Origin of the sequence: Cryobacterium lactosi (genome assembly GCF_004403945.1) — a bacterium.
Taxonomy (GTDB): domain Bacteria; phylum Actinomycetota; class Actinomycetes; order Actinomycetales; family Microbacteriaceae; genus Cryobacterium; species Cryobacterium lactosi.
Map to the genome: position 1 here is coordinate 115,344 of NZ_SOHM01000029.1, position 55,012 is coordinate 170,355.

Consider the following 55,012-nt stretch of genomic DNA (forward strand, 5'->3'; position numbering starts at 1 on the left):
GGTGGGTGACACAAAGGGGACGAAGGGTGGCTGTGGGGTTACGCGGCGGCCGGGCGCGCGGTGCGGCGCGGCCCGTCGAGGCGCGGTACCGCGGCGAGCAGTTGGCGGGTGAACGGATGCTGCGGGTCGCTGAAGATCTGCGCCGTCGGCGCCTCCTCCACGACCCGGCCGTGCTGCATGACGATCACCCGGTCGGCGATGCTGCGCACCACGCCGAGGTCGTGCGAGATGAAGAGGTAGCCGAGGCCGTGCTCGCGTTGCAGGGTGTCGAGGAGGGTGAGCACCTGGGCCTGGATGGAGACGTCGAGCGCGGAGACGGGTTCGTCGAGCACCAGCAGGCGGGGCCGCAGGGCGAGAGCGCGGGCGATGCCCACCCGCTGCCGTTGGCCGCCGGAGAGCTGGCCGGGCAGTCGCTTGGCGTAGGACTCGTCGAGGCCGACGTCGGCGAGCAGCGTCCCGACCGTCGCACGGTTGTAGGCGCGGCGGATGCGCAACGGTTCTGCCACGAGCTCGTGCACGGTCAGGCGCGGGTCGAGGGCCGAGTACGGGTCTTGGAAGACGATCTGGGCGAGCTCGCGCTCCGCGGCGGTGCGGGCCGCGAGTTCGGAGCGTACCGGCACTCCCCCGACCACGACTGTGCCGGCTGCGGCAGGCTGGATGCCGAGCACGGCTTTGGCGAGCGAGGACTTGCCGCAACCGGATTCCCCGACCACCGCCACGGTCTCACCTGCGGCGATGCGCACGGAGACCCCGTCGACGGCTCGTACCGGGGTCTTGCGGCCGGACACGCGGTAGTCGACGACGATGTTCTCGGCGACCAGCGCATCCGCTTCGCCGGTGCGCACCGCGGGGGTCGCTCGTTCCTGCTCGGCGGGCATCGCTGCCATGAGTCGTCTGGTGTAGTCCTCGGCCGGGGCCGCGAGGACCGCGCGGGTGGCGCCGGTCTCGACGACCCGGCCGTGGTGCATGACGGTGAGTCGGTCGCTGTTCTCGGCGACGAGGCCGAGATCGTGGGTGATCAGCACGAGAGCCGAGCCGGTGCGGTCGCGCACCTCGGCGAGGAGGTCCATGACCTGCGCCTGCACGGTCACGTCGAGCGCGGTCGTGGGCTCGTCGGCGATCAGGAGCAGCGGGTCGTGCGCGATGGCCATGGCGATCATGGCGCGTTGACGCATGCCGCCCGACCACTGGTGGGGGCGGGTGGCGGCGCGTTCGGCGGCGTCGCGCACACCGACCGAGGTGAGCAGGTCGATGGCGCGCTCGCGGGCGGCCCGCCGGCTGAGGCGGGGGGCGTGCACCCGCACGGCCGAGGCCACCTGGGCGCCGACGGCGCGTAGCGGGTCGAGGGAGGACATCGGGTCCTGGAAGACCATGGCGGCGGTGCGTCCGCGGAGGGCGCGGAGCTCGCGCTCGCCGGCCCAGACATCCGCTTCGACGTCGACGAGCACGCGGTCGTCGATAACGATGCGGCCGCCGGTGACGCGAGTGCCGACGGGCAGCAGGCCGAGGGCGGCGAGCACGGTGAGGCTCTTACCCGACCCGGACTCCCCCACCACGCCGAGGGACTCCCCACGGTCGACTTGCAGCGAGACGCCGTCGACGAGGGTGCGGGGCGTGTCACCGTCGGTCTCGATGCGTAAGTTCTCGATACGTAGAACGGTGCTCATCGCATTCCTCCCTTTCGCAGCAGGCCGCCGCGGGTCTCGGCCGTGAACTGCTGGCTCAGAAACTGCACGCCGCCCACGGCGAGCAGCATCACCAGGCCGGGCAGCAGCGCCAGCCACGGGTCACCGGCGAGATGACGCTGGCCGTCGAAGATCATCGAACCCCAGCTGGGCACGGGCGGTTGCACGCCGAGACCGAGGTACTCGAGTGACGAGGTGATGAGCACGATCGTGGCCACGTCGGTCGCCGCGATGATGAGGGTGTGCGGCCACACATTGGGCACGATGTGCCGGGTGAGCACCCACACCGAGTCGCCGCCCTGGGTGAGCGGGGAGACCACGAAGTCCTGTCGGCGCAGCGCCGCGGCGATGTTGCGGGTGACCCGGGCGTAGCCGACCCACCAGGTGCAGCCGAGCACCAGGATCGTCAGGCCGGCGCTGGGTCGCAGCACCGCGCAGATAGCGATGAGCAGCAGCACGACCGGCATGGCCAGGGTCACGTTGCTCACCAGGGTGATGAGCGCCTCGAGGCGGCCGCCGTAGTACCCGGCGAGGATGCCGATCAGGCTGCCCAGCACGGCATTCATGATCACGATCACCACGGTCATGCCCAGGGTCACGGCCGAGGCGAGCGCGAGGCGGCTGAGCAGGTCGCGGCCGAGCGCATCGGTGCCGAGCGGATGCGCCGGGTCGGCGAAGGGCGGCCGCAGGGCCGCCCGCAGGTCTTGGCCCATCGGGTCGAAGCCGGGCAGCAGCGGCACGATGGCGGTGAGCAACAGCACCGTGCCGAGCATCAGCGCGCCCACGGCGGCGCCGGGGCGGGGCCGCCACCGTCGCACGACGGGGGCGGTGGCCAGGGTGAGTGAGGTGGTCATGCGGCCGCCGTCCTGGTGTCGATGCGGCGCACGAGCACGTCCACCGCGGTGTTGACGATCACGAAGGCGAGGGCCACGAAGACCAGGCCCGCCTGCACGATCGGGAAGTCACGCTGGCTGACCGCGTCCGTGAGGAGCTTGCCGAGGCCGGGCCACGCGAAGACGACCTCGACGACCACGGTGCCGCCGAGCAGACCGCCGAGGTTGAGGCCGGCCATGCCGAGCACCGGCACGATCGCGTTGGGCAGCATCCGGGTGAACAACACGGTGGAGCGGCGTTGGCCCTGGGCGATAGCGGTGCGCACGTAGTCTTGCCCGGCTTGCTCGCTCAGCGCGGCATCCAGCAGCCGAAGGTACATGACGAACTGACCGGTGGCCAGGGTGGCGACTGGCAGCACCAGGCTGGCGTAGCTCGTGCGGCCCAGCGACGGGAGGGCGCCGAGCAGAACGGAGAACACCAGCACCAGGAGAAGGGCGAAGAAGAAGTCGGGCACCGATTGGCGGATGGCGCCGGCCCAGCCGACGATCGCCCGCAGGACCCGACTGCCGGTGAGCTGGATGGTCAGGGCCGCGACGACCGCGAGGGCGAGGCCGATCAGGAAGGCCCAGAACGCGAGTTCGATCGTGGCGGGCACGCGCTGGAGAACGAGACCGAGTGCGGATTCGCGCAGCCGGTAGGAATCACCGAAGTCGCCGGTGACGAGGCCGACGAGGGTGTCGAGGTACTGCACGAGGAGGGGGCGGTCGAAGCCGAGCGAGGAATTGAGCGCTTGGACGTCGGCCTGGGTCGCGTTGTCGGGCAGGAGCAGCGCACCGGGTTCGCCGGTGGCACGGCCGAGCACGAAGGCGATGGTCACCACGGCGAGCACTGTGGCGACGGCGAGGGCCAATCGGCGGGCGATGAATAGGAGCACGTCAATGACGCTAGGTGACGGTCTGCCCGGCATGGGCTGGTGTAACACGCTCGTCACATACTTCTTACGTCAGCGTCACTTTCGCATACCAAATGGCATTTTTTGCGTTTTGTTTCGCCCTAAACACCCTGTTTGGTATTCCAAATGCGCGGTAGCGGACGTGCCAGAATGGTGACCATGAGCCTCGAACAGACCCCAGCACGTATCGCGAATGTGCTGCGTGAGCAGATCATCACGGGCGAGCTGACGATGGGGTCGAAGCTCAATGAGCGCGAGATCGCCGAGCGCCTCCAGGTGTCGCGCATTCCTGTCCGCGAAGCGCTGCCGATCCTCGAGTCCGAGGGGTTCATCAGCACCCAACCGCGGCGTGGAGCGGTCGTGCACGCGCTCACACTCACTGACGCCGTCGAACTCTTCGATCTGCGCCGTCAACTCGAACCGATGGCGTCGGCATTCGCCGCACGACGGGCCGCTGCGGGCGCCGACGTCGGGCCGATGCTCGCCGCGCTCCGCACCGCCCGTGGCGCCATCGCTCCGCTCACGGCGCTGGATGCTCTCGACGACGGCGCCCCACCGTCAACAGTCAACTCCGACCTGCACGAGGAGATCATCACCCTCGCCGATCACGCCCTGTTGCAGCGCGTGACGAAACTCATGAGCGGGCGCGTTCGGTGGCTCTTCCGTCTCACTCCCCAGCGTGACACCACGGCGATGTGGGTCGAACACCGCGAAATCGTCGACGCCATCGTCGCCGGGCAGGCCGACGTCGCCGAGCTCCTCACTGCGGCCCACGTGGAGCGGGGACGCTTCGAGTCGATGCCGCTGTTGGCCGAACTGCTGCCCGCCGCGGCGCCCGCGGCGCTCCGGAGACGACGCAAGGCGAGCTGACACGGCCGGACACCGGGCGTGGGAGATCCTAGGCTCGGACGCATGGCACTCGAGATCACGACCGCGTATGCCCGCCGTGCGGTGGAGTACGCAGAGCACCTGGGCTCGATGACGGCGGTGCATCCAGCGGATCTGCAGCTGGTCACCGGGTGGGCCGACCGGCTCGAGGGCCCGGTGATCGATGCCGGCTGCGGCCCCGGGCACTGGACGGGGTATCTCGCCGAGCGTGGAGTGGACATTCGGGGCGTCGACCTGGTGCCGGGCTTCATTGATCACGCCCGGCAGGCCCATCCCCACGTGTCTTTCACGGTCGGCGACATCGCCGCGTTTCCGGAACCAGCTGGCACGGTTGCGGGCGTTCTGGCCTGGTACTCGCTTATTCACCATGAGCCGGGCTCCCTCCGGCACGCTCTTGCCGAGTTCGCCCGGGTGCTGCGCCCGAACGGGGAGCTCCTGCTCGGCTTCTTCGAAGGACCGGTTCTCGAAGAGTTCGAGCACGCCATCACGACCGCGTATCGCTGGCCCGTCGACGCGCTGAGCGACGAGCTGCGTTCCGCTCGCTTCGACATCGTTGAGGCCCATACGCGCACGGGGCCGGGGCACCGGCCTCATGGGGCGATCCTCGCTCGCGTTCCCGCCTAGACGGATGCCGCCCGTCGCGGACTGAGTCGACGACGAAGAGCGCTTCCGGGAACAACGTCGTTCGTTGCGGAGTGGTACGGTATCCGAGGCCCAGGCAGGGCCACGACAATCTTCGATCGAAGGCGGGTGAGTAGCCATGGCTGGTGATAGTCCGCGCTCCACTCCCTCCGCGGTTGTCGTTTTCGCCCTCACCTTCTAGGTCGGGCGTCGCGCCGGGGGTGGCGCGCTACTGAACCTCCTTTACGAGGTGGCCTTTGGTGTGCCGTCGATTCCTGACGCCCCCGTGGCCGCCTCGGGCTTGCTCACACGCTCTCGTCGACCGAACGACGGAGTACGACCATGGCACTCATCGACAACGGCATCTACGTGACCGGGCAGCGCACCTCCAGCCCGCAGAGCCTCGACGAGACCTACCAGCAGTTACGCGAATGCGCCGGGATGGCCTGGATTGGGCTGTACCGGCCCGACGCGGACGAGATCCGCAGCGTCGCCGACGAGTTTTCGCTGCATCCGCTGGCCGTGGAAGACGCACTCAAGGGTCACCAGCGGGCCAAGCTGGAGCGGTTCGGCGACACCCTCTTCGTGGTGCTGCGGCCGGCCTGGTACCTCGACGCCGAGGAGCGGGTGGAGTTCGGTGAGGTGAACGTCTTCATCGGGCCTGGCTTCGTCGTGACCGTGCGGCACGCCGAGAACCCCGACCTGGCCAACGTGCGCCGGCGGATGGAGTCGAACCCGGCCCTGCTCGCGCTCGGGCCCGAAGCCGTGCTGCACGCCGTGCTCGACGAGGTGGTGGATGCGTACTCCCCCGTCGTCGCCGGGCTGGAGAACGACATCGACGAGATCGAGAACCAGCTCTTCGGCGGCGACCCGTCGGTGTCCCGGCGCATCTACGAACTGCTCAGCGAGGTGATCGACTTCCAGCGCGCCACCCGGCCGCTGCGCGGGATGCTCGAGGCGCTGCTGCGCGGCTCGGAGAAGTACCAGGTGGACGTGGAGCTACAGCGCTCGTTCCGGGACGTGCTCGACCACGTGCTGCGGGTCACCGAGCAGGCCGACTCGTTCCGGGCGCTGCTGGAGAACGCGCTCACCGTGCACGCCACCCTGGTGACCCAGCAACAGAACGACGAGATGCGCCGCATCTCGGAGGCCGGCCTGGCACAGAACGAGGAAACCCGCCGGTTGTCGGAGGTGAGCCTGGCACAGAACGAGGAGGTGAAGAAGATCTCCTCCTGGGCGGCGATCCTGTTCGCACCGACGCTGGTGGGCACCATCTATGGGATGAACTTCGACACCATGCCGGAGCTGCACTGGGAGTTCGGCTACCCGGTGGCGGTCGCGGCGATGGGAGTGATGGGGTTGGGGCTGTGGGGGATCTTCAAGCGGCGGAAGTGGTTGTAGCGGGCGCGCACCGGGTAACGATTGCAGTCACGGACGGCACCGCCGCCGAAGCCCCTCTTGGGGGTTGGTGCTGTTCGGCGCGTTCCTGAAGGATCAAGAGTGGCGTGATCGCGCCGGCGATGGGGGAACATCCATGACTGATCTGCGCAGCCGCGTGCCCGGGCAAGGACTGATGGCTATGGTGCTCGGCTCGCAGGAAAGCAGCGCCCAGCTTCCGCCACCGCGACCGGGAATGATTCGACTCTGCGAAGAAGCCCGGCCCTGGTACACCGGAGCGATCGGCGAGCGCCAAGTGGGGAGGGTGCTCGCTGAACTCGGCCCGGAATGGACTGTGCTGCATTCGGTGCCAGTCGGGGCTGGAACGAGCGACATCGATCACATCGTCATTGGTCAAGCCGGCGTCTTCACCATCAACACGAAGCACCACCCGGGCAAGTCGGTATGGATCGGCGGCAGGGGCATGCGGGTGGATGGTCATAAGGTGCCCTATATTCGCAATGCTTCCCATGAAGCAGAACGAGCCGCGGCCCTGCTCTCGGCTGCCAGCGGGATGACCGTGCCCGTCACCTCTGTCATCGCGCTCGTCGGTGTGCGAGGCATCGTGACAAAGCGACCGCCCGATGGAGGGAGCGTTGTGTTGCACATCATCAGCGAGCGGCTGCTACTGAGGACTCTGTCAACAAGACCGGTCTTCAGCGTCGAGCAGGTTGAGAGCATCGTGGCCGCAGCGGTCTTACCCGGAACCTGGCACAAGAAACCGCTACCGGCAGAGGACGGCGTCGCCATCAACTTGGCCTTCGAGGCTCTGCACGACGGCGTGTCAGTGATGGATGCACTCCTTCGCCGTCGTTTGTATTGGGCGGACTTGGGCAGGCGGATGATTCCGGTCCTGGTGCCGTTTGGTGCGGCTGCGATTGTGCTCTGGTGGCTGGCAGCGCACTGATCGGGGTTGTCTAGCTCAACTCGTCGCCGGCTGATTCGAGCTGAGACGTTGTGCTGGGCCCGCGACGCAGCGCGTTAAGACTCGTGTAGCGCTGCCCGAGCGTCCAGCCCCAGGGCTTCCCCGTGGCCGTCACCTTGTCGTTGCGGATCGGCGCCGGCAGGTGCACGGTGCGCTCCTCGCCAGAAGGCGAGAGCAACATCACCTTGTAGGCCTCCCCCGCGTCCCTTCCGCCGCTCGACAGCAGATCCCTAATGAGTTCGCCGACCTTCCGCACGTCCGGATGCGCGGAACCCAATCGGCTCTCTGCTTCGTCAGCGGAGAAGATCACGGACTCCTCCACGTACAAGATCTCGGCGATCTCCGGCTTGATCTCTTGAGCCGCGTAGAAGCCCAGGTGTGTGACGCTGTCCCGAAAATACCGCTCGGGCTGGCAGATGTAAGCCGCTGCATCGAGGTACTCACCGTAGGCCGAGCGCGCCGCCACGATGACAGTGTCATCAATCGCGAGGGTCGGCGACGCGGAGACGTCGACGGTCGCCTCCGCTGCGACCGCTGGGTTGCGGTGCGGGCCGACGTACATGATGGGGTTCGCGGCACCGCGCTTGAAGAAATGCGCAACAGACTTCCACCGATAGCGGTTGCGAACCTCGTCACCGGCGATGCGCCCTACGAACTCGAATCGGTCCGTCGGCGAGTAATTGCGGTCCTGGTCCACGTACATCGTCGCCTCGGCGGGCAGCCAGGCGGCGATCTGATAAACCTCGCGCACCACTCCCCCATAGATGGCGAGTGCGTACTTGGCCTTCTTCGCACTCGCAAGACTCATCCGCCAGATGCCGCGGGTCGCATCGTAAAGATCCATCGCTGTCTGTTTCGCGGAGTCCGCATAGCTGTCGTTGATGCGGATGAGAACGCAGTCGTCGTCGAAGACCTCGATGGGTTTTGACGACAGCTTCCCGTGTACCTCGTCCATTCCCATGCGCCCAAAGCGCTTGGCCCCATGGCCGACGACCCGGTTGGTCAGGTTCTCGAATCCGATCAGATCGATGGCGGCCGCTTCAACTTTGAATGCCGTCGTCTCGTCGAGGCCGAAAGCCAGAACTTCAATGTTCGGTTCGTGGCCCTCCTTGCGGATCTCGCGAATGCGGGCGACCTTTGCGCTGTCCGAATCTTCGGTGAGGTGGGCGAAGGCCCGATTGCCGTAGCCCTTGCCGATGTAGAACGGGCGGTCGTTGCGAGGGTCTGTATAGACGTAGACGTAGTACTTGAGCGCTTCGATTTCGCTCGCATCGAACTGCTGACCCATGATGTCCTTGCTGCTCTCCACCACCGTGGGGGAGGTAGCTCGAGACTACCGATTCGCTCCTCGGATTGGCATCCGTGTTGCCCCGGATTCGTAAGTTGGGGCGCCTTTCGGTACCGGGGCTGCTGGTGTTCCTCTCTCCACTTCCGCCACACTTGGCGCATGCCTCTCTACCGCTACTCAGCCGCCAAAATCGAACCACTGCTTCGCACCACTTTGGCTGCCGAGCAGATTCGCGAGCGAGAGGATTTGCAGCGCCTGCTGATGCAGCGGATTGACGTGATCAGCGAGGACCTACTCGTTATCACCGAGGAATACAGTCTGTTCAAGGACTCGCGTCGACGCATTGACATCCTTGCGATCGACCGCATGGGCACATTGGTCGTTATTGAACTGAAGCGCACCGAGGACGGCGGCCACATGGAGCTGCAGTCGTTGCGCTATGCAGCAATGGTGTCCACCGTGACGCTGGATCATCTCGTGGAGACATTCGCTGACGCCCAGAGCCTTCCGCTGACCGAGGCCAGAGAGACAATCCTTAATTGGCTCATCGAACCGACTGACGAGCTGCCCAATCACGTGCGGATTATCCTCGTGTCTGCCGACTTCAGCACCGAGATAACAAGCACGGTTCTCTGGCTCAACGAGAACTACAACACAGATATCTCCTGCTTCCGTCTTGTCGCATACCGCCTGGGCGCTGATGTCTTGCTCGATGTCCAACAAATCATCCCGCTGCCTGAAGCCAAGGTCTTCCAGATTCAGCAGCGGCAAAAAGGGGCGGCGGCAACAGGCGTGATCGCGGCAGGGCGAGATTTCACGCGGTATAACTTGCAAATCAACGGGGAACAGTTTCTCAACGTGAGCAAACAGTCTGCAGTGAAGTCCGCGATGCAGACACTCTTCGCCGCGGGTGTGCCCCTCGTGGACATTCAGTCTGCGACGCAACCGGCACGATGGCTGGGTGTACACCCGGCCCCGGACGAATCCGTTGAAGACGCATTCGTTCGCGAACACCCGAACCGGAGTTCCTCACACCGATGGTTCGATCTCGGCGTCATAGACGACGGAACGACTTGGGTGACTCCCCGATTCGGTGGTACCAGCACGGAAGCGATGCTCGACGGTCTTCGGAAGGTCGGAGAACCGTTCGTTTCACTCAGCTGGAGCCGGCTTGCGCCTGAGCAGGTTGGTCTTCAGGTCTGAGCACTTGCCGATGACTCGCGCGGTGCGGGGGATCTCGCTCTCGCGATCGCCGCCCGTCTGCCGATGCGCTTGGAAAAGTTCCGGCTGCGCTGGATGAGCATCCGGAACAAGGAAATCGCGCTTCGCTGCGGACCCAAGGATGTTTATCGGAGCAATCGGGTGATGGCGGCGTCGGTTCACAGCGCCCACGCGCTCTGTCCGCTCTCCAGTGCTGGTAGCGATGTTCGCAAGGCTCGGATCTCCCAGAGTGAACCGCTGAGTCCACGCCTCTCGAGCGTCGGCAGGTCGGCGGCTAGAGTTCTAACGAGACCACACGAGACGACACCGTCGGCTCGGAAGGGAACGGCAATGTCATACCAGGCCTACCTCGACGCGATCGAAACGAAGACGGGCAAGACGCCACAGGAACTGCTCGACGAAGCCAGCGCCCGCGGCTTCGATTCGACTACCAAGGCCGGCGAGGTGATCGCCTGGCTCAGTGACGACTACGGCGTCGGACGCGGGCACGCCATGGCGCTCTATGGAGTACTGAAAAAAGGCGCAGACGGCGCGGTCCCCGATAAGCATGTGGGCACGGACGGCAGCCACCGGGACGAGTCCTCGACGCTGAGGCTCGACGGCCTCGCCAAGCGCGAGAACTGAATCACGCCGAGCTGCTGCACTGCCTACGGCCGGCACGTACCGCGCGGTCAGGCTGATTTTGGCCTGCCGGGCGGTCCATTCGAGGCCGTTGGCCCAGCCACAAGCTGTGCTTGCTAGCTCGATAGGGGCACCCCACACTGGGGTTGGCGAGCACGACCCCCGCGCTCCTACCGTTGAGTTGCGTCGACTGACGCACCCACGCGACGGGAATCCCATTGACTTTGCCTGAATCCGGTTGGTACCGAGACCCTGAAGATGGAGCTCTCTTGCGCTGGTGGACAGGCACAGAATGGTCAGCTCAGAGACGAACCGCAGAACCCGTCCCTGTTCCGCCCTCTGCACCCGTCTACGGGAACACGGGCGGGCCAGCAAGCGCAAAGTCAACATACGTGCCAATGGCCAGTCACAACTCGGCGCCGCTGTATACCCCACAGGCGACACGCAAGGAGAGGGACCGGGAGATTCGTCGAAACAACTCGATGGCGTACACCGGTCTGGTTATGGCCCTTATCTCCTGCCTCATTAATCCGGTGGCGATTCCGAGCGTGCTGGGAATCATCTTCTCGGCCATTGGCCTCGCCAAGTCCGGCGAGCTCGAAGGTGCCGGGGTGCAGCGGACCGGCCGAGGCACGGCGATCGCCGGCCTCGTGGTGAGCATCGCGTCGACCGCGTGGACTCTTTGGCGGATCTCGACGCTCGTCTAGAGCAGGAAACTCCGGGAGCCACCGAGCCCAAGTACCTTTAAGTCGTGCCCCCTCGCCGCAAGTTCTCAGCCGTTTCACCCGCTGCGCGTGCGCGGTACGCGAAGCGACGGAAAGGGCGGCTCGCCCGCGTCGACAACGATCTCACCGCCTCGGAGTGGGCCGACTTGCTCGCCGCCTGGGGTGGGTGTGCCTATTGCCAAGCCGAGAGCACTGCCCTGCAGCGTGACTGCATCATGCCGATTTCCCGAGGTGGCCGGTACACCCTCGAGAATGTGGTGCCCGCCTGCCCGTCCTGCAACGCGAGCAAACACAACAACGAAGTCACCGGATGGCTCCGCCGCAAGAAACTCGACGAGCGCACGTTCCTGCTCCGGTACGCGACAATCCTGCCGACTCTCCTCCCGGCAGATTAGGGCTGACAACGCTCCTGGGCGCCCGGCTCCGGGCGGGCGCTTCGATGCACCTCGTCCCTGCTCCGGTTACCGCTGCGGCAACTTCGGCTCGACCAGGTCGCCGCGGCGCGCCGCCCCCAAGCGGATGCGCTACGCGCCGCCTTTCGCCTTCGGTGCCCAGGCGCCCGCCGTGAGCAGATCGTCGACCTGGCCGGTCTGCTCGCCGTCCGACCAGGCCAGTGTGACGTCGCCCGACCGCAGGTTCACCGTCAGCGTCGCCGACCGGGGTCCGTCGGTCCAGGACAGAATGAGACCGTTGGTCAGCGCGTCGCGGGCAGCCGTGAATGACCCGTTGAACACGTCGAAGGTGTTGCGGAATCGGGCGAGTTCGAAGCCCGCCACCACCACGGGACGCTGCAGGTTCTCCTGCACCCCCTCCGGGGTGTACCGGTGACGGTTGATGTCCCGGCCCACGCCGGACCGCTCCAGCAGCTCGGTGTCGTTGCCGCCGGCGAACGCGCCCACGTAATAAACCTGGGGAATCCCCGGGGTGAAGTACTGCACTGCGCGCGCGGCCAGGTAGCGGCGGTCGTCGCTGCCCAGGGCATCAAAGAAGGTGGAGTTCACCTGGTACAGGTCCAGATTCGACGCCGCCGCCCCGGTGGCGAGCCGGCTGGTGCCGCCGGTGGCGTTGTGGATCGACTCTACGAGAGCATCCAGCTGCGGGTCGGTGAGCAGGCCGGCCTCGCCGGTGTCGGGGTCGGAGCCGACATCCACGATGCCGATGCCGTCGTGGGTGTCGAGCACCGTGACGGCGTTCGTCGGGCGCACCTCGAGCCAACGCAGGAGCGGTTCGTGGTCGCCCGAATGCGCGGCGTGCAACACCAGCGGCGGCAGGGCGAAGTCGTAGACGCAGTCCACGAGCGCCGCGATCTCCACCTGGCGCTTGTAGTAGGAGTGCACCTCCACGAGGGTCTGCATGCCCCGCTCGGCGGCCTCGACCCGCAGCTCATCGATGAAGGCGAAGGTCTCCGGCGTCATGAAACTCGTGGTGCCCGGGGTCTTCACGGCGTAGCCCACGGCGTCCATGCGGATCAGGGTGACCCCGGCGGCGGCGAGGGCGTCGAGGATCGAGCGCAGGTAGTCCCGGGTGAGCTCGGAGCGCACATCCACGTCGATCTGCTGCGGGGTGAACGTCGTCCAGACCAGGTGTGGTTCGGCTCCGAGGGTCATCTGGGTCAGCGGCAGGCCCGGCCGCGGGCGGTACACGCCGAGGAGATCGCTTTCCCGGGCGCCGTCGGGGAAGACCTTATCCATGGTGAGGAACATCTCGAACCAGCGCGACGCGCGCCCGTTGGCGATCACGTCGCGGAACTGCGCCGAGTCGGCGGAGACGTGGTTGACGATGACGTCCACGACGACGTCGTGGCTCTGGGCGAGGGCGCGCACGTTGTCCCAGGAGCCCAGCCGCGGGTCGACCTCGGTGTGGTCGATGGGATCGAACCCGGCGTCCACCCCGTCGAACGGGGTGAAAAACGGCAGGATGTGCACCCCGCCGAAGACACCCTTCAGGTCTGTGTCGAGCAGGCTCTGCAGGCCGGCCAGGTTGCCGCCGAGGCGGTCGGCGTAGGCGATGAGTTGCACGTGGTTGCGCATGGTTACTCCGTTGTCTCGAGCGTGGGTGTTTGGTGCGTGGGTGCCGGGTTTGGTGAAATCGGGGATGTCTGGTGGTGTCGAATGGAGCCACGCGCCCTGACGGGCATGGGCACCAGCAGCGGTCCGGCGGGCCGGGATGTGAGCAGCACCTGCACGGCGGCGCGGCCCATCGCCTCGTGGGGCAGCGCCACGGTGGTCAGTCCCGGCCGCAGATACCCGGCGATCTCGTCGTCGTCGAATGACGCGATCGAGATGTTCTCCGGGATGTTGAGCGACGTCTCGGCAATCGCTTGGTACGCGCCGAAGGCGAGCCGGTCGTTCATGCAGAGCAGGGCGCGCACGTCGTCGCGTCGCTCGAGCAGGGCGGTCGTGGCGGCGTAGCCGTCGCCGGGCTCCCAGCTCGGGCTCGGGATCTCCTCCAGAAACGAGAAACCGTGCGCGCGCATCTCGCTGCGGATGCCGAGCATCCGCCTCGCGATCGTGGACGACTTGACGGTGTCGTGCTCGATCTCGGTGTTTCGTCCCAGGAGCACGATGGCATCGCCGAGCCCCTGCTCGAGGAGCAACCGCACCGCGTCGGCGCCGCCGGCCTCTTCGTCGGGAAGCACCGAGTTGGCGTGAAGGGCGTTGGTGGCGTTGAGCATGATGACGGGGATCCCTCTCGGGACCTCCGGCACCGTGACCTCCCGGGCCTGCATGGACGCGAAGATTAGCCCGTCGACCTGCCGGTCCAACATGGCGCGCACGGCCTGGGCCTCCCGGTCGGGATCGCCACCGGTTTCCAGCACGAAGACCACGTGGCCGGCTTCTTCGGCGGCGGCAAGGGCACCCCGGATGAGCCCGCTGGCGAAGCGAGTGGTGGCGACCACATCGGAGATGAAACCGATGGTGGCCGTGCGGTCGGTGCGGAGCGACCTCGCGGCCACATTCGGGCGGTAGCCGAGTTGCAGCGCCGCGTCGTGCACCCGCCGGTGCGCGTCTTCGGAGAGCCGGGTGCCGGGTCGGCCGTTGAGGATCATGGATGCCGCGGAGGACGAGAGTCCGGCGCGCCGGGCAACGTCGGCCAGGGTGACCCGCTTCTCTGCAATGGGATGCCTCTTCGGGGTTCGTGGGGCGACAATTTGCGGACGCTCTCTGCCGGCTTCGGCTTCCACCTTAGACGTGCTGAATGGATTTAGCAGATGGGCGGGCGCCGGCGTGAATATTGGTCGGGGATTGATTTGATACGCACCTGAACACGAGTAGCTTTGAGGAGTGGCTGAACGGTTCGGCTGCGTGCCCGGGGGGAGGACGTTGCAATGGATCCGGTCGCTGCAGACGGCGCAAAAGAGACTCTCGAAACGGTCGATGGAATTCTCCATCTGCGCTGGCAGCCCGGGGCTCACATTGAGGTCGAAGATGCACACGTCGCGATGGCGAAAGTCAACGACGCGTGCGGGAACGAACGGCGGGGCATGCTCGTCGATATGGCAGCGGTCGGGTCGGTGAGCCGAGAGGCCAGGGCCGTGTGGTCTATTCCCTGCAGCGCCTCGCGCATTGCTCTTCTGGGCAAATCACCTGTTGACCGAGTCTTGGCGAATTTCTTTCTCGGTGTGCACATTCCGCCGTGTCCGACTAAATTCTTTACCTCGCGCAGCGAAGCCATGAAATGGCTTACTGCCGGTGTCTAGGCGTGCAGAAGCGCTGCGCAGAGTGCGTCTTTGGGTGACATGAGCTCGGGAGACGACGCCGAAGACCCTCGATTGCAGCAGTTGGTGGAGGGTGTTGTCCGGTTGGCTGCCGGCGACCTGGACGCGCGGATAGAGCCGTCTGACTTGAGGGATGACATCGACGCTGTGATCACCGGCGTCAACCTCCTCGCCGAGGAACTCAGTTACATCTACTCGAATCTGGAACAGCAGGTTTCTGACCGTACCGCCATGCTGCGGCAAACTCAGGCCGAGCTGGAACAGATGGCAAAGACCGACGACTTGACGGGCCTTGCGAATAGGACCCTGCTCAACGAGCGAATCAACGAGGCAATCCTGGCCAGCACGGACAGTGGAAAACCCCCGGCTGTGCTGGTGCTGGACGTGGATTCCTTCAAAGCCGTCAATGACGCTCTGGGCCATGGGGCCGGTGACGCAGTACTGATCGAGGTTGCCCGGCGCCTCAAGTGCGCCGTACGGGCCGTCGATACCGTGGCACGTCTGGGTGGGGATGAGTTCGCCATCCTCGTCATCGGAGCGACGGAAGAGGAAGTCCTGAATATTGCGCACCGGGCGTCGGCGCAGCTTCAGGACAGCGTGCAGGTTGGAACCGAAACCGTCTGGGCGATGGCCAGCATCGGGGTGCGCATCGGCACGCCGGGCCATCCGGCTGAGTCGCTGATTCGGGATGCTGACATCGCCATGTACCAGGCGAAGGCGCATGGCCGCAACAACATCCAGCTGTTCCAGCCCGACATGCTCGACGCTGTCCGTGAACGCTCACGCATCACAGCCGAGCTTCGTAACGCCGTCGCCGGCGGCGAGCTGGCGCTGAGTTACCAGCCGGTGGTTGAACTGGCCTCAGGAACAGTCATAGGTTTCGAAGCCCTCCTTCGGTGGCACCATCCGGTGCGCGGACTCATCATGCCGGATAGCTTCATTCCCATCGCGGAAGAAACCGGCCTGATCCTGGAACTAGGACGCTGGGTGCTTCACGAAGGAGTCGCCCAGTTGCGACGCTGGAGCGAAACCGAGCCTGAGCTCACCGACTTCTGCCTGCACATCAATCTTTCCGCCGCCGAACTGCTGCGCGGTGACCTGCTGGAAGATGTCAGGGAGACGCTCGCTAAGAATCATGTGGCTCCCCCGCGATTGGTTCTGGAGATCACCGAGACCGTCTTGATGTCGAAGGGAACGGCGGAAGAACAGGTCTTGGGCGAGCTGCGAGATCTCGGTGTCGGGCTGCAAATTGATGACTTCGGCACCGGCTATTCGTCCATCAGTTATCTCCGAACGCTTCCAGCAGACACGGTCAAAGTCGACCGTTCCCTGATTCAGGACATGGCATCGGACCCACAGCAGCAAAAATTCGTTGCTGCCATTCTCCAGCTGATCTACTCGGCGGGCCTGAAGGCGATCGTCGAAGGCATTGAGACCGCCGAACAGGCGACTCTCCTGCAGACGATGGGTTGCCTATACGGACAAGGCTATTTCTATGACCGCCCGCTACCGCCCGAGATGGTTCTGGGACGGCTCAGGAGTCTCGCGCACCGTCAGTAGAGTGAGAGCATGTCAAAGCTTTGGGAGCAGATGCTACTTGTTCCATCGGTAGTACGCCTCACCTCCCGGGCACCGAAGGACCCGTCAGCGGCGTGGGACGGGTACTGGCGCGGAATCCGCACCACCGGCCGTTCGGGAGACGTGCTGTGGGACTCCGGATCCCAGACCGAGCTCGAGCAGTACACCGACGCCGTCCTGGGCCATTTCAATCCGGCTCTTCCCGTCATCGACGTTGGATGTGGCAACGGAACCAATACCCGCTGGCTTGCTGGTCTTTTCCCGAGGGCTATCGGCATTGATGTATCCGTCGGCGCCATCGCGCTAGCGAGGCGGGAAGCCGCAGGCCTCCACAACGTTGAGTTCCTGGCTATGGATGCAACGGAAACTGGTGCTGGAGAGCACCTGCTGGAGTCAGTGGGGCCTGCCAACGTTTTTGTTCGCGGAGTTTTTCATGTGCTAAAACCAGACCAGCAAGCCAACCTGGCTACCAACCTACGCACCGTTGTCGGGAACACCGGCCGGGTATTCCTAGCCGAAACCAACTTCCCCGGAAGCAGTCTCGCCTACCTGCAAGAGCTGGGCGCTACCCGGCGAAGCATGCCACGGCAGTTGCAAAGGGCCCTGGAAAACCTGCCCCGCCCCGGACATTTTGGTACGCAGGAACGGCACAACACCTTCCCGGACTCGGACTGGCACTTGATCGCCGACGGGCCGGCACACATCGAAGTGACTCCCATGAACGCCAACGGCCAATCGCAGCATGTTCCGGGATATTTCGCTCTATTGGCCGGCGCCTAGACACCTTAGGCCGGGCGACGCGCCGGGAGAGGCGCGCTCCTCAGCCGTTACACCCGCTGCGCATGCGCGGTACGCGACAATCCTGCCGACTCTGCTGCCTGCTGACTAGGCGCGTCAGCTACGTGCTCAGTGCAACGCCGCCACGGATGCTCCGACGATGAGCCGGCCGGTGAGGCTGCTGGTGCCGTGAGTCGCTGACGCACTGCCGTCGAGCCGCGCACGGATGAGACGGGCTGCTTCGTCAGCGATCTCCAGCGTCGGCTGCTTGTACACGGTGAGACGCGGGCGCACGGCCCGGGCCAGTTCGAGGCTGTCGAAGCCGACCAGGGAAATATCGTCGGGTACCCGCAGGCCCGATTCGTTCACGGCGATCAACATCCCGAGCGTCAACTCGTAGTTGGCGGCGAAGAGTGCGGTCGGGCGCTCGGGCAAGGCCAGCAGTTTCTCGGTGGCGGCCTGTCCGTTCTCTGCAGTCAGCGGCCCAGAGCTGATGTACTCGTCGGCGATGCTGATACCGCGAGTCGCCAGGGCTCGACGAAAACCGTCGGCCCGGTCGCGCATCGTGGAGATCATCGGGTCACCGCCCACCAGGGCTACCCGCTGATGTCCGTAGTCCGCGAGGTGACGGGCCACGGCGGCACCGGCGGCAACGTTGTCGAGCACGACCCTGTCGGTGTCCAGCTCGGGGGCAATCCAGTCGATGGCCACGACGGGCACGCCCTGCGCGGCCACCAGCCGCAGCGCCTCGACATCGGATGACGTCGGCACCGCGATGATGCCATCCACCATCTTGCTCATCAGGAAATCCACCGCCTCACCGGGAGCCGGTCGGCTGGAACACACGAGAATGCTGATGCCATCGGACCTCAGCGCCGCCTCGACGCCGGCGATGATCGTGAGGTGGAAGTCGTTGTCCAGGGCCGGCAACAGGACGCCGACGGTGAGCGACCGGCGAGACCGGAGGCTTCGGGCGAACCCGTTCAGCCGGAACCCCAGGGTCGCCGCGGCGGACTCGATCGCCAGCCGGTTCTTCTCCCGCACAGGCAACCCGTTGTAGTGCTTGGAAATGGTCGACAGCGAGAGCCCGGTCATCGCCTGAATGTCCTTGTAGGTGGCCACGTCAGCCCTCGGCCTCCGGGGTGCCGTAGCCACCCCAGCCGGGAATGGTGCCGTCGACGTCCCACAGGTCGAGCCAATCGGCGCTGCCCGGCCAGAGAAAGACCTGACCTTTGATGAGGCGGCTGTTGCGCTCGACACCTCGAAGCTCCTCGAGTTCGTGCGGGGTGAGACGGATCTCCGCCGCACGCAGATTCGCCTCGATCTGCGCCGACTTCACCGCGAACGGGATCGGGATGTGACCCCGGTTGACCGCCCACGCCAGGCAGATGGCGGCGGGGTGCACACCATGGTCGGCCGCGATGCTCACGACAACAGGGTGATCCACGTCGGAGACATCCGTGTCGGTGCGGTCACGCACCGGCCGTGATGGTGAACCCAGCGGGGAGTATCCGATGGGTTGGATGTTGTGGTCCAGGCAGAGGCGGAAGAGTTCGGGTTGCTGGAAACACGGGTGCAGTTCCATCTCGTTCAACGCCGGCTGGATGCGGGCATCCCGCACAATACGGCTCAGCTTGGCGATGGTGACGTTCGAGGTGCCCAGGTGGCGCACGAGTCCGCGGTCCACGAGACTCTCCAACGCCGCCCAGGTGCGCATGAATTCGGCATGGATGTAGGGCCGGGCCGAGGCATCCCGCGCATCGGTGGCAGCCAGCGGCGCGTGGTGATTGGGAAACGGCCAGTGCACGAAGACGGCGTCGAGGTACCCGACACCGAGGTCATCGATCGACGTGAGCACCGAATCCACGGCATCCGCCGGCTCGTGCGCGTCGTTCCAGATTTTCGACATGACGAACAGGTCCGCCCGCGTCAGCTCGGTCGACCCGAGCACGTCTCGGATCGCCTCGCCCACCAGCGGCTCGTTTCCGTAGACGCTGGCGCAGTCCAGCAATCGGAATCCGGCGCGCAGAGCGTGCTCGACGCCGGCCGCCACGGTCTCGGCGTCGTAACGGTCCGAACCGAAAGTGCCTGCCCCTATGACGGGGATGCCGGCACCGCCAGCGAGGCGCCGCCGGGCACCGGTCTGCGCTGAGGGGCGCTCCGCGTGCGCGTCGAGAGCGTGTGTCACAGTCGTCTCCGCTCGTGCTGTCGCGTCTCCGCGACAATCTAGTCGAATCATTTCGTGTACAGGCTACGGGCGGGCTCGTGCCGCGTCAACGGTGCCCATGGAGAGCATTGACACTCCAATGGGGTTGAAGCTAGCATCGCCAGCACGGCAAATCAGTATCGTTTCGTTCTTCTCTTGAGAAAGCAAACTCCCATGACCGATGCACCGCGTCCGCTCGATCCGTCGACGCTTCCCGATCCGATTGATGTGTCGGACAACAGCGCAGCTCTGGCCGGCGTTCGCGCGGTGATCGACGCGGGCCCCTTCGCCGATGACTGGGATTCGTTGCGCGGCTATCGACCGCCACGGTGGTACGAAGACGCCAAGTTCGGCATCTTCATCCACTGGGGTGTCTACTCGGTGCCTGCCTTCAACAACGAGTGGTACTCCCGCAACATGTATCGCGAGGGCACCGAGGAATTCGCCCACCACGCGGAGGTGTACGGCCCGCACCGCGACTTCGGCTACAAGGACTTCATCCCCGCGTTCACCATGGACGACTTCGACCCCGACGCGTGGGCCGAACTGTTCCGGCAGGCCGGTGCCCAGTTCGTGGTTCCCGTCGCCGAGCATCATGACGGTTTCGCCATGTACGACACGCACCGGTCCCGGTGGAGCGCCGCGCAGATGGGCCCGAAACGGGACGTGTTCGGCGAGCTCTCCGCGGCCACCGACCGGGCCTGGATGGTGCGGGGGGCGTCGTCGCATCGCGCCGAGCACTGGTTCTTCATGAACGGCGGCACCAAGTTCGACTCGGACGTGCTCCACCCGGAGTTCCAGGACTTCTACGGGCCCGCCCAGCGTGAGGAGACCGCGCCCAACGAGCGTTTTCTCGAGGACTGGCTCCTCCGCACCGTGGAGATCATCGACCGGTACCGCCCGCAGGTGTTGTGGTTCGACTGGTGGATCGAGCAGCCCGCCTTCAAGCCCTACCTGGCCCAGCTGGCCGCGTATTACTACAACCGGGCCGCCTCCTGGGGCCGCGAGGTCGTGATCAATTACAAGTGGGATGCCTTCGCTCCCGGTTCCGCCGTGTACGACATCGAGCGGGGCACTATGGGCGATATCCGCCCGGAGGTGTGGCAGAACGACACCTCAGTCTCCAAGTCGGCGTGGTCGTGGGTGCGCAACCACGAATACAAGACCGTCGACGACCTCATCGCCGAGCTGGCGGATGTCGTGTCGAAGAACGGCGTGCTGCTGCTCAACATCGGCCCCAAGCCCGACGGCACCATCCCCGAGGCCGAGCAGACCCTCCTGCGCTCGATCGGCGCCTGGCTCGCGCGGAACGGGGAGGCGATTTACGGCACCAGGCCGTGGGTGATCGCCGGGGAAGGCCCCACCGAGGTGGCCGTCGGATCTTTCGTGGACGGCGATGCGGCCGAGTTCACCGGCGCCGACTTCAGGTTCACGGCGAGCGCGCATGTCACCGGGGACTCTGTCTACGCGATTCCGCTGGCCGCGCCGGCAGATGGAGTGCTGCGCATCCGCTCGTTCGGCCGGGGTGCCGGGCTGCTCAGCCGCCGGATCACGAAGGTCACGGTGCTCGGCCAGAGCGCACCGGCCGAGTGGGAACAGACCGCCGGCGAACTCATCGTGCACGCCACCGGCGCCGCGGTGGTCAAGCTTGTCCTGGAGCCCGAGGCCGTGCAGGCCCGCACAGATTTCCTGCACCAGTGAGCACGACAAGCGGCGCCGCCCGGCAGCACTCCTCCCCCGCAGGGCGCAACTGGTCGGGAACCTACGACTACCGGGCGTTGCGGCTCGTGGAGCCCACCAGCATCGCCGAGCTGCAGCAGCTTGTGGCCTCGACTGAACGGATACGTGGCCTCGGCACGCGGCACTCCTTCAATTCACTGCCCGATACGACGGGCGCTCTCGTGCACCTGGGCGCCCTGGTCGGTGAGCCCGTCATCGACCCGGTGGCCATGACCGTCATGGTCGACGCGGCCACACCCTACGGAGTGGCCGCCGAGTTTCTGCAGCGCCACGGCTACGCGCTGCACAACACCGGCTCCCTGCCGCACATCTCGGTCGCCGGCGCGATCTCCACGGGAACGCACGGATCGGGAGACGTGCACCGCAATCTCTCCAGCGCCGTGGCGGCCCTGCAGCTCGTCACCGCCCACGGGGAGCTGCGCACGGTGCGCCGCGGCGACCCTGGCTTTGACGGCATGGTGGTGGGACTGGGTGCTTTCGGAGTCATCACCCGGGTGAGCCTCGACATCCAGCCCACGTTCGACATCCGTCAGGATGCCTTCGTCGATCTGCCCTGGGAAACGGTGCTGAGCGACTTCGACGCGGTGATGGGGGCGGCGTACAGCGTCAGCCTCATGACCCACTGGGCGGCGTCGAGCGTCGACCAGCTGTGGCTGAAAACCCGCGTTGTCAACGGAGAACCCGCCGAGGTGGATGCCGCGCATCTCGGCGCCGCTGCCGCACCCGTGTCTCTCTTCGACACAGAGTCGTCGAACATGACGCCCTTCGGCGGCGTCGTGGGCCCGTGGTCGGAGAGGCTCTACCACTTTCGTCTCGATGCCACCCCGAGCCTCGGTGACGAGATTCAGAGCGAGTACCTGGTGCCGCGCGAGCGCATCGTCGAGGCGCTGACCGCGCTCCGCGGCATCGGCGAGCGCCTCGACGGGCCCCTGGCCGTGTCGGAGATCCGCACCATGGCCGGCGACGACCTCTGGCTCTCCCCCGCCTACGGCCGCGACTCGGTGGGTGTGCATTTCACCTGGCGCAACGAACCCGACGCCGTGGATGCCGTGCTGCCCGACATCGAGGCGATCCTGCTGCCGCTGGGCGCCCGCCCGCACTGGGGAAAGCACCATCACGTCTCCCCCGCCGATCTCGCGCCGCTCTATCCACGGCTCGCCGAGTGGGGCGCCCTCGTGACCGCGTGGGATCCGACGGGAAAATTCGGCAACACCCTGATCGACGAGCTGCGTGCCCGCGCGCTGGGGGCCGTTCGGCGGCTCAGCTGAGTCGCTCGGTCAGGCGCACGGTGACCTCGTCCCCGATCTCCTTGCCGAGTTTCTTGCGCAACTTGGCGCTGATCGAGAGCATGTGCCCGCCCGATCCGGTGGGCATGAGGGCGACGGTGAGCGGTTGGGCATCCACGGTGGAGACCACCTTGATGGCCTTGCCGGTGCCGAAGAACTCCACCGAGCCGGGCACCTCCACGCACGACCAGGTGTCGCCCTTGATCTCGATCCCGATGGGTGCGGTGAACTCGAGATCGATCGGTCCCGGTGCTGTGCTCATGAAGGATGCTCCTCGGTCGACGGGTGCCTGCGGTTCCACTCTGGTGGACGCCCGGCATGTTCGGCAAGGCTCAGGTTGGGCGCCGCGTCCGGGTGCGAGAGCACCGGTCGGCGTTGCCGGAACTCCGACGGGGTCGCCCCGACCTGGCGCTTGAAGGCGGTGCTGAAGGCGTACGCATTCGTGTACCCGACGCTGCGAGCGACTTCCGAAACCGTGTACTCGGGGGAATGCAGCAGGTCGCCGGCGAGGATGAGGCGCCAGCGGGTGAGGTAGGTCATGGGCGGTTCGCCGACACCGGTTCGAAACCGGGCGGCCAGCGAGGCACGGGAGGTGTTCACCTGGCGAGCGAGGGTCTCCACGGTCCACGGTGCTGCGGGCTCCGCATGCAGGTACTCGAGAGCCCGTGCCACCAGTGGGTCGGCGCAGGTGAGCCAGGTTACCTTCCCGGCGCGGTCGGGGTCGTTGACCCAGCTCCGGATCGTACTGACCACAAGCACGTCGAGAAGCCGGTCCACGACTACCTGGGCCGCCGGATCATCGTTCTCGATCTCGCGTTCGAGCAGACCCACGAGAGAGCCGTCGGCACGGTCGTGCGGCACGATGGCGACTCGAGGCAGGGCCCGGGAGACGAGTCCGCCGGCCGCGTCGGTTCGTTCGTAGGTGCCGACAAGAAGCGAGGTCTCACCGTTCGCCGTGTTGCCCCATCGCCGGATGCCGTGCCGCAGCTCATCCCGCAGGTCACGGCCATCCAGGGTGGTGCAGACCTGACCGGGGCCGATCTCGATCGAGGGCGGGCTGGCAGCGGCGTCGGTCACGGCATACGGCTCGGGCCCGCGAATCAGGGCGACGTCACCGGCCGCAAGCAGCACTCCGTCGACCCGAGCCTGCCCTCGCGTCACAGCGAGCACGGTGAGGGCCGCGTTGTCACGCACACGGATGGCCCATGGGGAACTCATCTGCATGGAGAGAGCGAAAGCACCCGTTGCACGCGGGCCGTCCAGGAAATGTGTCAACGGATCCATTGCACAAGAATAGACGCTGACAAAGGGAATACGTAGTCTGACCCATTCCGCGTCCAGCTTCATGCGGGTGTACTGAGGTCATGACTACTCTCATCGTCGTGATCCAGATTGTTGCCGTCGTGGGGGCGGGGCTGCTCAGCGGCGTGTACGCGGCGTTCTCGACCATGGTCATGCCCGCACTGAATCGACTCGGCGATCCAAGGGCCACCGCAACGATGGTTCAGATCAATCGGAGGGCCGAACGTGGACCGTTCATCCTGATCTTCGCATCCGCAGCACTGGCCGCCATCGGTCTGGCGGTTGCGGCCGTGCCCCGCGGTGCCGGTGTTGAACTCGCCATAGCGGGGGCGTCACTGGCGAGCACCGTCGTGACCGTGGCCGTGAACGTTCCGCTCAACCGGCGGCTCGAGCGGCACGGTGCTCCCTTCTGGGCGGAGTACAGCCGCCGCTGGACCGCGGCGAACACCGTGCGCGCCTGCTGCGCCGTGATCGCTGTGATCGTCGCCGTCGCGCATTGGGTCGACAGCTGAGGCGCCCCCAGGCGCTCCCTCGTCGCTCAGCCCCGCTCGTACACCGGTCTGGCGTTCGCCGGGGGTTCACCGACCTCCTGGATGGTGTGGTCGCCGCAGGCCATCTTGGTGACGCCGGCCCGCTCGATGCTCGACACGATGAACCACCGCATGGCATCGCGCAGCCGGCACCACCCAACCAGGTACCACTGGCCGTTCGTGGAGGCGAAGAGCACGGGTTCGACGTCACGCGTGGTCGTGGTCCCGTCTCTCGCTGTGTAGCGAAGACGGAGGACTCGCTGCTCGGCCATCGCCTCCTCCAATGCCGACCTGATTGCTCGTGACGAGGAGGGCGGCGTGTTGACCCAGACCCGGCGGGCCAACGCGTCTGCCCGAGCTCGAGTTCGGGGATCGAGGACGTCCAGGATTTTCTGCACGCCGGCTGCGGCCAGATCGGCGTAGGGGGCATCGGACGCAGCAGACACGGCTGCCATCAGCGCCACGGCCTGCGCCGGGGACAGGCTGACCGGCGGCAGCGACGCGCCCACGGCCATCCCGTAACCGCCGCCCGGACCGGGGCGCGACCAGAGCGGCGCACCGCTGCTCTCGAGGGCAGCGAGGTCTCGCTTGACCGTGCGCACCGACACTTCGAACTCTCGCGCCAGCCGTTCGGCGGAGCAGCCGCGCGATCCGTTGCGGCGTAGCATCTCGGACAACGCGTGGAGTCGCTCTGTTCGCTTCACCGTTCTACCCGCAGCAAATTCATGACATAAATAGTGACACACACCTGCCCGTAGCGCCTACGAGAGTAGTGACATGACAACTACACCGAGCAGTTCCCCCCTCGTTCTCATCGCCGGCCACTGGCTCGGTGCTTGGGCGTGGGATGAAGTCCTTGACCACCTGAACCCCTCTCCGGCGATCGCGATGACGCTGCCCGGTCTCGACGGGGACGACCCCGAGCGTGCGGCGAAGACTCTCGACGATCAGGCCTCGGCGATCCTGGACGTCATCACCCGGCTCAGGGAGTCCGAGGATCAGCCCGCGATCATCGTCGCTCACAGCGGCGCAAACGCCCCCGTCAGCCTCGTGCTCGACCGGCACCCCGAGCTTGTCCATCGGGTGGTGTGGGTCGACTCCGGTCCAGTGGCACCGGGAAGCATCTACGCCCCCGACCTCCCGGAGGGGGTGCAGGAGCTTCCGCTGCCGCCCTTCGACGTCCTCGGCCAGCAGGCGAGCCTCGAAGGCCTGAGCGCAGAGGTCCTCGAGCGTTTCCGGGCCCGGGCGGTGCCGGAGCCCGGCCCCGTGCTTCGTCAGAGCGTCGAGCTCACGAACGACGCGCGGCGCACGGTGCCGACCACCCTGATTTGCTGCTCGCTCCCGAGCGCGCAGATGCTGGAGCTGGCCCGAGCCGGCCATCCCATGTTCGCCGAAGTCGCGAACCTCGAGCACCTCGACGTCATGGATCTCCCGACCGGCCATTGGCCGATGTGGAGCCGTCCCGGCGACCTCGCACAGGCTATTCAGTCGGCGGCTTCTCGAACCGACTGAACACCGTGTGCGGTCAGCCGCGGTTCTGGGCAGAGCGGATGCCCGAGGCCCCGCTCTGGGGGCCCCGGCGCCCTTGACTAGGGTGGGATTGTGATCACCGTCGAACCGTACAGCCCCGAGTGGCCGAAGCGTTTCCGGCAGCAAGCTGAGCTGCTCGAGCGTGCTCTGACCTTTCGAATCACGGCGATCGAGCACGTCGGGAGCACCGCCATCCCGGGACTCGCCGCCAAGCCGGTGATCGATCTCGCCGCCCGGACACCTGCGGGAGTTGACCCTTTCTCGCTTGAACCGTTCATCGAGGGTCTCGGCTACCGGCTGCACCGATCGGGACCGAAAACCCATGCGGTCTACACCCGGGGAGACAGCACCGGTCGGACGGAGATTCTGCACGTGTTCACCGCAACCGCCTGGCCGACCAGTCACCAGAGAGTCTTTCGAGACAAGCTTCAACATGATGCGACCGCTCGTCGGCGGTACGGAGAACTGAAGGTCAGTCTGGCGGCATCCGGGATGAGCGGCATGGCCTACACAGCCACCAAGCTCCAACTCATTCAGGAGCTACTCAACGAGGAACGAGCCTCCCGCGGCCTGCCGTTGGTTGACGCCTGGGAGAAATGAGCCGGGAAACGGCGGGCACCGCCAGACACGAACCGTCATCTCCGTGCGAGGAGAGGAGCCCCTGACCTAGTGTCCTGTGCATGACCACCCTCGCTTCCTCCCTAGTGCCCACCGTCGATTACGCCAGCCTGGCCGCGCGATTCCGGCCCATCTTCGCTCGGATCGCCGCCGGCGCATCCGCGCGCGAGCAGGACCATCAGCTGCCGCACGAGCAGATCACCGAGCTCACGGCGGCCGGTTTCGGGGCCCTGCGGGTGCCCGTCGCCGATGGTGGGCTGGGCGCCAGCCTGCCGCAGTTGTTCCGGCTGCTGACAGAGCTGGCCGCGGCGGATTCGAACATCGCGCAGGTGCTGCGCGGCCATTTCGCCTTTGTCGAAGACCGCCTCGTGGCATCCGGCGATCAGCGCGACGTGTGGCTGGCCCGGTTCGTGCGGGGCGAGATCGTGGGCAACTCCTGGACCGAGGTGGGCAGCGTCACCGTGGGCGACGTCATCACCCGGGTGCGTCCGGCGCCGAACGGCGCGCCCGGCGAGCTGGTCGTGAACGGCACCAAGTACTACTCCACCGGCAGCATCTTCGCGGATTGGATCGACACGTTCGCCCAGGTGGGTGATACCGGCAAGAACGTGATCGCCGTCGTCAACGCCCACCAGACCGGGGTCACGCACAGCGACGACTGGGACGGTTTCGGCCAGCGCACCACCGGCAGCGGCACCAGTACCTTCGTGGATGCCGTCGTGGCCGAAGCGGACGTGATCGATTTCGACACCCGGTTCAAGTACCAGACCGCGTTCTACCAGGCGGTGCTGCTGGCGGTGCTGGCCGGCACGGTCAAGGCTGCCGAACAGGAGATCGCTGCCGAGGTGAAGGCACGCACCCGCATCTTCTCGCACGGCAACACGCAGTCCTTCGCCACCGACCCGCAGATTCTGCAGGTCGTGGGTGAGGTGTCGGCTCAGGCGTTCGCCGCCGAGGCGATCGTGGAGAAGGCGGCCTGGGCGCTGCAGGGGGCGTACGAGGGTGCGTTCCTCGGGGATCTGGCGGAGGAGGAACGGCTCAATGACCTCGCAGAGCTGGCAACGGCCCAGGCTCAGGTGGTGCTGGTGTCGCTGGCAACCCGCGCCACCAGCGACATCTTCGACGCCCTGGCCGCATCCGGGGTCTCCACAACGAAGAACCTCGACCGGCACTGGCGCAACGCCCGCACCGCAGCCAGCCACAACCCGTGGGTGTTCAAGGCGCGGATCGTGGGCGACTACGCCGTGAACGGCACGCCTCCCACCCGGATCTGGTCGATCGGGGCGGCGCCGAAGTAGGGCACCATCCGCTTCGCTGCGCCCCGTGTGGCTGGATGCGCCCCCTATAGCTGGCGCATCCAGCCACAAGGGGTGCACTGAGCAACCCGAGGCACTCGTGTGCGACCCTGCGGGACGCCTGGTGTGCGAGTACGATTCCGGTATCGCGACACCGTGATCGGCTCGCCATGACTGCCGGCGCGGAGCCACTCGGAGGAGTGCACCATGCGTGCAACCAGCGAAGAGAACAACGGGACCGCGTCGGCGGGGGCCGCGGCCGGGAACACGAATCGGGCAGTCTTGCGCGCCGGTGGACTGGCGGCGGTCATTGCCGGGCTCGGCGGCATCACCTGGTTCACGCTCGAGCTCCTGCCACCGGTTCTCGGGTTCGATGACACCGACAACCCCGCAGTGAGCCTCGACTATCTGCGTCAGTACCCGCAGTTTTATGCCCTTGCCGGGGTCGTACTTTTCGCGATGGCAATCGCATTCGTCGTGGCGAGTTTCGCCGTCTCAGATGCGCTGGCCCCACGCACAAGCAGTCTCACCCGCCGAAGCCTGAGCGCACTCGGAATCATGTCGGCCGCGTTCCTCTTCATGCACGGGGTCTTGCGCACGTCGGTGGGGCCGTTGCTCTATATCGACGATATGAATAGCAGCTGGGGTGAGTCCACCTACCTCACCATTCAGACGGTGGGAATCCACGGCTTCGCCCAAGCGAGCCTCCTCACGCTCAGTGTCTGGAGCGTGGGCATCAGTATCGCTGGGGCACGTTCCCGCGCCCTGCCGATCTGGATTTGCGTCCTGGGAGTCGTCACCGGCCTCCGGCTCGTGGTGGTCATCGCTGGTCCAATCCTGATGGCCGCAAGCATCGACGTGCCCGAGGTTTTCTGGCTTGGCTCGTTGGCACTGATCCCGCTATCAATGCTCTGGTGGCTTGGACTCGGCGTGGTGCTGCTGGTCAAGTCCCGCCAGGACCGCGAGCAGAGACCTGTCGATTCGGCTCCGTGAGCTACGTCTATGGGATGCGTCGCGAAGCGGCGTCGTCGCACTCTTCTCCTAGAGCCCGGCACTCGGTGCCTAGGTAATTCCAGAGCTATGCGAGCCAGGCGCTGCACCGCGGCCAGCCACAACCCGTGGGCGTTCACGGCGCGCATCGTGGGCGACTACGCGTGACCGGCACGCCTCCCACCCGGATCTGGTCGATCGGGGCGGCACCGAAGTAGGGCACCATCAGCTTCGCTGCACCTCGTGTGGCTGGATGCGCCCCCTATAGCTGGCGCATCCAGCCACAGGGGGTGCACTGAGCAACCCGAGGCACTGCTCTGGCACCTGTGCAGAGAGGTCGCCCTAGCCGAGCTTCTTGGAGATCTCGGCGGCAGTCGATTTCATCACCGGCTGAAGCGCGCTCATGCGCTCCAGCGGCTTCACTCCGGACTGTTGGCGACGTTCCGCCAAGACCTCTCCGTCATCACCCAGCAGGAATGCCGGACACGAGGTACTAAGGCTCGCTCCCGCAGCGTCGGGGATCAGTCCCGGGCGCCCAAAGACTTGTAAGCCACACCCATCGACGCCCCATAGACGACGAAGATGATGCCGTCGACCCAGAAGTCCAGGTCGCTGGTGAACAGGACGATCGCCAAGGCCGCGGTAAGCAGCGCGGCGACCAACCAGAAAGCTCTATTTGTCATGGTGGCCTCAGACGAATGACTTGATGCAGGTGAACACCGCGGGCACGCCAGCGGCGCCGGCGATGGTGCGGGAATCCCTGGTGCTGATCAGGGCGCCGGGGCCGGTTTCGACGGCGGCGACACCAGCGGCCGTGTAACAGCGGAGTTCTGCCGCGGTGACTCGGGTGTCCACGATCCGGTCGGCAAGGCAATCGGTTCGGCCTGCCTCGGTGGGCAATCCCATACACAGGTCCCACATCGCATCGGTGGTCATGACCGATCCGTTCGTCGATACGGATGGTGCCGGTGCGGCGATCGGCGCTGCCGTTGCGGCCATCCCGTTGGCCATGGCCATGGCGGCGGCGATGCTTGCGCACGACAAAATCATGGTGAGTTTCTTCACTGCGGTCCCCCCGAAATGGCTGGTGTTGACACGCAACAGGTTAGGGCATTTGAGGGTGGAGCGCATCAGTGGTGCGGATTGAATATCCTGATAAATCGATATAAAACGGTTTCTCAAGACTGGCTGGGACCGGCTCAGGGAAGAGGGCTAGGGTGTCGGTTTGGCAGGGGGTCTCGACAGGCTCGACCAACGAGGTGCGGGCACCTGGATGAGCCGACTTGCGGCCAGGACACAGCCCACTGGTAAGGTTAGGCAACCCTTACGACCGTGCCGGACTGGACCCCTGCGCGCGGCCGCGGGTGCGGCATCACAGCGGCCGCCGGTCCGTCCCTGACCCCCTGCATCACGATCACGAGGAAAACCATGCCCCGCGCATCCACTCTCATTGCCGTCTCGGCCGCCGCCGCGCTCACGCTCGGCCTGGCCGCCTGCTCCACCTCCCCCGCAGCAGAGACCGACACCGCCGCATCCGGCGACTTCACCCCGATCACCATCGAGCACGCTTTCGGCGAGACCGTGATCGAGACCAAGCCCGAGCGCATCGCCACGGTCGCCTGGGAAAACCAGGAAGTGCCGCTGGCGCTCGGCGTGGTGCCGGTGGGCATGGCCGGCGTCACCTGGGGTGACGACGACACCGACGGCCTGCTGCCCTGGGTGAAAGACAAGCTCGACGAGCTCGGCGCCGAGACCCCGGTGCTCTTCGACGAGACCGCCGGCATCGACTTCGAGGGTGTGGCCGACACCAACCCCGACGTGATCCTGGCCGGCTACTCCGGCCTCACCCAGGAGGACTACGACACGCTGAGCCAGATCGCTCCGGTCGTGGCCTACCCCGAGGTCGCCTGGGGCACCTCCTGGCAAGACACCATCACCCAGAACGCGCTCGGCATGGGCATGGCCGCCGAGGGCGCCGACCTCATCGCCGAACTCGAGCAGGAGATCGCCGACACCGCCGCCGGATACCCGGAACTGGCCGACACCTCGGTCATGTTCCTCACCCACGTCGACGAGGCCGACCTCAGCCAGGTGAGCTTCTACACCACGCACGACACCCGCACCATGTTCTTCGACGACCTCGGGATGGTCAGCGCGCCGAGCATCGTCGAGGCATCCGAGGCCACCGAGGAGTACTCCCTCACGCAGAGCGCCGAGCAGGCGGATGCCTTCAACGACGTCGACGTGATCGTCACCTACGGCGGCGACGAACTGATCGCCACCCTCGAGGGCGACCCGCTGCTGTCCCAGATCCCCGCGGTGGCCAACAAGTCCATCGTGGCGCTCTCCGGCTCCGGCCCGATGGGCACCGCGGCGAACCCCACCGCGCTGTCGATCTCCTACGTGCTCGGCGACTACACCAAGCTGCTCGCAGCCGCGGCCGCCAACTCGAAGTGACCACTTCCACCACGCTGACCCCAGCCGCTTCGAGCGTCGCCATCGTGCGACGCCCGAAGCGGCTTCGGTCGTTGTGGTTACTGGTCTCCCTCGGGGCGCTGGCCGGTCTGATGCTGGCCTCGGTGATGATCGGCTCCCGCGAGGTGAGCTGGGCCGAGATCATGGCCGCGCTCGGCGGCTCGGTCGACGGTTTCGGCCCGGCCGCCGTGGCCACCCGCATTCCGCGTACCCTGCTCGCCGTGGTCGCCGGCGCGGCCCTGGGCCTCTCCGGCGCGGTGATGCAGGGCGTCACCCGCAACCCGCTGGCCGACCCGGGCATCCTCGGAGTCAACGTGGGCGCATCCCTCGCCGTGGTGTGCGGCATGGCGTACTTCGGTCTGACCAGCGCCAGCGGCATGATCTGGGTGGCCATTGCCGGCGCCGGGGCCACCGCCGTGTTCGTGTACACGATCGGGTCGCTCGGCCGCGGCGGCTCCACCCCGCTCAAGCTCGCCCTCGCAGGGGCGGCCACCTCGGCGGCGCTGGCCTCGTTCGTCACCGCGGTGGTGCTCCCCCGCAACGACATCGCCGAGGGCGTGCGCTCCTGGCAGATCGGCGGCGTGGGCGGAGTCACCCTGGAGAGCATCCGGGTCGTGGCGCCGTTCCTCCTGGTGGGCCTGATCGTGAGCCTGCTCTCGGCCCGGTCGCTCAACTCGCTCGCCCTCGGCGACGACCTCGCCGCCGGCCTCGGCGAACGCGTGGCCATCGCCCGCGCCGCCGCGGCGATCGGCGCCGTCGTGCTCTGCGGCGCCGTCACCGCCGTGGCCGGCCCGATCGGCTTCGTCGGCCTGGTCGTTCCACACGCCTGCCGCCTGATCGTGGGCGTGGACCACCGCTGGCTGCTGCCGTTCTCCGCCGTGCTCGGCGCGGCGCTGCTCACCGGCGCCGACGTGCTCGGCCGCATCGTGGCCCGGCCCAGCGAGATCGATGTGGGCATCATCACCGCCCTGATCGGCGCCCCGTTCTTCATCTATATTGTGCGCCGCCGGAAGGTGCGGGAACTGTGACACTCGAGAGTGTTCAGACCGCCGTGCAGACCGGGCCGGATGCGCCGCCGCTGTCGACCGCGCAGGTCGTGGCCCGAGGCCGGGTGCGCCGCACCGCCCGTCGCCGTTGGGTGATCGGCGTGCTCGCTGCGCTCATCGTGCTCGGCTACGCCGTGAGCCTGCTGGTTGGCCAGACCTTCTACTCCCCGGCCGAGGTGATCGGCGTCATCCTGGGCCAGGATGTGCCCGGCGCCAGCTTCACCGTGGGCCGGCTGCGGCTGCCGCGGGCCACCCTGGCCGTGCTGGCCGGGCTGTGCTTCGGCCTTGGCGGCGTGACCTTCCAGACCATGCTGCGCAATCCCCTGGCCAGCCCCGACATCATCGGCATCAGCTCCGGCGCCAGCGCCGCGGCCGCGTTCGCCATCGTGAGCCTGTCGATCAGCGGCACCGCGGTGTCGGCGCTGGCCATCGGCGCCGGCCTGGGCGTGGCGCTGCTGATCTACACCCTGTCGTTCAAGGGCGGCGTGCTCGGCACCCGGCTCATCCTGATCGGCATCGGCATCGCCGCGATGCTCGACAGCCTCACCGCCTACGTGCTCTCCCGGGCAGCGATGTGGGACCTGCAGGAGGCCACCCGTTGGCTCACCGGCAACCTCAACGGCGTCTCCTGGGCGCAGACCGTGCCGGTGCTGGTCGCGCTGGTGCTGCTCGCGCCGGTGCTGCTCGGCCAGTCCCGCAACCTGTCGATGAGTCAGCTGGGCGACGACACGGCATCCGCTCTGGGGGTGCGCGTGGAGCGCTCCCGGTTGATTCTGATCATCGCCGCCGTCGGTCTCATCGCGTTCGCTACCGCCGCGGCCGGGCCGATCGCGTTCGTCGCGTTCCTCGCCGGCCCCATCGCCGCCCGCATCGTGGGCCCGGGGGTGTCGCTGCTCGTGCCGGCCGCGCTCGTAGGCGCGCTGCTGGTGCTCGTGGGCGACTTCCTCGGCCAGTTCGCCTTCGGCACCCGGCTGCCGGTGGGTGTCATCACCGGTGTGCTGGGCGCGCCGTATCTGATCTACCTCATCATCCGCACCAACCGCGCCGGAGGCTCCCTGTGACACACACTCATACCCTTGCGGTGCAGGACCTCACCCTCGGCTACGGCGACCGAACCGTGATCGATGGCCTCGACCTGGTGCTGCCCGCCGGACGCATCACCGCGATCGTGGGCGCGAACGCCTGCGGCAAGTCCACCCTGTTGCGCTCGATGTCGCGGCTGCTCGTGCCGCGGTCCGGCCAGGTGCTACTCGACGGCAAGCAGGTGCACCGGATGCCCGCCAAGGAGCTGGCCCGCACGCTGGGCCTGCTGCCCCAGTCACCGATCGCGCCCGAGGGCATCACGGTGGCCGACCTGGTTGGCCGCGGCCGCAACCCGCACCAGCGGATGTTCTCCCGCTGGAGCGCTGAGGATGACGAGGCCGTCGCGGCGGCGCTGGACGCCACCGACACCGCCTCGCTGGCCGACCGGTCGGTGGACGAGCTCTCCGGCGGGCAGCGGCAACGGGTCTGGATCGCGATGGCCCTGGCCCAGCAGACCGACCTGCTGCTGCTCGACGAGCCGACGACGTTCCTCGACGTGAGCCACCAGGTGGAGGTGCTCGACCTGCTCACCGACCTCAACCGCTCCCGCGGCACCACCATCGTGATGGTGCTGCACGACCTCAACCTCGCCGCCCGCTACGCCGACCACCTGATCGCCCTGGCGGATGGCCGAGTGCACGCCGTCGGCGACCCGCACGAGGTGCTCACCGAAGACACCGTGCAGGCGGTCTTCGGGCTCTCGAGCCGGGTGCTCCTCGATCCCACCTCCGGCCGCCCGATGATGCTCCCGATCGGGCGCCACAACGTGAGCGTGCCGGCCTAGGGTCTCGTCTCGGGGGTGCACCGCCCCGCTGGTCGGCCCCCTCCGCTGGTCGAGCCTGTTGCGCTGGTCGAGCTTGTCGCGCCGGTCGAGCTTGTCGCGCTGGTCGAGCTTGTCGAGACCCGGCCCCCTCCCGCTGGTCGAGCTCCCCTCCGCTGGTCGAGCTTGTCGAGACCCGGCCCCATCCCGCTGGTCGAGCTCCCCTCCGCTGGTCGAGCTCCCCTCCGCTGGTCGAGCTTGTCGAGACCCGGTGACCCACCCTCCGAGTCGCACCACGGCCATCCACTCGAGCTATGCGGGGTAGGCGCTGTTAGGCGGGTGGCGCGCCAGGGGCATAGCGGCGCCTACCCCGCAGAACGCGACACAGGCTTCCCTTGCCCACCGCGCGGATGCCCGGGCCACACGCCGAGTCCCGCCCGAGCTACGCGGGTCAGGCGCCGCTTTGCGGGCCACGCGCCAGGGCCGCTTCGAGGTATGCGGGGTAGGCGCCGTTAGGCGGGTGGCGCGCCAGGGGCATAACGGCGCCTACCCCGCATAAGGCGAAGCGGGCATCCGCGGGGCCCGTCGCCCGGGCCCGACTCACCCTGCGGGCGCGGCTCGGCGAGGCGACCGCTGCGGCCCGACCGGCACGATCAGTCGAGCTGGTGCGGCTCCTCGTCCTCGGCCAGCATCAGGTCGATCTTCAGCTCCTGCACCCGCACGTAGGTCTTGAGCGCGCGGAGAGCCGCGAGCAGCACAAGAAAGAGGAGCACCAGAAGCGCGATCACCCCGGCAACGAAGATCACGTAGACCGCGGAGAAGATGCTGAAGCTGGAGATGTCCATGTGCTGAATCTACAAGGTGGGGTGCCACCGCTTGCGACCGGGGCTGACCGGGGTGGACTGGCCCGGCCCGGCATCGCTGGCCCCAACACCCCCGAGGCAGTAGCGTCAGCACCATGGCAGTCGAGATCACCCCGGTCGTGAAGGAGAAGGCCCCCGCGCCCCGCTATTCCGGCAAGGCGGTTCTCGCCTTCCCCGCCGGACTCCTCGCGGTGTTCCTGCCCGCACCGTTCAACATGATCCTGGGCGGGATCGCGATCCTGCTCGCCGGGGCCGCCCGGCGTGACCTGAAACGCGACGACTTGCTGCGCGGCACGACGCTGTCGCTGCTGGGGTTCCTCCTCGGCGCCGGGGTGCTGATTGTGCAGATCGCGCCCTTCGTGATCGTCAACCTGCTCGTCGCGGTCAGCAACATCGTGCCCTCCTAGCGCCGCCCGGCCGCGGCGGGGGCGGCGGGGGTGCCGGGGGCGCAGCCCCTCTCAACATCCGCCCGCCCTCTCGACACAGCAGCATTGTTCTACTAACATTACAAACATGTTGTTTCGTGTGGATCCGGCCTCGACGGTGTCGATTGCCGAGCAGCTCGCCGTGCAGGTGCGAGCGGGAGTTGCCGACGGCACGATCGCGCCGGGCACCCGGCTGCCATCGGCCCGGGAGCTGGCCCGCGCGCTCGACATCAACATGCACACAGTGCTGCGCGCCTACGCCCAGCTGCGGGACGACGGGATCCTCGAGATGCGGCAGGGCCGTGGCGCATCGGTGCGAGCGGATGCGGGCGCCGGCACGGTGCACCTCGTCGAGCTCGCCGACGCACTGCTCGCCGAGGCGCGCAAACTGGGGGTCGCCCTGCCCGACGTCCTCACCCTGATCCAGACGAGAGGCTGAGCCATGCCGAACCAGACCATCACCCCCGAGGCCGCGCACGCCCCGCATGCCCCGCACGCCACCGGGCGGGAACGGTTCGCCGCCGCGACGCTCTGGCTGCCGGTCATCGCCGTGTCGGTGACGGCCACGCTCTGGTACGACCGGCTGCCGGCGATGCTGCCCAAGCAATGGAACGGTGCCGAGGTCACCTCGACCGCCGGGACCGAGATCATGATCGGAATCACCGGGGCCATCGCACTGCTCGGCGCAATCGCCGGGCTCATCGCCGTTTCCGACGCCGCGGCCGACATCCGGCGCGGCCTGGTGCTGGCAGCCGGCTGCGCCGCCGGTCTGGCCGCCGGCGTCTGGTTGGTGACCGCCGGCCTGGTGATCGCCACCGGCTCCGCCGAACCGGATGCCGGCGCCTGGCCGCTGCTCGCGGCGCTGGCCATGGGCTACGGACTGATCCCCTTCGCACTGTCGCCGCGCCGGCCGCAGCACCGCGAACCCACCACCGCAGACCCGGCGACGGTGCCGCTGGGCGCGACCGAGTCCGGCGCCTGGTTCACCACCATGACAGTGCCGATGTTCCTCTGGCTAGCGGGCGGCCTGGCCGTCGGCGCGGTCGCGCTGGCGGTCTTCAGCGTGCTCGAAAACGGAGCGGGCGCGGGCGGGGTCTTCACCCTGCTCCTCACGGCGGGCATCTGCCTCACCTTCGCGCGACTGCGGGTCAGCGTGGATCGGCGCGGGCTGCGGGTCGTCTCGAGCCTGTTGCGGCTGCCGATCAAGCAGATCGCCCTCGACCAGGTCGCGTCGGCGCGGGCCGAAACCATCCGCCCGGGCGAGTGGGGCGGCTGGGGCTACCGCATCCTGCCCGGCCGCTCGGCCATCGTGCTCACGAGCGGCCCCGGCATCGTGGTGGAGCGGCAGAACGGCACCCTGTTCGCGGTGACCGTGCCCGACCCCGCGCTGCCCGCCGCGCTGCTCACCACCCTCGCGGCACGCTGACCGTGGAGTTCGACACGATCCTGACGCCGGCCGACAGCCCGAGCGTGCTCGCCGAGGTCGTGCGGCTGACCACCCACCGGTCAGTGTGGGCGCGGGGCGTCAGCCAGTCCGCTGCATCCCTGTCACAATTCGTGGCCGAGTTGGATGCCGGCGCCGAGGCCTGGCATCTCGTCACGGAGTCCGGCAGCGCACGGTGGTTCCGAGACGGCATCGCGGTCGCGGAACCCGACCCTCCAATTCCCATGCCCTTTGCCCGGTCGATGCCGCAGCAGGTTCAGCTCCTGCACCCCGCGGCGCTGCCGATGTGGGGTCGCGGGCGGGAGAGCTTCTTCCCGATGCTCGCGCAGCGAATCGGCGGGCATTCGATCCTGCTCACTTTCGAGCACGTCAACGACCCGGCGTTCCGGTCGACGATGGTGATCGATTTGGCGGTGGGTGCGGTGCGGAAGTTCGCCAGCCTCGGCGATGTCACCGTTTTCACGGAGGTCGTCACGGATCGGCCGCTCTCGGCTCGGACCGACTACGAGTTCGCTCCGATCACCGACTGGATTCGCATGGACTACTGACGCACGCTCGTTCGCAAACATCCCCACTCCGCTGCGCAAACAAAGGCCGGATGTCTGCAAACGATCAACACCACCGGGTGACCGCGAGCGCCCAGCCGCGACACGCGCATCCGTCAGGAGTGAAGGCTGCTCACTGGTACGTTCAACGTATGTGTCGTTGCGGCCACCAGCGGATGCTCCGACACGATCAAAGGAAAGCAGTGAGATGGTCGCAGTCGGGGAACGATCTACCGTGAACAGAGTCGGTGGCAGGATGGCCGTGGTCGGTTCCGCGCTGCTGCACCGGCCCGCGGGCGTACTCGAGGGCACCCGGTGGCTTTTCACCTGGCTGGCACTGCTGTCGTTGCTGTTCAGCCTGCCGGGCATCATCCCCAACGTCACCTCAAGCCGGCTGGACCTGCTGCTGGCGTCCGGAGCAGCGGCGGCACTCTGCGGCTCGTGGCTCTATGGCCTGGTGCGGCAGCGGGTGCCGTTCGCCCTCGAGGTGCTCGATGCGCTCGCTCTCACCGCGTTCGCCCTGGCCGGGCCGGTGCCTCTGGCGGCGGCCCCGCTCTTCTTCGCGGCAGCCTGGCTGCGCACCCTCTACGGCACGCCGTGGCGGTCAGCGGCGCGCGGGGCGCTCTACACAGTTGCGGTGCTGATCTTCACGGTTCTCTGGCAGCTGACACCCGGGCATCCCACCGCGCCTGACTGGGCCCGTCAAGCCGCCACGATCTCGATCATGCTGCTGGTCATCGTCGTCGCGGAGCAACTGCGCACCGGGCTGCAGGCCAACGACTGGGCCATCGAACGCGACAAGGCCCTCACCGAAACCGGCGCCAAGCTGCTCGGCATGACCGACGCCACCCAGATCCGCACCCTCGCCTGGACCACCGCGAACGAGCTCGGCTCGTCCACGCCGGGGCTGCGGGTGCTCAAGGTCGTACGTGACGGCCAGGTGCTGCAGGTCGGCGCCCACACGGGCGATTTCGTCGACTCGCCCACCGCCCTGCCCGGCGACGTGCTGCACAGCAACGGCGCCGAGGCGCACATCCTGCACCCGGGCGGGCTCAACGACGCGGCCGGGGCCGTCCTGGTCTGGGAGTGCGTGCCGCTCACCGAGCAGGAAGAGGACGCCTGGCTGCTTGTCGGCGCGCCGAAGCGCATCCCCGACGGCACCATCCTGTCGGTGCGCAGCCTGGTCAACCAGGTGAATCTGGCGTTGCGCAACAGCCACTCACACCGGCAGCTCACGGCGCAGGCGCAGTACGACGCCCTCACCGGACTCGACAACCGGCTCTCGTTCACCACCCAGCTCGGCGCCCAGCTCGCCCGCACCGACACGACCGAGGCGCTGCACGTGTTGTTCCTCGACCTCGACGACTTCAAGGACGTCAACGACCAGATGGGCCACCGTGCCGGCGACGCCGTGCTCGCCGAGGTGGCCGAGCGGCTGCGGCACTGCACCCGGCCGCAAGACATCGTGGCCCGGCTCGGCGGCGACGAATTCGCGGTGGTGCTCACGGGCACCACGGATGCCGCGGCCGAGGCGATCGCGCAACGCATGGTGGGGTCGCTGGCCGCGCCGATCATCGTGAGCGGGCGGCCCTGCCGGGTGGGCGCCAGCGTGGGGGTGGCCACGGCCGTGCCCGGCGCCGACCTCGACGAACTCGTGCACCAGGCCGACGTGGCCATGTACGCCGCCAAGGCCAACGGCAAGGGCCAGGTGCAGCTGTTCAAGCCGGGGCTGCTGCAGGGCGAGTCGACGCTGGTGTCGTTCGAACGGCTGCTGGGCCGGGCGGCCGGCGGCGGGCAGCTCGAGGTGCACTACCAGCCGATCGTGTCGCTCACCAACCTGCACTGCACCGGCGCCGAGGCGCTGGTGCGGTGGCGGCATCCGGAGCGCGGCCTGCTGCTGCCGGAAGAGTTCATTCCGCTGGCCGAGTCCAGCGGCGCCATCCTGGCCATCGGCGCGTTTGTGCTGCGGCGCGCCTGCACGGATGCGGTGACCTGGCCGGCCGCCCGACCGGGAGTGCCGATGACGGTGCACGTGAACATCTCGGCCCTGGAGTTGGAGAGCGATCACTTTGTGGAGTCGGTGCTCTGGTGCCTGGCCGACAGCGGGCTGCCCGCCAAACGGCTGGTGCTCGAGCTCACCGAAACCGTGGTGCTGGAGTCGCTTGCGGCCGTGGAGCGGTTGAAGACGCTGGTCACACACGGGGTGCAGGTGGGAATCGACGACTTCGGCACCGGCTACTCCTCGCTGTCGACGTTGCGGTCGCTGCCGATCTCGGTGGTCAAGCTCGACGCGAGTTTTGTGACCGGGGCGCTGAGCAACCCGGTGGATCGCACCGTGGTGGAGGCGATCGTGCAGATGAGCTCGAAGCTGGGCATCGCCACCATCGCCGAGGGTGTGGAGCGGCTGGACCAGCAGGAGATGCTCGCCCTGATCGGCACCGATGCGGCGCAGGGGCACCTCTACTGCCGGGCGGTTCCCCAGGCCGAGCTGGCCGACTGGCTGGCCCGCCGCGCCGCTCCCCTCCTCCGCGAACTGTGAGAAAAGCACCACAAAACGCGAGTTTTCGGGGCCTTTCTCACGGTTCGCGAGGCTAGTCGTCGGCCAAAACCTCGTAGCTGGACTGCGTGAACCCCGCGCCCAACTCGCGCGAGCCCACGTGCCGCAGGTGCACATCCGCATCGAGCGGTCCGAACAACGGGATGCCCGTGCCGATCAGAACCGGGGCGCGGGTGATGGTGAGCTCCCGGATCAGCCCGGCCCGCAGAAAGCTCTGGATGGTGCGTCCGCCGTCGACGTATACCCGGCGGCGGCCCTCGGCAACGAGGGTGGCGACCACGTCGTCGAGCGTGGCGTGCGCGGTGGTGTCGGGCGTGGACTCGGCATCGAAGCTGCGCACCAGGGTGCGGCTGAGCACCAGCACCCGTTTGCCGGCGTAGGGCCAGTCGGCGAAGCCGCTCACGGTGTCGAAGGTGGCGCGGCCCACGACCATCGCGTCGACGGAGGCGAAGAACTCGTCGTAGCCGGTCTCGCCCAGGGCGTCGCCGGCGGCGACGAGCCAGTCGAACTCGCCGTTCTCCCTGGCGATGAAACCGTCGAGGCTGGTGCCCACGAACACACAACCGATCACGGGCGGAACGGGCGCGCCCAGCCCAGTAGTGGTGGTCATGCAAGCACGCTAGCAGCGGCCGCCGACACTGGCGAGGGGTGCCGTGGGCTACCGGCGCGGGCGCATCGACAGAAACGTTCCGGCGCCCAGAACCAGCGCGATGGCCGCGGCGATCGGCACCGGGAAGGTGCCGTTCACCACCAACGCCAGCACCAGGAACAGGGCGGCGACGGACACGGCCGCGACCATTGGCGGCAGCATCGACTTCTTCACGGTGGTCATGAGGTCAGGCTAGCGCGCGGCGGGCATCCGGAGCCGCTCGCCGAAGACCAGTTCTTACGCATTGACAGTTTTGCCGGGGCTGCCCCACACGGTACGGTCAGCGTATGGATCGGAAGTACCGGGTGTCTTACCGGGCCAGCCTGCAGCCGGATTCCGGCCTGGACGACGAGCAGTCGGAGGCCCTGCGCGAGTTCACGGCCGCCCAGGCCACTCGCGAGTACGGCTTTCGCCACCGCCGGATGCTCCTGGCCGCGATCGCCGCCCTGATCGTGATCACCGGGCTGCTCGTGCACTTCGCCATCAGGGGCGTCGTCGCCGATTTCGTCGGTGACGCGCTCTACGCGGTGCTGGTCTACCTCGTCGTGTCCTTCATCCTGGTGCGCCGCTCCAGCTGGCACATCGCCCTCATCGCGGTGCTGTTCTGCGTGGCCATCGAGCTCCTGCAGCTCACCGGTCTGCCCGACGCCCTGGCCGAGGTGTTCCCGCCGAGCCGGTACCTGCTGGGCACCACATTCAGCACCCTCGACCTGGTGGCGTACATCGTGGGCGCGCTGACCGCCGCCGCGGTGAGCAGCTGGCGGAAGCTGGACTGACGCGGCTCGGATCAGACGCCGAGCAGTGCCTGGCCCAGGAGCGCCGCGCCGCCGGCGATGCTCGCGACCAGCGCGAACGCGCCGACCGTCGCCCAGGCCACCCGGCGGATGCGGGCCCGGCGCACCTGGCCGTCGAGCGCGGCGAAGCGGGTCATCACATCGGCGGGGGCCGGGCTGGGGTGCTGGCGCCAGGTGGCCGGGCTGTCCAGGATCACGACGGCCTCGGCGATCTCGTCGTCGCTGAGCACCGGCTGCAGCTTGAGCAGCCACCGACGCAGGGTGCGGGCGTCGAGCACCTTCACCTGCACGGGTTTGTCGCGGAAGGTGATCTGTTTGGGGTCGACGAGAGCGATCACCGGTTGCACCGGCGCGACCAGCGGCATCCGCTCGCGCAGCACGGTGGTGACGCGTTCGGCCTCGTGCTCGGCGGCGGGCAGGTAGGCCTTCTTGTGGCCGGAGACGGTGACCGTGCGGGTGCCCACCCAGATGTGCTTGCCGCAGTGGTGTTTGGTGTTGATGGTGAAGATGCCGCCGGGGCCCACCAGGATGTGGTCGATGTCGGTGTCGTTCTTGCCGATCGGCACCGCGTGGAAGGCGGTCCAGTCCGGTGGCAGGGTGGCGAGCATCTTGCCGACCGTGATCTCGCCCTGCGCGCCGAGATACCAGCTCACGCTCTCGGGGCAGAGCGGCGACTGGCCGAACAGCCGGGCGACCCGGGTGCGCGGGGGCACCGCGGTCTGGCGGGAGAGGAGGTGCTCGATGACCAGCTGAGCGGCGATGCGGTTGCGCATGGCGGGGGGATGCAGGGTCACGTTGCTCCTTCGGACGCGCCCAGACGCGGCTGCGCCAGGGAGACCGCGTGGAAGGGATGGTCGCGCCGGGACCGCCACACGGAGGTGCGTCGCTTCGCGGGCGTCAGGCCATCCAGGGAGCGGTGCGGGCGGGGCGCCCACCACGTTCGGTGATTTGAGATTACCCAGCAGGGCGGCCCTGGCGGCACCCCCATTGTGGGTGTCGGCGCACAGCGGATGCGCGTGCGCGCGTGCGGCGCGCGACTATCCCGCGCCGCAACGCACAACTGTTGCCCGTACGGACATCTGCGTCCGGCGCGCCGGGCGCAAAAGTCCGTTTCGGCAACAGTTCTGAGCGAACCGGGGCGGTCAGCGGGGAGCTGTGGGAGGGGTGTCCGGGAGGATGGCCAGGCCGTGGCCGCGCAGGCGGCGGGTGTCGGCGGCGAGCGCGGTGAGCAGGCGGTCGTTGGTGCCGCGGATGTGGCCGGTGAGCAGCTGGGCGGCGGTGTCGGCGTCGCGGGCATCGAGCGCGTCGAGCACCGCGCGGTGCTCCTGCCAGGCCTGAGCGCGGGCGGCCGGGGTGCGCACCTCGAGCCAGCGGGTGCGGGCGAGGCGGGTCAGGGCGCCGCGCACGGTGTCGACCATGGCGGGGTTGCCCGAGAGCCGGGCCAGCTGTTCGTGGAAGTCACCGCCGGCGCGCACGCCCTGCTCGGCGTCGCCGGCGAGGTCGCCCGGCCCGGCGGCTTCAAGCAGCGCGGCAACGGCGGCGATCTGGGCATCCGTGGCGCGCTGGACGGCCAGGCGCACCGCCGCCCCTTCCACAGCCTCCCGAAGCTCGGCGAGTGCACCGATCTCGGCCAGGTCGATCGGCGAGACGATCCAGCCCCGCCCAACGCGCTGCACGAGCCCCTCCGCGTCGAGCCGGCCGAGCGCCGCCCGCACCGGGGTGCGGGATGCGTCGAAGCTGGCCTCGAGGCCGCGCTCGGTCAGCCGCTCCCCCGGTGCCAGATCGAGCGAGAGGATGGCGGCCCGCAGCCGGTCGTAGAGCAGCACGGTCTGCGAGGCGAGCACATTCGTCATCGTCGGTCCCTTCCGTCGGGCGTCCCCACCATCTCGCGAACTGTGAGTTAAGCCCCACAAATCTCGTAATTCTGGGGCTTTTCTCACGGCTCGCGGAGGGGTTTCGCCCGAGCCACCCCCGGTGTCCGATTTGGTATACCACGGCGGTGTACCAGAAGATTAGCAGGTACCCCGAGGAGACACCATGGCCACCGCCACGACACCGACCATCAGCGCCCGCGCCTGGGTCGTGCTCGCCCTCGGCGTGGCCGCGCAGACCGCGGGCACGGTCTTCGTCAGCGCCCCCGCATTCCTCATCCCACTGCTCCACACCGAGCGCGGCCTCTCCCTCGCCCAGGCCGGCCTGCTCGCCGCCATCCCCACCTTCGGCATGGTGCTCACCCTCATCCTCTGGGGAGCCCTGGCCGACCGCATCGGCGAGAAGTGGGTGATCGCCGGCGGCCTGCTGCTCACCGCGCTCGCGGCCGGCGGCGCGATCCTCGCCGAGGGCTACCTCATGCTCGGTCTGTTCCTGCTGCTCGGCGGCATGGCCTCGGCCAGCACCAACTCCGCCAGCGGACGCATCGTGGTGGGCTGGTTCCCCAAGCACAAGCGCGGCCTGGCCATGGGCATCCGGCAGATGTCGCAGCCGCTCGGCGTCACCATCGCGGCCGTGACCATCCCGGTGATCGCGGCGGATGCCGGGGTGGGCGCGGCCCTCGTCGTGCCGTTCGCGCTCACCGCGGTGCTGGCCGTGGCCTGTGCGCTCGGCCTGGCCAACCCGCCCCGGGTCGCCCCGCGCGCCGGGTCCGTGGCTGGTGCGGTCACCAATCCGTACCGCTCCAGCGGATTCCTCTGGCGCATCCACGCGGCATCCGTTTTGCTGGTCGTGCCGCAGTTCACCATCTCGACGTTCGGCCTGGTCTGGCTGGTCAGCGATCAGGGCTGGGATGCCCTCACCGCCGGGGTGCTGGTGGGCGCCGCGCAGTTCGTGGGCGCGGTCGGGCGCATCGTGATCGGTGTGGTCAGCGACCGGGTGGGCAGCCGGGTGCGGCCGCTGCGCTGGGTGGCGGTGAGCGTGGCGAGTGTGCTGCTGGTGCTGGCCGCGGTGGATGCCGCGCACTGGGGCGCCGCCGCCGTGGTGTTCGTGCTCGCGACCACCTGCACCGTGGCGCCGAACGGGCTCGCGTTCACGTCGGTGGCCGAGATGGCCGGGCCGGGCTGGTCGGGCAAGGCGCTCGGGGTGCAGAACACCGGCCAGTTCATCGCGGCATCGCTGGTGGGGCCCCTGATGGGCGCCCTGATCGGCGTGGTCGGCTACCCGCTCACCTTCGCGGCCGCCGCGGTTTTCCCAGCGCTCGCGGTGCCGGTCGTGCCCCGGGCGCACGCCGAGCACGACCACCTGTAGGCGCCCGCATCCCGCTGGGCGCATAACTCCTGCTGGAATTCCCAGCGCCCGCGACCCTCCGCGTGATTCCGGCATCCGTTGCCTCGAGCACCGGGAATTGCAGGAGTTATGCCCTCGCTGGTCAGCGCTCGGCGACGAGGAGGTTGAGCCGTTCGCCGTCATGCAGGGTGGCCTGCTCGGGATCGGGCAGCCGCACAGTGTTGAGGTAGCCGATGTCATCGACCGTGAGGCCCAGCCGGGCGGCGACTTCCTCGATGAGATCGCCCGGTGCGACGGTATAGGCGACGGATGCGCCGTCGACGGTCTCGACTGCACCCCGGGCTCCGCCGGTCTCGCCGGAATCGGTCACACGCAGATCGGGGCGCAGCGGGGCGAAGGTCCACTCGATGTCGGCACGGGCGACGATGGTGGCGAGGCAATCCCCCTTCACGTCCAAGCCGTATGGTGTCGTGAGGATGACCTGATCGATGCCGGTGGGGTCGCCTCCGTAGAAGCGCAGAAGTTGCCCCTCCTGGGCGCTGGTGCCCGCCTCAGCAGGGCCGAAGTTCAGGCGCGGTCCGCTGTCGAAGCAGGTCTGCCCGGCGGGAATCGGCTGAACGGCCACCATCACACCCACCTGGCTCTGCGCGGGCAGAACCAGATCGTGCAGGCTCAGCGTGAGGAGTCCGCCGTCGGAGTCGAAGCTCACCGTGCCCGTCGTACCGTCGTCGGAGGTGAACGTGCCGGTCCCGATCGTCCCGATCGGTGCCGAGGTGGCGGCACTGCCCACGGCGGTGTCTGCCTCGGAAGACTCCGGCGCTGGAGCGGAGGGCTCCAAGACGCCGACCCCTGCCGTGCAACCAGCCAGAAGCACCAGCACGCCCGCCAGGCCACTCATCGCTGCGATTCTCTTCATGACACACCCCCGATCCCGAATCCTACGGGGTGAGATTCGCCGGTCGACCGTGGCCAGGCCGGCAGGGCACCGGAATGGCGCTCAAAGGATGCGCCCCGGCGCCGACAGCGGCCGGGCGCCGTGGCATCCGCCCGTGTGGTCGAATAGAACCGATGCATACTCCCCCAGCCCCGCCCGCCCGCACTGTCATCTCCCCCGACAACGTGCAGATCGCCACCTACGAATTCGGCGACCCCGATGCCCCCACCGTGCTCGCGGTGCACGGCTTCGCCTCGAGCGCGCTGGCCAACTTCCACGCCACCGGCTGGATCCGCGACCTGGTGCGCGAGGGCTACCACGTGATCGCGATCGACCAGCGCGGCCACGGCCAAAGCGACAAGCCGCACTCCTCCGACGCCTACTCGATGGACCTGCTCGTCACCGACGTGCTCACAGTGCTCGACACCTTCATGCTCGACGAGGTGGACTACGTGGGCTACTCGCTCGGCGCCCGGGTCGGCTGGCACGCCGCGCGCTTCATGCCCACCCGCATCGACCGCGCCGTCTTCGGCGGCATCCCCGACGGCGACCCGCTCACCCGGTTCCGGGTCGACCAGGCGCGCGCGTTCGTGCGGGGCGGCACGCCGGTCACGGATGCCCTCACCGCCGCCTACCTCAAGATGGCCGGCGCCATCCGCGACAACGACCTTGAGGCGTTGATCGCCCTCGTCGAGGGGATGCGCGACGGCCCCCAGCCGCACGCGGCGAACGCGCCCGAGCAGCGGGTGCTCTTCGCCACCGGCAGCGAGGACCGCATCCTCGAGGCCTCCCGCGCGCTGGCCGAGGCCACCCCGCGCGCCTCGTTCTTCGAGATCCCCGGCCGCAACCACTTCAACGCGCCCACCTCCCGGGCGTTCCGGGATGCCGCGATCGAGTTCCTGGGGCTGCCCGGCTCGGAGTAGCCGCTGGGGCCGGTGCGTAAAGGCGGAGAAATTCGCGAAACGCCGTCTCGCGCGGCACAACACGCCGCACCTCACCAGAAAAGTCCGCCTTTACTGCAGGCTCCGGATGCCCGCGGCCCCCGCGCCGCGCCTCGACCCGCGGATCAGCTCGGCTTGACGGCCTTGATGATGGCGCCGTGCATCTGCGGGGCCACCTCGTGGGTGAACTCCACGCTCACGTCGGTGAACCCGGTCGCGGCCAGCGCCACCCGGTACTCCGCATCCGACAGCGCCCCGGCGATGCAGCCCGCATAGGAGCCCCGCTCGATGCGCTCGCTCTCGGTGAGCTGGTTCTCGGCCACGACATCGGCGAGCCCGAGCCGGCCGCCCGGCGTGAGCACCCGGAACATCTCGCGCACGACGGCGTTCTTGTCGGCCGAGAGGTTGATCACGCAGTTGGAGATGATCACGTTGACCGTGGCATCCGCCAACGGGATCTCTTCGATGAAACCCTTGAGGAACTCGACGTTCGTGGCGCCGGCTTTGGCGGCGTTTGCGCGGGCCAGGGCCAGCATCTCGTCGGTCATGTCCAGGCCGTAGGCGAAGCCGGTGGGGCCCACCCGCCGGGCCGAGAGCAGCACGTCGATGCCGCCGCCGGAGCCGAGGTCGAGCACGCTCTCGCCGGGCCGCAGGTCGGCGACCGCGGTGGGGTTTCCGCAGCCGATGCTGGCCAGCATCGCCTCGTCGGGCACCTCGGTGTGCTCGGCACCGGTGTACAGCACCGAGCCGAACACGTCGCTGGTCTCCAGCGGGGTGCCGCAGCAGGATCCGCTGCTCACGTCGGTGACCTGCAGCGCCTGCTCGGCGTATCGCTCGCGCACTTGCTCGGTGATCGCGGTTTTCTCCGTGGCGGTCTTCTCTGTGGCGGTCTTCTCGGTCATGTGCGGTCCCACCCCTGGTTGATATAGACGGATGTCGATGTATTCAGTATGGCGAGACATCCAACGATCGTCAATTGCCGGGCCCGGCACCCACGGCTGCCCGACCACGGCAACTGTTGCCGAAGCGGACTTTTGCGTCCGGCGTGCCGGGCGCAGAAGTCCGCACGGGGAACAGTTGCGGTGAAGCTGCGAGAACAAGCGCGCGCACGCTCGGTCAGCGGGATAGACGGGCCGCGTAGGCCAGCGCCGCGGCGGACACCGCGGTGCCGGGCGGGGTCAGCGCGGAGGTCTCCGGCGCCAGGGCCGCCAGTCGCAGCGGCAGCACCCCCGCCCAGATCGAGCGGTCGTCGCCGTCATCCGCGGCCTCGGATGCCCCGTGGGCGCGCACCTTCACGCTCGCCTCGGCCAACGACAGCCGCAGCACGAGCGTCGCGGCGAGCTCCCGCTTGGTCATGTCGCGCACCTCGTCCCAGCGGCCCGGCATCAGGTGATCGGAGACAACGCGCATGGCCTCCTCCTTGTCGGCGGCGGCAACCACCGTCGGCACGCCGAACACGACGGCGCTGCGGTAATTCATCGAGCTGTCGAACAGCGAGCGGGCGTAGACGAGTCCGTCCAGGTGCGTCACCGTGACCGAGATCGGGGCGCCGGATGCCATGGCGCGAAAGATGCCGCTGCCGGTGGAGCCGTGCAGGTAGATGGCGTCACCGCCACGGCCGAAGCCCATCGGCAGCACCAGCGGCAGGCCGTCGCGCACGATCGCGACGTGGGCGACGAGGGCGTCGTCCAGGATGCCGTGCAGCTCGGCCCGGTCGGTGCGTTGGCGTTCGGGGGCGCGGGTGATGCGGGTGCGGGTGGTGATGGGCAGCACGGTGGTCCCGTCGTTCTGGGGCTGTGTGGAGTGGGGCATGCTACTAGGATCGAGCCCAGAGTGGATCACAAACAAGACCAGTTGTGGCGTGTTTGACTAGACCGGTTTGGGTTCAGCGCCGTCGAACCGCTTCGGGTAGAACGCCGCCGATCCGCTGCGAGAGACCGGATGCCGCCCCGCCCGCCGCCGGGCACCAAGAGAGGAACCCCGTGAACGCACACGAGCTGCCGATCCTGCTCGACCGCACATCGGAGCTTCCCCTCGCGGCGCAGCTCGCCTCGGCCCTGCGCCTGGCGATCCTCGGCGGGGTCCTGCGGCACGACGAGGCGCTCCCCTCGACCCGCGCCCTCGCCGCTTCGTTGCGGGTGTCGCGCGGCACCGTCGTCGCAGCCTACGACCAGCTCGCCGGCGAGGGCTACCTGCTGGCGAGTCCGGGCTCGGCGACCCGGGTGATGGTGGAACGGTCCGATGCGCTCGCCGGGGCCGTCGACGGCACACGCGGCCACCACTCCCGCGGCCGGGCCGGGACATCGGCGAGCGCCCAGAGCCCGGCGAGCAACCGACCGATCGCGAGCAACCAGAGCCCCGCGAGTGCAACTCCAGGCTCCACTCCCCTGCCGTTGATCGACCTGGCCCCCGGGCATCCGTCGACCCGAACTCTCGTCGACCCGGCCTGGACGGCGGCCTGGCGCGCCGCCGTCACCGCGTCCGGGCGCAGCGACTCGCCGCCCGCCAGCGGCACCCTCGAACTGCGCACCGCGATCGCCGACCACGTGCGGCGGGCGCGGGGACTGGCCTGCCGCCCCGACGACGTGATCGTCACGGCCGGCACCAGCGACGCCCTGGCAAGCATCGGGTTTGCCCTCGGGGCGCTGGCCGGCGGCGAGACCGCGGGCAGCGGCACCGGCACCGAGCCGGCTGCAACCATCCGAACGGTAACCCCACTCATTGCCGTGGAAGACCCCGGCTACCCCACCGCCCGGCGGGTGCTGCGCCGGGTGGGCGCGCAGCTCCTTCCCGTGCGCACCGACCCAAACGGCATCGACCTGGCCGAGCTCGCCGCGCTGGTGCCGGCCCCGCATGCCGTTCTGGTCACCCCGAGCCATCAGTATCCGCTGGGCAGCAGCCTCTCGGTGCAGGGCCGGCTTGACCTGCTCGATTGGGCGCACGCTGCGGATGCCGTGGTGATCGAGGACGACTACGACAGCGAGTTCCGCTTCGGCGCCGCGCCGCTGCCCGCTCTGGCCACCCTCGACACGTCGGGGCGAGTGGCGCTGGTCGGCAGCTTCTCCAAGACCGTCACCCCGTGGATCCGCTGCGGCTACATCATCGCCACCGGCAACCTCGGCACGGCCCTCCGCGAGGTGCGCGACGACCTCGGGCCGTCGGTTTCCGGCGTGCAGCAGGCGGCCCTCGCCCACTACCTCGACAGCGGCGGCCTGGCCCGCAACGTCACCCGGGTGCGCCGCGAGTACGCGCACCGCCGCGCCCTGGTAATCAGCACGCTCGGCGCGCTGCCCGGCGTGCGACTGGCCGGCCTCGACGGCGGGCTGCACGTTGTGGTGCGCACCGCGGCGGATGCATCCGCTCTGATCACGCAGGCCGCCGCGCGCGGGGTGCGGGTCGCGTCCCTGGCCGACTACACGGTGCGGGACCGGGGCCAGCACGGCCTGGTGCTCGGCTACGGTTCGCCGACCGATCTGGAGCTCGGCCGGGCGCTCGACGTGCTCGCCCGGCTCCTCACAGCCCCCGCCGGAAACTGATTCGCGCCGGGCGCCAGCTCAGCGGAGGGCCAGGCTCTTCGCCTTACGCCCGGCGAACACGGTCTTGAACGACACCCGGTTGGTGTACTCGATGGACCCGTACCGGAACAGCCGCACCGCGAGTTGCAACACGACCGCGCTGAGGAGGAAGAGTTCCGTGATGACGATGGCCGCCTCCCATCCCGACAGCGAGCCGAACGCGTTGCGGAGCATCGCGGTGATCGGCGCCGAGTACGGGAAGTAGGTGAACAGTTGAACGACAAGACTGTGCGGGTCCGAAAGCACCAGCGAGACCGAATAGAGCGGCACGATCATCAGAATGATGAGCGCCGTGAACCAGCCGCCGGCATCCTTCGCGTTGGGCATGACCGCCCCGATGGCAACGGCCGTGCCCGTGAACAGGGCGAACCCGCCCACGGCCAGCAGAGCGCCCACGATCATCTTCGCGGGATCGAAGCTGAAGCTGGACAGGTCCACCTCCGGCAGGTTCAACGAGGTGCGAAAGAACAGGTAGCCGACCAGAACCGGCAGCAGGAACACCATCACCTGCACGAAGCCCACGATGAAGACCGAGATGATCTTTCCGCTGATCAGCGCGGTCGGGTTCAGGGTGGTGAGGATCATCTCGGTGACCCGGTTCTCCTTCTCCTCGAGCGTGCTGGTGAGCATCTGATTGGAGAGCAGGGTGAAGGTCAGGAAGAACAATCCCAGGAAGATCAGCGGCGGGACCACGCCCAGGAACCCGGCCGCTTCCTCCCCGTTGGTGTAGGTGATGGCGTTCACCGACACATCGCCCTGGGCCAACGTCGTCAGAGCGGGATCTCCGATCTGGTCCTGCGCGCTACTGATCAGCACCTGGGTCGCGACACCCTCGTACGCACCGTTGCCGAACAGACCCTTGTCGACCCCGTACACCTGGGTGGGTGTTGTGGCCGGGTTCGCCGGGTACACAAAGTGGGCGTCTTCCTCGCCCGCCTTCACGTCGGCAATCGCCGCCGCATCATCCGTCACCGCCGTGCCGCCCAAGGTTGTGGCGACGGCCGGGTCGACATAACCGGATGCGTCGCTGTAGGTGAACGTGATCGACGCGTCTGACTGGGCGTCGATGGTGTTCATCGACGACGTGTTGCCCAGGGTCACCAGGCCCACGACGATGCCGATCGCGATCGGCACCAGGAGCGTGATGATCCAGAACTTCTTCTTGCCGAGGGTACGGCCCACCTCGAATGCGATGACCGTGCGGAGATTGTGCTGAGCCATCTCAGGCACCTGCCATTTCGTTCTGGTCGCCGTACACGCTCACGAAGATCTCCTCGAGCGAGAGTTTGCTGGTGGTGAAGCTTCTGATGAGAACGCCGGCGTCGACCAGGTCGCGCAGGATGAGTGCCTCGTCGACGGTGTCGAGGAGGGTGAGTTCGGCGTAGTTGCGGTCGCGCAAACTGATCTCGTAGTGCGCCGACGCGGGGATCTCGCCGGAGTAGGCGACCCGGATCATCGTGCCGCCGTACTGGTTCTGCACCTCGGGGATCGTGCCGTAGGCCTCCGCCCGGCCGCCCTTCAACAGGATCACCCGGTCGCAGAGCCGCTCGACCTCCTCCATCTGGTGCGTCACCATCAGCACCGTGGCGCCGGCCTTCTTCTGCTCCTCGATGATGTCCATCAGCAGTCGCCGGTTCACCGGGTCGAAGCCCTTCGTCGGCTCATCCAGGATCAGCAGCTCCGGGTCGTTCATGATCGTCACGCCCAGCTGGACCTTCTGCTGCTGGCCGCCGGAGAGCTTGTCCACCCGCACCTTGGCCTTGTCGCCCAGACCCACCCGCTCGAGATACTTCATCGACCAGGCCGCCGCGGCCTTCTTGCTCAGCCCCTTGAGCTCCCCGAAGTAGGTCATCACGGCGAGAACGGACTCCTTCTTGTACAGTCCCCGCTCTTCCGGGAGGTAGCCCAGCCGAATGCCGGCCTCCGGCGTGAACGGGCGCCCGTCGATGTGGAGGATGCCGCCGGTCGGGATGTAGATGCCCAGCAGGGCGCGCAGCGTGGTGGTCTTGCCGGAGCCGTTTGAGCCGAGGAACCCGAACGTCTCGCCGCGCATCACGTCGAAGGAGAGGTCCTCGATAACCGTGGTGCCGGCGAAATCCATCCGGAAATTTTCGATGTGGACAAGAGACCCCGCTGCTATCGTCATGCCAATACCCTAGCGCTGCCCAAAAGTATCCGGCCGTTGACCTGCGCTTTTCGTACCAGTAGCGAGGAACCGTCGGCGGCTGCGTCTACATCGAACGGCAGTTTCAGCTTGCCTTCAGCGGGGTCGGCCAGACTGGCACCGGCGGCCGCGTGGCCGCCAGATTGACGAGGGGGCCGGATGCGAGTCCTGGTGGTGGAAGACGAGGTGCGCCTGGCGACCGGACTCAAGCGCGGCCTCGAGGCCGAGGGCTTCGCTGTCGACATCGCCGGCACCGGTCCGGACGGCCTCTGGTTGGCCCGCGAGAACGAGTACGTGGTCATCCTGCTCGACATCATGCTGCCTGGACAGAGCGGCTACCGGGTCTGCGAGACCCTGCGCGCCGAGGAGAACTGGACCCCGATCCTGATGCTCACCGCCAAGGACGGCGATTGGGACCAGATCGAAGCCCTGGACACCGGCGCCGACGACTACCTCACCAAACCGTTCTCCTCAGCCGTGCTGCTGGCCCGGATGCGCGCCCTCATCCGCCGCGGCACCAGCGCCAGGCCCACCGTGCTGCGGGCCGGCGACCTGCACCTGGACCCGGCGACCCGCGCGGTGAGCCGGGCCGGCGCATCCGTTGACGTCACCGCCCGGGAGTTCGCGGTGCTGGAGTACCTGATGCGCAACCTGGGCAGCGTGGTGAGCAAGCGCGACGTGCTCGACAACGTCTGGGACTTCGACTTCGAGGGCGACCCCAACATCGTGGAGGTGTACGTGCGGCACCTGCGCAACAAGGTGGACCGGCCGTTCGACCGGAACGCGATCGAGACCCTGCGTGGGGCCGGCTACCGCCTGGCGGCAGACGGTGGCTGAGCGGCGCACCCGGTCGCTGCGCGGCCGGATCACCCTCGTGTCCACCGCGATCGTGGCCGTCACCCTGGTGGTGGGCGCACTCGTCTTCGTGCTCGCGCTCCGCGGCGTGTTGCTCGATGAGGTGGGCACGGCCGTCGAACGCGACCTCGAGCAGATCGAGACCGAGCTGGACACCGGCACCGGCGCGGCCGCCCTCGACGCCGACGACGATGACGTGCTCTTCCAGATCACCGACTCCTCCGGCGTCCTCGTCGCCGGCAGCGAGGCCCTCGATGGTCGGTTGCTCACCGTGCCGCACGGCGGTGACACCCAGATCGTGCGGGTGCCGGGCGAAGACACCGACTATCTCGTCGCGGCCGACGACCATGACGACACCACCATCCTGGCCGGCCGTTCGTTGGAGAACACCGACGAGGCCGTCGCGGCGGTGGCCGTGCTGCTGGTCGGCGCCGTGCCGCTGCTCACCGGGATCGTCGCCCTGCTCACCTGGATCGTGGTGGGCCGGGCGCTGGCCCCCGTCGAACGGATGCGCCGCGAGGTCGACACCGTCACCGCCACCAACCTCGACCGCCGCATCGCCGACCACGGCCGCAACGACGAGATCGGCCGGTTGGCGCACACCATGAACGGCATGCTCGACCGGCTGGACACCTCCCAGCGCGCCCAACGCCAGTTCGTCTCGGATGCCTCGCACGAGCTGCGCTCCCCGCTCGCGTCGCTCCGCCAATACGCCGAGGTGGCCCAGGCGCATCCCGACCGGGTCAACCTCGACGACCTGTCCGAGGCCGTGCTCGACGAAGGGGACCGGCTCGAGCGCCTCGTGGCGGGCATGCTCCTGCTGGCGCGGGTGACCGAAAGTTCGATCGACAGCACCGGCACCGCCGTGGACCTGGACGACCTGATGCTCGCCGAGGCTCGCCGACTGCGCGACACCATGGCGCTGAGCATCGACAGCACCGGGGTGGGCCCGGCCCGGGTGCACGGCGACCAGAACCTGCTCGGCCAGGTGGTGCGCAACCTCGTCGACAACGCCGCCCAACACGCCTCCGGACGGGTGAGCCTCGCGCTCAGCGTCGTCGACGGGCAGGCGCTGCTGGTCGTGGAGGACGACGGCCACGGGGTGCCGCACGGCGAGCGCGACCGGGTGTTCGAGCGCTTCGTGCGGCTGGACGAGTCCCGGGCACGGGCATCCGGCGGCACCGGACTGGGCCTGGCGATCGTGCGGGAGAGCGTGCAGGCGCAAGGTGGCACCGTACGCGTTGTCGAGAGCAGTCTCGGCGGTGCAAGGTTCGAGGTACGTCTACCCGCCGTAGATGAGGCCTGACCAGCGTTTCTGAAGGCGCCTTCAGCGGGCTTCAGCGTGGGTTCAGCGGTACCTTGACACAGTGGGGTCATTGGCCACAGTGGCACCGCTCAAACAAGGGACATACCGTGAAGAAGAAGACCATCTGGATCACCGGCGCTGCCGTTGCCGCCGTTCTCATCGTGGGCGGCGCGGGCTTGGCCATCGCCGACCCGTTCGACAACGACGGCCCGCTCACCGGCAGCACCCTTGACAAGGCCAGCGCCGCCGCACTGGATGCCGCCGGCAGCGGAACTGTCACCGGCAGCGATGCCGGCAGCGATGACGACGCCTACGCCTATGAGGTGGAAGTCACCCTCGCCGACGGAACCGATGTGGACGTGGCGCTCGACAAGTCGTTCGCCGTGCTCTGGGTCGACGGCCTGCCCACGGGTGCCGCCAGCGCGGCACCGACCACCGGCAGCGGCACCGACGACTCCGGCACCTCAGGCACCGATGACTCCGACCTCGGCGCTCTCTCCGCCGCCGACCGGGACGCCGCCTCGGCCGCCGCGCTCGCGACCCTGCCCGCCGGCACCGTCGGCACCATCACCGAGGTTGAGCGGAGCGATGACTTCGACCACGCCTACGA

Annotated in this window: 58 protein-coding genes and 1 pseudogene (1 of these 59 running past the window's edge); 36 read left to right on the forward strand and 23 right to left on the reverse strand. The window is 67.9% G+C overall.

The window, feature by feature from the left end; genetic code table 11:
* Positions 1–38: 38 nt before the first annotated feature.
* Genes E3T61_RS12205 through E3T61_RS12215 form a run of 3 tightly spaced genes read right to left on the reverse strand, consistent with a single transcriptional unit; the run spans position 39 to position 3,453 of the window.
* Positions 39–1,667 carry a dipeptide ABC transporter ATP-binding protein gene (locus E3T61_RS12205; protein WP_134641131.1) on the reverse strand — a complete coding sequence of 543 codons (1,629 nt, stop codon included), beginning with the start codon at positions 1,665–1,667 and terminating at the stop codon, positions 39–41.
* A complete protein-coding gene (locus tag E3T61_RS12210) occupies positions 1,664–2,539 on the reverse strand; it encodes an ABC transporter permease (protein ID WP_134641132.1) in 876 nt (291 codons plus the stop codon). Before E3T61_RS12210 ends, E3T61_RS12205 begins: the two co-directional genes overlap by 4 nt.
* Positions 2,536–3,453 (reverse strand): ABC transporter permease, encoded by a 918-nt coding sequence (locus tag E3T61_RS12215; protein ID WP_166793217.1) that lies wholly within the window; start codon positions 3,451–3,453, stop codon positions 2,536–2,538. The genes E3T61_RS12210 and E3T61_RS12215 overlap by 4 nt, the downstream gene beginning before the upstream one ends.
* 177 nt (positions 3,454–3,630) lie before the next feature.
* Here E3T61_RS12215 and E3T61_RS12220 point away from each other — a divergent pair, with 177 nt between their 5' ends.
* The 4 genes from E3T61_RS12220 to E3T61_RS12235 all read left to right on the forward strand — a co-directional run bounded on the left by E3T61_RS12220 (position 3,631) and on the right by E3T61_RS12235 (position 7,324).
* Complete coding sequence (locus tag E3T61_RS12220; RefSeq protein WP_166793218.1) at positions 3,631–4,341, forward strand: GntR family transcriptional regulator; 711 nt, start codon at positions 3,631–3,633, stop codon at positions 4,339–4,341.
* Positions 4,342–4,383: 42 nt separating this feature from the next.
* The gene (locus E3T61_RS12225) at positions 4,384–4,983 is read left to right on the forward strand and encodes a class I SAM-dependent methyltransferase (protein ID WP_134641135.1); all 600 of its coding nucleotides are present in this window, start codon (positions 4,384–4,386) and stop codon (positions 4,981–4,983) included.
* Between the two features lie 339 nt (positions 4,984–5,322).
* Positions 5,323–6,381 (forward strand): magnesium and cobalt transport protein CorA, encoded by a 1,059-nt coding sequence (locus E3T61_RS12230; protein ID WP_134641136.1) that lies wholly within the window; start codon positions 5,323–5,325, stop codon positions 6,379–6,381.
* A gap of 133 nt (positions 6,382–6,514) precedes the next feature.
* Complete coding sequence (locus E3T61_RS12235; RefSeq protein WP_134641137.1) at positions 6,515–7,324, forward strand: nuclease-related domain-containing protein; 810 nt, start codon at positions 6,515–6,517, stop codon at positions 7,322–7,324.
* Between the two features lie 10 nt (positions 7,325–7,334).
* Here E3T61_RS12235 and E3T61_RS12240 read toward each other — a convergent pair whose 3' ends face one another.
* Positions 7,335–8,654, reverse strand: a complete 1,320-nt coding sequence (locus E3T61_RS12240; RefSeq protein WP_134641138.1) for an LEM-3-like GIY-YIG domain-containing protein — start codon at positions 8,652–8,654, stop codon at positions 7,335–7,337.
* Positions 8,655–8,789: 135 nt separating this feature from the next.
* Between E3T61_RS12240 and E3T61_RS12245 the strand changes: the two genes are divergently transcribed.
* From E3T61_RS12245 to E3T61_RS12260, 5 genes and pseudogenes are all read left to right on the forward strand, one after another.
* Positions 8,790–9,833, forward strand: a complete 1,044-nt coding sequence (locus E3T61_RS12245; protein WP_134641139.1) for a PDDEXK family nuclease — start codon at positions 8,790–8,792, stop codon at positions 9,831–9,833.
* Between the two features lie 348 nt (positions 9,834–10,181).
* Complete coding sequence (locus E3T61_RS12250; protein WP_134641140.1) at positions 10,182–10,475, forward strand: DUF4287 domain-containing protein; 294 nt, start codon at positions 10,182–10,184, stop codon at positions 10,473–10,475.
* Positions 10,476–10,696: 221 nt separating this feature from the next.
* A pseudogene (locus E3T61_RS22685) lies at positions 10,697–10,789 on the forward strand (DUF2510 domain-containing protein); the annotation flags it as partial.
* Positions 10,790–10,870: 81 nt separating this feature from the next.
* Entirely contained in the window at positions 10,871–11,179 is a 309-nt protein-coding gene (locus E3T61_RS12255; protein ID WP_241992536.1) for a hypothetical protein, read from the forward strand.
* Between the two features lie 44 nt (positions 11,180–11,223).
* A complete protein-coding gene (locus E3T61_RS12260; protein WP_134641141.1) occupies positions 11,224–11,592 on the forward strand; it encodes an HNH endonuclease in 369 nt (122 codons plus the stop codon).
* 129 nt (positions 11,593–11,721) lie between these two features.
* On the opposite strand, the gene gtfA is transcribed toward E3T61_RS12260, so the two are convergent.
* Together gtfA and E3T61_RS12270 are read right to left on the reverse strand one after the other, a co-directional pair.
* Positions 11,722–13,227 carry a sucrose phosphorylase gene (gtfA, locus tag E3T61_RS12265; RefSeq protein ID WP_134641142.1) on the reverse strand — a complete coding sequence of 502 codons (1,506 nt, stop codon included), beginning with the start codon at positions 13,225–13,227 and terminating at the stop codon, positions 11,722–11,724.
* Between the two features lie 2 nt (positions 13,228–13,229).
* Positions 13,230–14,348 carry a LacI family DNA-binding transcriptional regulator gene (locus E3T61_RS12270; protein WP_338145528.1) on the reverse strand — a complete coding sequence of 373 codons (1,119 nt, stop codon included), beginning with the start codon at positions 14,346–14,348 and terminating at the stop codon, positions 13,230–13,232.
* Between the two features lie 177 nt (positions 14,349–14,525).
* Between E3T61_RS12270 and E3T61_RS12275 the strand changes: the two genes are divergently transcribed.
* The 3 genes from E3T61_RS12275 to E3T61_RS12285 are packed head-to-tail and all read left to right on the forward strand — an operon-like array spanning position 14,526 to position 17,273.
* Positions 14,526–14,897 (forward strand): DUF7793 family protein, encoded by a 372-nt coding sequence (locus tag E3T61_RS12275; RefSeq protein ID WP_134641143.1) that lies wholly within the window; start codon positions 14,526–14,528, stop codon positions 14,895–14,897.
* Positions 14,898–14,936: 39 nt separating this feature from the next.
* Positions 14,937–16,475, forward strand: coding sequence for a putative bifunctional diguanylate cyclase/phosphodiesterase (locus tag E3T61_RS12280; RefSeq protein WP_134641189.1), 1,539 nt, complete (start codon positions 14,937–14,939; stop codon positions 16,473–16,475).
* 9 nt (positions 16,476–16,484) lie between these two features.
* Entirely contained in the window at positions 16,485–17,273 is a 789-nt protein-coding gene (locus tag E3T61_RS12285) for a class I SAM-dependent methyltransferase (protein ID WP_134641144.1), read from the forward strand.
* Positions 17,274–17,399: 126 nt separating this feature from the next.
* Here E3T61_RS12285 and E3T61_RS12290 read toward each other — a convergent pair whose 3' ends face one another.
* Together E3T61_RS12290 and E3T61_RS12295 are read right to left on the reverse strand one after the other, a co-directional pair.
* The gene (locus E3T61_RS12290) at positions 17,400–18,392 is read right to left on the reverse strand and encodes a LacI family DNA-binding transcriptional regulator (RefSeq protein WP_241992538.1); all 993 of its coding nucleotides are present in this window, start codon (positions 18,390–18,392) and stop codon (positions 17,400–17,402) included.
* 1 nt (position 18,393) lies between these two features.
* Entirely contained in the window at positions 18,394–19,458 is a 1,065-nt protein-coding gene (locus E3T61_RS12295; protein ID WP_241992539.1) for an aldo/keto reductase family protein, read from the reverse strand.
* Positions 19,459–19,650: 192 nt separating this feature from the next.
* Here E3T61_RS12295 and E3T61_RS12300 point away from each other — a divergent pair, with 192 nt between their 5' ends.
* Complete coding sequence (locus tag E3T61_RS12300; RefSeq protein WP_134641146.1) at positions 19,651–21,177, forward strand: alpha-L-fucosidase; 1,527 nt, start codon at positions 19,651–19,653, stop codon at positions 21,175–21,177.
* A complete protein-coding gene (locus E3T61_RS12305; RefSeq protein WP_134641147.1) occupies positions 21,174–22,484 on the forward strand; it encodes a D-arabinono-1,4-lactone oxidase in 1,311 nt (436 codons plus the stop codon). Before E3T61_RS12300 ends, E3T61_RS12305 begins: the two co-directional genes overlap by 4 nt.
* Here the strand turns inward: E3T61_RS12305 and E3T61_RS12310 are convergent.
* Both E3T61_RS12310 and E3T61_RS12315 read right to left on the reverse strand, forming a co-directional pair.
* Positions 22,477–22,764 (reverse strand): DUF1905 domain-containing protein, encoded by a 288-nt coding sequence (locus E3T61_RS12310; protein WP_134641148.1) that lies wholly within the window; start codon positions 22,762–22,764, stop codon positions 22,477–22,479. The two genes, E3T61_RS12305 and E3T61_RS12310, sit on opposite strands and share 8 nt — an antisense overlap.
* Positions 22,761–23,849, reverse strand: a complete 1,089-nt coding sequence (locus tag E3T61_RS12315; RefSeq protein ID WP_420898486.1) for an AraC family transcriptional regulator — start codon at positions 23,847–23,849, stop codon at positions 22,761–22,763. Before E3T61_RS12315 ends, E3T61_RS12310 begins: the two co-directional genes overlap by 4 nt.
* A 17-nt stretch (positions 23,850–23,866) precedes the next feature.
* Here E3T61_RS12315 and E3T61_RS12320 point away from each other — a divergent pair, with 17 nt between their 5' ends.
* Positions 23,867–24,316, forward strand: a complete 450-nt coding sequence (locus E3T61_RS12320; RefSeq protein WP_134641150.1) for an anthrone oxygenase family protein — start codon at positions 23,867–23,869, stop codon at positions 24,314–24,316.
* Positions 24,317–24,342: 26 nt separating this feature from the next.
* Here E3T61_RS12320 and E3T61_RS12325 read toward each other — a convergent pair whose 3' ends face one another.
* Positions 24,343–25,038, reverse strand: a complete 696-nt coding sequence (locus E3T61_RS12325; protein ID WP_134641151.1) for a helix-turn-helix transcriptional regulator — start codon at positions 25,036–25,038, stop codon at positions 24,343–24,345.
* A gap of 73 nt (positions 25,039–25,111) precedes the next feature.
* On the opposite strand from E3T61_RS12325, the gene E3T61_RS12330 reads away from it, so the two are divergent.
* The 4 genes from E3T61_RS12330 (at position 25,112) to E3T61_RS12345 (ending at position 28,770) form a co-directional block, all read left to right on the forward strand.
* Positions 25,112–25,846, forward strand: coding sequence for an alpha/beta fold hydrolase (locus tag E3T61_RS12330; RefSeq protein ID WP_134641152.1), 735 nt, complete (start codon positions 25,112–25,114; stop codon positions 25,844–25,846).
* 90 nt (positions 25,847–25,936) lie between these two features.
* Positions 25,937–26,464: a GrpB family protein gene (locus tag E3T61_RS12335; protein WP_166793221.1), complete on the forward strand. Its 528-nt coding sequence runs from the start codon at positions 25,937–25,939 to the stop codon at positions 26,462–26,464.
* 80 nt (positions 26,465–26,544) lie between these two features.
* The gene (locus E3T61_RS12340; protein WP_134641154.1) at positions 26,545–27,780 is read left to right on the forward strand and encodes an acyl-CoA dehydrogenase family protein; all 1,236 of its coding nucleotides are present in this window, start codon (positions 26,545–26,547) and stop codon (positions 27,778–27,780) included.
* A gap of 204 nt (positions 27,781–27,984) precedes the next feature.
* Positions 27,985–28,770, forward strand: coding sequence for a hypothetical protein (locus E3T61_RS12345; RefSeq protein ID WP_134641155.1), 786 nt, complete (start codon positions 27,985–27,987; stop codon positions 28,768–28,770).
* A gap of 518 nt (positions 28,771–29,288) precedes the next feature.
* Here the strand turns inward: E3T61_RS12345 and E3T61_RS21920 are convergent.
* Both E3T61_RS21920 and E3T61_RS12350 read right to left on the reverse strand, forming a co-directional pair.
* Positions 29,289–29,450: a hypothetical protein gene (locus tag E3T61_RS21920; protein WP_166793222.1), complete on the reverse strand. Its 162-nt coding sequence runs from the start codon at positions 29,448–29,450 to the stop codon at positions 29,289–29,291.
* 7 nt (positions 29,451–29,457) lie between these two features.
* Positions 29,458–29,703 carry a hypothetical protein gene (locus tag E3T61_RS12350; RefSeq protein WP_134641156.1) on the reverse strand — a complete coding sequence of 82 codons (246 nt, stop codon included), beginning with the start codon at positions 29,701–29,703 and terminating at the stop codon, positions 29,458–29,460.
* Between E3T61_RS12350 and E3T61_RS12355 the strand changes: the two genes are divergently transcribed.
* The 5 genes from E3T61_RS12355 (at position 29,702) to E3T61_RS12375 (ending at position 34,155) form a co-directional block, all read left to right on the forward strand.
* Complete coding sequence (locus tag E3T61_RS12355) at positions 29,702–29,914, forward strand: hypothetical protein (protein WP_134641157.1); 213 nt, start codon at positions 29,702–29,704, stop codon at positions 29,912–29,914. The genes E3T61_RS12350 and E3T61_RS12355 overlap by 2 nt on opposite strands.
* 281 nt (positions 29,915–30,195) lie before the next feature.
* Positions 30,196–31,224 carry an iron-siderophore ABC transporter substrate-binding protein gene (locus E3T61_RS12360; protein ID WP_134641158.1) on the forward strand — a complete coding sequence of 343 codons (1,029 nt, stop codon included), beginning with the start codon at positions 30,196–30,198 and terminating at the stop codon, positions 31,222–31,224.
* Positions 31,221–32,270, forward strand: a complete 1,050-nt coding sequence (locus tag E3T61_RS12365; RefSeq protein WP_134641159.1) for a FecCD family ABC transporter permease — start codon at positions 31,221–31,223, stop codon at positions 32,268–32,270. The genes E3T61_RS12360 and E3T61_RS12365 overlap by 4 nt, the downstream gene beginning before the upstream one ends.
* Positions 32,267–33,349 carry a FecCD family ABC transporter permease gene (locus E3T61_RS12370; protein ID WP_241992541.1) on the forward strand — a complete coding sequence of 361 codons (1,083 nt, stop codon included), beginning with the start codon at positions 32,267–32,269 and terminating at the stop codon, positions 33,347–33,349. The genes E3T61_RS12365 and E3T61_RS12370 overlap by 4 nt, the downstream gene beginning before the upstream one ends.
* Positions 33,346–34,155 carry an ABC transporter ATP-binding protein gene (locus E3T61_RS12375; protein WP_134641160.1) on the forward strand — a complete coding sequence of 270 codons (810 nt, stop codon included), beginning with the start codon at positions 33,346–33,348 and terminating at the stop codon, positions 34,153–34,155. Before E3T61_RS12370 ends, E3T61_RS12375 begins: the two co-directional genes overlap by 4 nt.
* Before the next feature lie 629 nt (positions 34,156–34,784).
* Here E3T61_RS12375 and E3T61_RS12380 read toward each other — a convergent pair.
* Positions 34,785–34,976: a hypothetical protein gene (locus E3T61_RS12380; RefSeq protein ID WP_134641161.1), complete on the reverse strand. Its 192-nt coding sequence runs from the start codon at positions 34,974–34,976 to the stop codon at positions 34,785–34,787.
* A gap of 113 nt (positions 34,977–35,089) precedes the next feature.
* Here E3T61_RS12380 and E3T61_RS12385 point away from each other — a divergent pair, with 113 nt between their 5' ends.
* From E3T61_RS12385 to E3T61_RS12405, 5 genes are all read left to right on the forward strand, one after another.
* A complete protein-coding gene (locus E3T61_RS12385; RefSeq protein ID WP_134641162.1) occupies positions 35,090–35,401 on the forward strand; it encodes a hypothetical protein in 312 nt (103 codons plus the stop codon).
* A gap of 106 nt (positions 35,402–35,507) precedes the next feature.
* Complete coding sequence (locus E3T61_RS12390; protein WP_134641163.1) at positions 35,508–35,858, forward strand: GntR family transcriptional regulator; 351 nt, start codon at positions 35,508–35,510, stop codon at positions 35,856–35,858.
* A 3-nt stretch (positions 35,859–35,861) separates the two neighbouring features.
* Positions 35,862–36,845, forward strand: coding sequence for a hypothetical protein (locus tag E3T61_RS12395; protein WP_134641164.1), 984 nt, complete (start codon positions 35,862–35,864; stop codon positions 36,843–36,845).
* A gap of 2 nt (positions 36,846–36,847) precedes the next feature.
* The gene (locus E3T61_RS12400; RefSeq protein WP_134641165.1) at positions 36,848–37,411 is read left to right on the forward strand and encodes a hypothetical protein; all 564 of its coding nucleotides are present in this window, start codon (positions 36,848–36,850) and stop codon (positions 37,409–37,411) included.
* 232 nt (positions 37,412–37,643) lie between these two features.
* Positions 37,644–39,947, forward strand: a complete 2,304-nt coding sequence (locus E3T61_RS12405) for a putative bifunctional diguanylate cyclase/phosphodiesterase (RefSeq protein WP_166793223.1) — start codon at positions 37,644–37,646, stop codon at positions 39,945–39,947.
* A gap of 52 nt (positions 39,948–39,999) precedes the next feature.
* On the opposite strand, the gene E3T61_RS12410 is transcribed toward E3T61_RS12405, so the two are convergent.
* Both E3T61_RS12410 and E3T61_RS21925 read right to left on the reverse strand, forming a co-directional pair.
* Positions 40,000–40,575, reverse strand: coding sequence for a dihydrofolate reductase family protein (locus tag E3T61_RS12410; RefSeq protein WP_134641167.1), 576 nt, complete (start codon positions 40,573–40,575; stop codon positions 40,000–40,002).
* Between the two features lie 48 nt (positions 40,576–40,623).
* Positions 40,624–40,797, reverse strand: coding sequence for a hypothetical protein (locus E3T61_RS21925; protein ID WP_166793224.1), 174 nt, complete (start codon positions 40,795–40,797; stop codon positions 40,624–40,626).
* Between the two features lie 104 nt (positions 40,798–40,901).
* Here E3T61_RS21925 and E3T61_RS12415 point away from each other — a divergent pair, with 104 nt between their 5' ends.
* A complete protein-coding gene (locus tag E3T61_RS12415; RefSeq protein WP_134641168.1) occupies positions 40,902–41,390 on the forward strand; it encodes a ribosomal maturation YjgA family protein in 489 nt (162 codons plus the stop codon).
* Between the two features lie 11 nt (positions 41,391–41,401).
* Here the strand turns inward: E3T61_RS12415 and E3T61_RS12420 are convergent, their stop codons facing one another.
* Positions 41,402–42,202 (reverse strand): nuclease-related domain-containing protein, encoded by an 801-nt coding sequence (locus tag E3T61_RS12420; protein ID WP_134641169.1) that lies wholly within the window; start codon positions 42,200–42,202, stop codon positions 41,402–41,404.
* A 348-nt stretch (positions 42,203–42,550) separates the two neighbouring features.
* Entirely contained in the window at positions 42,551–43,261 is a 711-nt protein-coding gene (locus E3T61_RS12425) for a GntR family transcriptional regulator (RefSeq protein WP_134641170.1), read from the reverse strand.
* Positions 43,262–43,445: 184 nt separating this feature from the next.
* On the opposite strand from E3T61_RS12425, the gene E3T61_RS12430 reads away from it, so the two are divergent.
* Positions 43,446–44,648 carry an MFS transporter gene (locus E3T61_RS12430; RefSeq protein ID WP_134641171.1) on the forward strand — a complete coding sequence of 401 codons (1,203 nt, stop codon included), beginning with the start codon at positions 43,446–43,448 and terminating at the stop codon, positions 44,646–44,648.
* A 121-nt stretch (positions 44,649–44,769) separates the two neighbouring features.
* On the opposite strand, the gene E3T61_RS12435 is transcribed toward E3T61_RS12430, so the two are convergent.
* Positions 44,770–45,543, reverse strand: coding sequence for a hypothetical protein (locus E3T61_RS12435; protein ID WP_134641172.1), 774 nt, complete (start codon positions 45,541–45,543; stop codon positions 44,770–44,772).
* Between the two features lie 152 nt (positions 45,544–45,695).
* Between E3T61_RS12435 and E3T61_RS12440 the strand changes: the two genes are divergently transcribed.
* Positions 45,696–46,484 (forward strand): alpha/beta fold hydrolase, encoded by a 789-nt coding sequence (locus E3T61_RS12440; protein ID WP_134641173.1) that lies wholly within the window; start codon positions 45,696–45,698, stop codon positions 46,482–46,484.
* A gap of 143 nt (positions 46,485–46,627) precedes the next feature.
* On the opposite strand, the gene arsM is transcribed toward E3T61_RS12440, so the two are convergent.
* A complete protein-coding gene (gene arsM, locus E3T61_RS12445) occupies positions 46,628–47,404 on the reverse strand; it encodes an arsenite methyltransferase (RefSeq protein ID WP_134641174.1) in 777 nt (258 codons plus the stop codon).
* Positions 47,405–47,618: 214 nt separating this feature from the next.
* Positions 47,619–48,314, reverse strand: a complete 696-nt coding sequence (locus E3T61_RS12450) for a pyridoxamine 5'-phosphate oxidase family protein (RefSeq protein WP_198418683.1) — start codon at positions 48,312–48,314, stop codon at positions 47,619–47,621.
* 170 nt (positions 48,315–48,484) lie between these two features.
* Between E3T61_RS12450 and pdxR the strand changes: the two genes are divergently transcribed.
* Positions 48,485–50,038 (forward strand): MocR-like pyridoxine biosynthesis transcription factor PdxR, encoded by a 1,554-nt coding sequence (gene pdxR / locus E3T61_RS12455; RefSeq protein ID WP_241992542.1) that lies wholly within the window; start codon positions 48,485–48,487, stop codon positions 50,036–50,038.
* An 18-nt stretch (positions 50,039–50,056) separates the two neighbouring features.
* Here the strand turns inward: pdxR and E3T61_RS12460 are convergent, their stop codons facing one another.
* Together E3T61_RS12460 and E3T61_RS12465 are read right to left on the reverse strand one after the other, a co-directional pair.
* Positions 50,057–51,298, reverse strand: coding sequence for an ABC transporter permease (locus E3T61_RS12460; RefSeq protein WP_134641175.1), 1,242 nt, complete (start codon positions 51,296–51,298; stop codon positions 50,057–50,059).
* Position 51,299: 1 nt separating this feature from the next.
* Positions 51,300–52,178 carry an ABC transporter ATP-binding protein gene (locus E3T61_RS12465; RefSeq protein ID WP_134641176.1) on the reverse strand — a complete coding sequence of 293 codons (879 nt, stop codon included), beginning with the start codon at positions 52,176–52,178 and terminating at the stop codon, positions 51,300–51,302.
* 222 nt (positions 52,179–52,400) lie between these two features.
* On the opposite strand from E3T61_RS12465, the gene E3T61_RS12470 reads away from it, so the two are divergent.
* The 3 genes from E3T61_RS12470 to E3T61_RS22085 all read left to right on the forward strand — a co-directional run.
* Positions 52,401–53,078, forward strand: a complete 678-nt coding sequence (locus E3T61_RS12470) for a response regulator transcription factor (protein ID WP_134641177.1) — start codon at positions 52,401–52,403, stop codon at positions 53,076–53,078.
* Positions 53,041–54,402: a sensor histidine kinase gene (locus E3T61_RS12475; protein WP_241992543.1), complete on the forward strand. Its 1,362-nt coding sequence runs from the start codon at positions 53,041–53,043 to the stop codon at positions 54,400–54,402. Before E3T61_RS12470 ends, E3T61_RS12475 begins: the two co-directional genes overlap by 38 nt.
* 107 nt (positions 54,403–54,509) lie before the next feature.
* On the forward strand, positions 54,510–55,012 hold the 5' portion of the coding sequence (locus tag E3T61_RS22085; protein WP_174777015.1) for a PepSY domain-containing protein. 94 nt of this gene lie beyond the right edge of the window; 503 of the gene's 597 nt are visible here — the first part of the coding sequence; the start codon lies at positions 54,510–54,512; the stop codon falls past the right edge of the window.

What these genes read in the sequence shown, in the direction of transcription:
- E3T61_RS12345 (WP_134641155.1), top strand. Translation starts at nt 27,985, where the DNA reads ATGCGTGCAACCAGCGAAGAGAACAACGGGACCGCGTCGGCGGGGGCC.
- E3T61_RS12425 (WP_134641170.1), bottom strand. Translation starts at nt 43,261, where the DNA reads ATGACGAATGTGCTCGCCTCGCAGACCGTGCTGCTCTACGACCGGCTG.
- E3T61_RS12465 (WP_134641176.1), bottom strand. Translation starts at nt 52,178, where the DNA reads ATGGATTTCGCCGGCACCACGGTTATCGAGGACCTCTCCTTCGACGTG.
- E3T61_RS12235 (WP_134641137.1), top strand. Translation starts at nt 6,515, where the DNA reads ATGACTGATCTGCGCAGCCGCGTGCCCGGGCAAGGACTGATGGCTATG.
- E3T61_RS12320 (WP_134641150.1), top strand. Translation starts at nt 23,867, where the DNA reads ATGACTACTCTCATCGTCGTGATCCAGATTGTTGCCGTCGTGGGGGCG.
- E3T61_RS12450 (WP_198418683.1), bottom strand. Translation starts at nt 48,314, where the DNA reads ATGCCCCACTCCACACAGCCCCAGAACGACGGGACCACCGTGCTGCCC.
- E3T61_RS12460 (WP_134641175.1), bottom strand. Translation starts at nt 51,298, where the DNA reads ATGGCTCAGCACAATCTCCGCACGGTCATCGCATTCGAGGTGGGCCGT.
- E3T61_RS12220 (WP_166793218.1), top strand. Translation starts at nt 3,631, where the DNA reads ATGAGCCTCGAACAGACCCCAGCACGTATCGCGAATGTGCTGCGTGAG.
- E3T61_RS12250 (WP_134641140.1), top strand. Translation starts at nt 10,182, where the DNA reads ATGTCATACCAGGCCTACCTCGACGCGATCGAAACGAAGACGGGCAAG.
- E3T61_RS21925 (WP_166793224.1), bottom strand. Translation starts at nt 40,797, where the DNA reads ATGACCACCGTGAAGAAGTCGATGCTGCCGCCAATGGTCGCGGCCGTG.
- E3T61_RS12470 (WP_134641177.1), top strand. Translation starts at nt 52,401, where the DNA reads ATGCGAGTCCTGGTGGTGGAAGACGAGGTGCGCCTGGCGACCGGACTC.
- E3T61_RS12275 (WP_134641143.1), top strand. Translation starts at nt 14,526, where the DNA reads ATGGATCCGGTCGCTGCAGACGGCGCAAAAGAGACTCTCGAAACGGTC.
- E3T61_RS12440 (WP_134641173.1), top strand. Translation starts at nt 45,696, where the DNA reads ATGCATACTCCCCCAGCCCCGCCCGCCCGCACTGTCATCTCCCCCGAC.
- E3T61_RS12410 (WP_134641167.1), bottom strand. Translation starts at nt 40,575, where the DNA reads ATGACCACCACTACTGGGCTGGGCGCGCCCGTTCCGCCCGTGATCGGT.
- E3T61_RS12285 (WP_134641144.1), top strand. Translation starts at nt 16,485, where the DNA reads ATGTCAAAGCTTTGGGAGCAGATGCTACTTGTTCCATCGGTAGTACGC.
- E3T61_RS12280 (WP_134641189.1), top strand. Translation starts at nt 14,937, where the DNA reads ATGAGCTCGGGAGACGACGCCGAAGACCCTCGATTGCAGCAGTTGGTG.
- E3T61_RS12310 (WP_134641148.1), bottom strand. Translation starts at nt 22,764, where the DNA reads ATGAGCACAGCACCGGGACCGATCGATCTCGAGTTCACCGCACCCATC.
- E3T61_RS12415 (WP_134641168.1), top strand. Translation starts at nt 40,902, where the DNA reads ATGGATCGGAAGTACCGGGTGTCTTACCGGGCCAGCCTGCAGCCGGAT.
- E3T61_RS12210 (WP_134641132.1), bottom strand. Translation starts at nt 2,539, where the DNA reads ATGACCACCTCACTCACCCTGGCCACCGCCCCCGTCGTGCGACGGTGG.
- E3T61_RS12300 (WP_134641146.1), top strand. Translation starts at nt 19,651, where the DNA reads ATGACCGATGCACCGCGTCCGCTCGATCCGTCGACGCTTCCCGATCCG.
- E3T61_RS12230 (WP_134641136.1), top strand. Translation starts at nt 5,323, where the DNA reads ATGGCACTCATCGACAACGGCATCTACGTGACCGGGCAGCGCACCTCC.
- E3T61_RS21920 (WP_166793222.1), bottom strand. Translation starts at nt 29,450, where the DNA reads ATGACAAATAGAGCTTTCTGGTTGGTCGCCGCGCTGCTTACCGCGGCC.
- E3T61_RS12435 (WP_134641172.1), bottom strand. Translation starts at nt 45,543, where the DNA reads ATGAAGAGAATCGCAGCGATGAGTGGCCTGGCGGGCGTGCTGGTGCTT.
- E3T61_RS12385 (WP_134641162.1), top strand. Translation starts at nt 35,090, where the DNA reads ATGGCAGTCGAGATCACCCCGGTCGTGAAGGAGAAGGCCCCCGCGCCC.
- E3T61_RS12225 (WP_134641135.1), top strand. Translation starts at nt 4,384, where the DNA reads ATGGCACTCGAGATCACGACCGCGTATGCCCGCCGTGCGGTGGAGTAC.
- arsM (WP_134641174.1), bottom strand. Translation starts at nt 47,404, where the DNA reads ATGACCGAGAAGACCGCCACAGAGAAGACCGCCACGGAGAAAACCGCG.
- E3T61_RS12360 (WP_134641158.1), top strand. Translation starts at nt 30,196, where the DNA reads ATGCCCCGCGCATCCACTCTCATTGCCGTCTCGGCCGCCGCCGCGCTC.
- E3T61_RS12330 (WP_134641152.1), top strand. Translation starts at nt 25,112, where the DNA reads ATGACAACTACACCGAGCAGTTCCCCCCTCGTTCTCATCGCCGGCCAC.
- E3T61_RS12340 (WP_134641154.1), top strand. Translation starts at nt 26,545, where the DNA reads ATGACCACCCTCGCTTCCTCCCTAGTGCCCACCGTCGATTACGCCAGC.
- gtfA (WP_134641142.1), bottom strand. Translation starts at nt 13,227, where the DNA reads ATGCGCAACCACGTGCAACTCATCGCCTACGCCGACCGCCTCGGCGGC.
- E3T61_RS12255 (WP_241992536.1), top strand. Translation starts at nt 10,871, where the DNA reads ATGGCCAGTCACAACTCGGCGCCGCTGTATACCCCACAGGCGACACGC.
- E3T61_RS12390 (WP_134641163.1), top strand. Translation starts at nt 35,508, where the DNA reads ATGTTGTTTCGTGTGGATCCGGCCTCGACGGTGTCGATTGCCGAGCAG.
- E3T61_RS12205 (WP_134641131.1), bottom strand. Translation starts at nt 1,667, where the DNA reads ATGAGCACCGTTCTACGTATCGAGAACTTACGCATCGAGACCGACGGT.
- E3T61_RS12245 (WP_134641139.1), top strand. Translation starts at nt 8,790, where the DNA reads ATGCCTCTCTACCGCTACTCAGCCGCCAAAATCGAACCACTGCTTCGC.
- E3T61_RS12350 (WP_134641156.1), bottom strand. Translation starts at nt 29,703, where the DNA reads ATGACCACCGATGCGATGTGGGACCTGTGTATGGGATTGCCCACCGAG.
- E3T61_RS12355 (WP_134641157.1), top strand. Translation starts at nt 29,702, where the DNA reads ATGACCGATCCGTTCGTCGATACGGATGGTGCCGGTGCGGCGATCGGC.
- E3T61_RS12315 (WP_420898486.1), bottom strand. Translation starts at nt 23,849, where the DNA reads ATGAAGCTGGACGCGGAATGGGTCAGACTACGTATTCCCTTTGTCAGC.
- E3T61_RS12380 (WP_134641161.1), bottom strand. Translation starts at nt 34,976, where the DNA reads ATGGACATCTCCAGCTTCAGCATCTTCTCCGCGGTCTACGTGATCTTC.
- E3T61_RS12395 (WP_134641164.1), top strand. Translation starts at nt 35,862, where the DNA reads ATGCCGAACCAGACCATCACCCCCGAGGCCGCGCACGCCCCGCATGCC.
- E3T61_RS12430 (WP_134641171.1), top strand. Translation starts at nt 43,446, where the DNA reads ATGGCCACCGCCACGACACCGACCATCAGCGCCCGCGCCTGGGTCGTG.